Genomic DNA, 57,059 nt, shown 5'->3' with positions numbered 1-57,059 from the left:
TCGAGTCCAATGGGCGCCTCCAGATTGTCGGCAATCCACCGCTGGATCCGTGCGACTTCCGGGTCTGGATGCAACTGGAGCTGCGGCGCCTGATCCATAAACACCCGCTGGGAGGCGCGGTTGGGGTCAATAAGAAATAGCTTGGCCATGGCCGATGCAAACCGCGCATCCACCAGCCGCGCCAGTATCGCCAGCCCCAGGCTGTAACTCGCGGTAGAGGCGCCAGCGGTAATAAACTGGCCGTCCTCCACAATCAGCCCATCCAGGGTCAGCTGCACCGCAGGAAAGTGCTTGCCAAACAGTGCTGCCAACCACCAGGCGGTGGTGGCTCTGTGGCCATTAAGCAGGCCAACGCCTGCCAGCAGCAAACTGCCTGCACAGGCCGAGCCTATCACCACCTTGCGGGCAGCCATGTCCTCCAGCCAGGGCACAAATACCGCAAAGGCATCGAGGTTTCGGTGCAGTCCCTGTCCATCGAGGATCAGCGGCGCCGTCACTATCACGGCATCGGGCAGCTGGCCCTGGGCGTCGGAGTCATCCCCTACGGCAGGCAAGGCCGTCACCGCCAGCGTCTGCACCGCCATGCCATCCTGTGCCACCCAACCACCGGCCGCAGAATATAGCGATACCTCAAACCGGGGCAGCCCGGTTAGACCCATCTGCTCTATGTAAGTGTTGGCATGGCGGAACAGGTCCACCAGCGCGGTAACACTGCTCATGACGGGCTGTTCTGGCACGAGGATCGCCAAATGGATGTGGTTACCGACCATGTCACTATTAACCTTAAATATGTCAATAACGACACTTTAAGCCAGCTTGATGACTTTTTAAACTGTTTTTACGGCAAAATACGCCGTGCAGTTAACAAGGAAGGAAACATGAAAAACCTGCTGCTCACCCACGCCTTACCCGGGCTCGCCTATCTGGGGCTGAGTTGGTTTTTGCTGCTGTGGCTGAATTTTCAGTTACCTGTCTCACCCCTGGTGCATTTTTTGGCGCTGCCGGTACTGATGTTACTGAGCGGGCTGGGCGCCGCGCTGATGTGGCAACGCGGCTGCCGCTGTGATTAGAGGGTTTTGGCCATATAGTCGAGCTGCTCGATGATCCTATGCAGCTTTTCATCGACTTTCAGCCCTGACTCCAGGTGGGCCACACTTTCATCCAGCTTGCTCTTGATGACGGAGGTGACCCATTCCTCCTGTTCTTCCGACAGCCCCATGGACAGGAAGCCGGTCTGAATGTCCATCATCAGGTCATTCATGATTTGCATATTTTTTTGCTTATAGCCGGTTTGAAACTCCTGAATTTCATGCAGTGTGACCCGTGATTCGTCCACGGTTTCCATCATCATGGCCATGCGCTGCTCGGCGGCGCTGGAGTCGGACTTCACCCGCATATTGAGGTCATGGGCGGCCTCCATCAAAATCAGCAAATAGTCTCTCAGCTCACCGGCGCGTTCTGGTTTTTCCGGCAAATTCTTTACCAGCATTACCACGGATTCATAGCGTAAAATCAGCCGGTTACCTTTTTCCAGAATGCGACATTCCAGCTCTGCCGTTCGGTCCATCAGCACCTGTTCCAGCGGCTGTACCACCCCCTGAGATGCGGCATAAAAGGCTTTGTCGTTTACCCCCACAATACGGCTGCACACCTGCACCCCATAGTTGCGGCTGGCCTCGCAAATGCCCTGCACCAGGGTCTGGGCATCCCTGAGCTTGGTGGAGGCACGCAGGAAATTGACGATAATGCTGATGTCCGCAGCGCTGCTCATGGCCGCCATCACCATGGCGGTGGCTTCCTGTTTTTCGCGGCCGAGTTTCTGCTGCTGCTTCACCTGATCCAGGGTCAGCCTCACCTTGCGCCCAAGAATCACAGGGTCGAAGGGCTTGGTAATGTAGTCCTGCCCGCCTGCGGCAAAGCCCTTCAATATTTCATCGGTTTCGGTATTGGCCGAGACAAAAATCACAGGTAGGTCAGGGAATTGCTGCTTGAGTTTTTCACAGGTCTGATAGCCATCCATGGGTTCCATCACCACATCCAGCAGTACCAGATCCGGCAACGACTCGGATAAGGCGGTCAGCCCCTGCTCCCCGGAGGTGGCGACCCGTAACTGATAATCTTCCTTCAGGATTTCCATCAGAATGCGAATTTCAGCCGGGGAATCATCAACTATCAGCAATCCGGGCTTATCACTCATCGGAAGTCCTCCCTAACATTCGGTTTAACGACACCTTGGCACCAGGCATATCAAAGGCGTCAAACTGTTTAATAAATAAACTGAAATCACTTTGGAATTTCTCGGGAACCTGGGCCTGACGCAATGCAAGGAACTCGCTGTCGGCGGCGGCCAAGTCTGTGTCTATCAGGGTGAGCAGTTTGGCGAGGCGCAGCACCAACTCGGTGGCGGTTACGCAGTAAGTTTCCTGCTGCTCAGTGCTCGCCAGCAGCTTGGCGACTGTGGGTGATAGTTCATCCCAGGCGGCCAGACACTCATGCAGCAGCACCGCCGGCACCGGCAGATAGCCCTTTTTGATTTGCGATTCCACCTCACCGGCACTGTGGCTGAGGCGCATGGCACCAACGTTGGCAGACGAGCCTTTAAGGGTATGACACAGCACCCGCAGCGACTCCCAATCGTCGGCTTCGGCCAGTCGGTGCAGACGTTCGTTTAGGCCCTGATAACTCTCATGAAAGGTGCCCAGCACAGCATGCAAGAGCGCGCGATTACCGCCAACCCTGGCCAGGGCCTGGTCGATATCGATGCCGGGTGTGGCGTCCTGGGGTGACGTCATGGGTTGTCTCCGTGCGTTTGACGCCAACCCAAAGGTGCTGAATTCACAGCATAAAGAGCTCGGCGTCTCTCCCGTTTGACAAGTATAGTCAGCCTGAGAAGAGACGCCGGATTTTGAGCAGATTTATTCCGGTTGCTTGAGTTTTCGGTAGAGGGTGTGGCGGGAAATACCCAGCTGTCTTGCGGCCTTGTTGCGACAGCCACCGTTGTTGCCTATGGCCCGCAGGATCACCTGCTGCTCGAACAAACGCACCTGCTGTGCCAGTGGTGCTTCAAGTTCGGCGCGGGGGTGTTCCAGGTTCAGCTCCTGCCCAGAAATAATCGGGGTTTCCGCCAGGGTGGCGGCACTTATCAGCACGTTTTGCAGCTGGCGGATATTGCCCGGCCAGTGGTATTCCTGCAGCAAAAAGCGCGCCTCGGTGGACAGGTGCTTGCGCACCCCGTAGCGGGCAGCGTATTGCTCAAGGAAGAAGTCAGCCAGCGGCAGAATTTCATCCCGTCGCTGCGACAGCGCCGGCACTTCCAGATGGATCACATTGAGGCGGTAGAACAGGTCTTCACGGAACAACCCTTCCTCCACCAGATCGGCCAGCCGCTTGTGACTGGCAGCGATGATACGGCAATCCACCGGAATGTACCTGGCACTGCCAAGGCGCCTGACCGACTTTTGCTGCAGCACCTGCAGAAAGTTGCCCTGCAGCTCCAGCGGCAGGTCGCCGATTTCATCCAGCAGCAAGGTGCCCCCATTAGCCTGTTCGAACACCCCGGCATGGGCCTGATTGGCGCCGGTAAAGGCGCCTTTTTCATGGCCGAAGAGTTCGTCCTGGATCAGGTTGGCAGGCAAACCGGCGCAGTTCAGGCTGACAAAGGGCGCCTGAGCCCGGCCGGAGTGCTGGTGAACAAAGCGGGCCAGATATTCTTTGCCACTGCCCGACGGGCCGTGGATAACCACCGAAATATCTGTGTTGGCAATACGCTTGGCCTTTTCATACAGGCCGGTCATATCATGGGAGAAGCGCGCAGGCTCAGGCAACTGCAACAGCTCCTTGTGCACCCCTAGGCCGTGGCCGAGGGTGGCACTGAGCAGCTCAATCTGCACCGGGCGATGGTGGAAATCGAACACTATGCCCAGCGAAAACAGCCTCGACAGCTCGCTGAGCTGATCGTTGTTGCACACAATAATCCACAGCATGCGGCTTTCGGCCGCCAGCCGTTCCATCACCTGATGCAGATCATCTTTGGGCTGAACAAACGCCAGGCCAACGGTGCCAGATTCAGGCGCTTCAGGAAACTGCCAGCCAAGGGCGGCCAGCGAATCGAGCAAAACCTTATCTTCAATACACAGGTCGCTCAAAGACCAGATTCGACATTGTTTTTGTAGTGACATCCAAACTCCCCGGAGCGTCAGTGTCTAAATTCAAGTTAGTCAGTAAACGGGCGCTTGCCAATAGACCGTCGACAAGCGCGCAAACACACCGATAAAGGTACTCAGGGTTGTGGGTATGGCTCGAGGAAGTAGCTGCCCCAGCCAATCATATTGCCCTTGCCGTTGTACCAGTTGTCGCTGCCCTGAGCCCAGGCGGTGTCTTCACCGATAAAGAAGCCATCCACAGGCACGGCCACCAGGGTGATCTGACGATTCACCACGTCGTTGCTGTTCTTGCACAGCAGCACCAGGCCTTCGAAGCTGTCGGCGTTGTAGCCGCTGCCATTGGTCAGTGCCATATCCACAATTTCCAGCGCTTTGGCTTCATCCCAGCTGATGCCGCCGCCTGAATTCACCGGTGGGTTGTCATCAATCAGCTTCCACAGCGCGGCCTGAATTTCTTTCCAGCTGTATTCGGGGTAGAGGCTCCAGTCCTGATTGAGGATCCAGGAGGCGTAGCCGAGGTTTTCTTCACGATCGACAATGCCAAGGTCCTGATCGTTGAGTGAACGCAGCTCACAGTTGGTGTAGGTGGTGCCGGGAGAGATGCTGCGGCCAAAATCGATACACCAGGCATCCAGCGGTCCCATGCCGTTGATATAAGCGTTGAAATAAGAGTCGCCACCGGGGAACTGCACCATGTAAGACACGGTGCCGCCAATGGGATAGGCCGATTGCTTGCTCTCGGCGTGGTAGGCCACGTACTGGTCAACCGCATCCACGTCCACCATGTAGGTGTCGCTTAAGCTGCAACCCAGATCGTGATAATAGGGGAACTGCCCCGGTGCAGCGCTTGTGGGCGCTTCATTGCCCACATACAGGTGTGATGCACCCAGGCACCAACCAACTTCCGTCACCTGCGCCGTCACCACCAGCTGGTTCCCGATAAAGAAGGTTTCCACCTCGCCTATGGGTTGGTTCTTACCGGCAAACAGGGGGCGGGTGGAGGCATCCGCCAGCCCTGCGGCGCTCAGCAGCACAAGCATCTGTATGGCATTCACTATGGTTCTCATAACTGTCTCCATATTTCTCGTTATTGGATGTAAACCCTTACAGGCCTGGAAGACTGATATGGCAAAGAGAATGCCAAAAATTATCCTGTTGTTTTAAAAGATTTTAGTGATTTATACCAAAGCAAGTTGTGAGCACTTATGTCAACTAAAGGTTGCAAATAAGTTGACTAAAGCCCGACTTTTCGTGGGGTTTAAGGCGTGTATCATTTTTGATACCGCTTTGAACGGTTTTGATACCAATTTGAGTCATTTCAGGCGCGAGGCCGCCACAGCCGCGGTGCAGAATTAACCCTTTGCAAGCCTGTACGGTAATTATTCAGATTTGTGCGGCCCGCCATGGCAGCCGTTCAGGCACTTGGGTAAACTCGCGCCAATCACGCCCAACGGAGGATGAGGATGTCCCTTCGCCAATCGCAAACCGGCTTTACCCTGATTGAACTCGTCGTTGTCATCATAGTGCTGGGGATCCTGGCCGTTGTCGCCCTGCCACGTTTTATCAATCTGACTCCAGAAGCCAAATCCGCCGCGCTGGAAGCCCAGTACGCAGCCTTTGAAGATGCAGTGCGCCTGTACCACAGCGGCTATCTGACCGGCGGTCACAGCGGCGCTATTGACAACCTTGCCACCTTTGGTGATGGCACTGTTGACTCCACCGCAAACGGCTGGCCCTATGCCACCGAAGGCACAGCAACCCACCTGTTCAACGCCTGCGAGCAGCTCTGGCACGGCCTGACCAGCACCGACCTCAGCATTGCCTATGTGGTGGATGCCGACCTGCCCACCACCGACGCCGACATTGCTTACACCTATGCCAGCAGCCCGCGCACCTGTATTTACCGCGCCAGCTACTTTATTCAGCGCAACGAGCCAACGCTGATCATGGAGTATCAGGTCGACAGTGGTCAGGTAACCGTGCGCCGCGCCCATTGGCAACCTCAGCCCTGATCCTGCCACGATAAAAAGGGACTTTTTCGCAGCTTCGCCACAGGCGACTACACTCTAAAAAACCAAGGCAATCCGGAGAGCAAGCATGAAGCTTCGCTTGGGTCTGTCCCTGTCTTTAGTGTGTCTGCCGCTGCTGGCGGATGAGCAACAAGACATGGACAAGCTTTTGTCCATGTCATTGAGTGAACTTGGAAACCTGCGAGTTACCAGCGCCACCCTCACCGAAGAAACCCTGCTCAGTGTGCCCTCGGCCATGAGCCTGTATCGCCGTGAAGACATTCAGGCGCTGGGGGTGATTTATCTGCATCAACTGGCGGCGCTGGTGCCCGGCTTTCAAACCCAGCGTATGGATGACAGCGGCCTTAACGCCACGCTCTCGGCCCGCGGCCGCCACCTTGGCGCCTCATCGCGGGAAGTGCTGGTGCTGATTGATGGCCAGCGTATCAACGACGACTGGACCGGCGGCAGCAACTTTCAGGACCGGCTGATCAATATCGAAAACGCCGAGCGCATCGAGTTTATCCGCGGCCCCGGCAGTGCCATCTACGGCAGTAATGCCCTGATGGGGGTGATAAACATAGTCACAGGCGGAGCCAAGGCGCTGAAGCTCGGCGGTGGCACTCAGGGAGTAGCCAGAGCCAGCGGTCAATGGCAGTTTGGCGACCAGACCCGCAACCTTGCCCTGTTCGGCGCCCTCGAACAAAGAGATGGCCACAACTACCTCCTCAGCGAGCCCTCACCCGATCCCGCCACCCCGGATTTCGTCAACGCCCGTGACCCGGCTGAACTTGGCGATCTTTATCTCAGAGCCAGCTTCGATGAGTTTCGCTTCAGCGGCCGTTACCAGCGTCGCCACAGCCACGATTTTTATGTGGTCGGCTATGTTGCCGGAGACACAGGCAAAGCCAATTCCGACAGCTGGCACACCAGCCTTGGCTGGCAACACAGCTGGGCCAACGCCATAAGCCTCAGCGGCCAGCTGTCCTACAGCCACAAGAACATCGAACTTTATGCCCCCACCCAGCTGGCACCCGAGCCCATCTTTCGGCCGCTGCAAAGCATCTTTGGTCGGGTGGAAGAGCTGGAGTGGGCGACCCAATGGACACTGCAGGGCCCCTGGCAACAGGCACGCTGGCTACTGGGCTGGGAGTGGCGCAACCCCACCCTCACAGATACCGGCGGCGCCATAGTGCCCCACAATGGTGAGGCGCCCATACTGTTCGACCTGTCGGCGGCCGACGGCCGCACCGTGCAGGGACTGTTCGGCCAGCTGCAATATCCGTTGCTGGACACACTGCAACTCACCCTGGGTCTCAGATACGACAACTACAGCGATTTTGGTGGCCACACCAGCCCCAGAGTCGCGCTGGTGCAGCAGCTTGGCGACCAGCACAGCCTGAAGCTGATGTACTCAGAGGCGTTTCGCGCCCCCAGCCGAGTGGAAACTGGCTCCCGTGCCAGTGACGTGCTGACCGCCAATCCGGATCTCAGACCCGAAGTGGCCAAAACACTGGAACTACTGTGGGCGCATCAATGGGCCGCGGGACTGTTCAGCATCAGCCTGTACGACACTGAGCTGAAAGATGCAGTGCTCGACAGCTTTGTCGCCCAACCTGAGCCGGTACGCACCTGGGTGAATGGCGCCCAGCACATCAGCGGTGCTGAGCTTGAATGGCAATATCAATGGCAAGCGCATTGGCAAAGCCGACTGGCGCTGAGCCACATCTTTCATCCGGGGCTGGAGCTCAATACAGAAGCCAGCAACCTGGCGTCGATGAGCCTGAATTACGCCGACGGTCCCTGGTCGGCCGCGCTGTACGCCACCTGGGTCAGCGCCAAAAAAGATGCCAACGAACAGGACTACCCTCAGGATGTGAGCACGGTGGAGTACACCCGCCTTGGCAGTCGCGCCACCCTGGGCATGCACCTGGCGTGGCAGTGGCGACCGCAGCTCAGGATCACCCTGCACGGCGATAATCTGCTCAATGCCGATTACCTTGATGTGGCGATTCGGCCCAACAATGCCGTGGGCGTGCCCGGCCCCGGGCGCAGTTGGATGCTGGGACTGGAGTGGACCCCCAGATAACCGCAGGTGTCATCGTCAACTGTACTTCACGGTAAGGCGGCTATTGGCACCGCTGATAACATTGAAAAAAATTCCGGGTGCTGGCGGTCACGGTGGATCGTTGTTAAGTTGGGATGTTTTACCAAGATTGACCAACAACAACGAAAAGGAAGTCTCCATGACCATCATCCACAAACGGCGCCTCACCGGCATAGCCACGGCGCTGGTACTTGCCCTTGGCACTCTGGGGCCCATTCAGGCATACGCCGACATTCAAAAAGTCACCGAAGTAGAAGGCATCAGCGAATACCGCCTCGATAACGGCCTCAAGGTACTGCTGTTCCCCGATCCAACCAAGGAAACCGTGACCGTTAACGTGACCTATCACGTCGGCTCCAAGCACGAAAACTACGGCGAAACCGGTATGGCGCACCTGCTGGAGCACCTGGTGTTCAAGGGCAGCCCCAAGCACAAAGATATTCCGGCCGAACTGAGCAGCCACGGCGCCCGCCCCAACGGCACCACCTGGACCGACCGTACCAACTACTTTGAAACCTTCGCCGCCACCGAAGAAAACATCGACTGGGCTCTGTCGATGGAGTCAGACCGCATGGTCAACTCCTTCATCGCCAAAAAGGATCTCGACAGCGAGATGACAGTGGTGCGCAATGAGTTTGAACGGGGCGAAAACAGCCCATTCCGCATTACATTGCAGCGCATGCTGGGCTCGGCGTTTGAGTGGCACAACTACGGCAAAACCACCATTGGTGCCCGCTCAGATCTGGAGAATGTCTCCATCGAGCGGCTGCAGGACTTCTATCGCAAGTATTACCAGCCGGACAACGCCACCCTGATTGTGGCGGGTAAGTTCGAACCCAAGGAGATGCTGACCAAGATAGAAAATACCTTCGGCGCCATCCCCAAGCCAAAGCGCACCATAGAGCCACTGTATACTGTTGAGCCAGCGCAGGACGGTGAACGTCAGGTCACAGTGCGCCGCGTGGGTGATGTACAGCTGCTGGGCACCATTTACCACGTGCCACCGGGAGCCCACGAAGACTTCGCCGCCATTGATGTGCTGGGTGAAGTGCTGTCTGCTACCCCCAATGGTCGCCTGCACAAATCACTGGTGGAAAACAAGCTGGCCACCTCGGTGTTTGGCATGAACTTCCAGTGGCAGGATCCGGGCGTCGCCATCTTCCTCGCCGAGCTGGATAAACGTGCCGACATCGACAAGGCTCAGGCCGCAATGCTGCAGACTCTGGAGTCTGTTAACACTACGCCGATTACCGATAAAGAAGTGGAAATCGCCAAGCAGACCCTGCTGAAAAATTTGACTCTGGCATTCAACTCTTCCGAGCGCATCGCGCTGGAGCTGTCTGAATGGCTGGGCATGGGCGACTGGCGTCTGCTGTTCCTTAATCGCGATAGCCTGGAGCAGGTGACTGCCGCCGATGTGCAGCGGGTCGCCGACTATTACCTGACCCAGAATAACCGTACTCTGGGTCGCTTTATCCCCACCGACAAACCCGCTCGGGTAGAAATCCCACTGGTTGCCGATGTGGATGCCCTGGTGAAGGACTACAAGGGCCGCGAGCAAGTGGCACAGGGCGAAGCCTTCGACCCGTCACAGGCCAATATCGATGCCCGCAGCGAGACCCTGACGCTGGACTCAGGCACCGAAGTGACACTGCTGGCCAAAAAGACCCGCGGCGAAGCCGTAGTGGTACGCCTCACCGGCCAGTTTGGTGATCTGCGTAGCCTCACCGGCAAGAACGCCGTGGGCGAGGCCGTAGGTGATATGCTGATGCGCGGCTCAGGCAAATACAGTCGCGAACAGATCAAAGAAGAGCTGGATAAACTGCAGGCCAGCGTCAGTGTGGGCGCCAACAACGGCAACCTGTTTGTGTCGCTGGAAACCACCAAAGCCAACCTGCAACCGGTACTGGCCATCATCACAGATGTGCTTCGTAACCCAAGCTTCCCCGAGAAGGAATTCGACCTCTATAAGGACGAAGTGAAGGTTGCCATTGAGCAGAATCTGCAGGATCCCCAGTCGCTGGCATTCAATGCGCTAAATCGCCATCAGACGCCTTACGGTAAAGATGATCCGCGCTACACCGGCAGCTTCGAAGAGCAACTGGCCGAACTGGACAAGCTGACCTTAAAGCAGGTGAAGCGTTATCACGCCGACTTCTTCAACAGCAAGCAGATGCAGGTTGCGGTAATTGGTGACTTCGACAAGGACGCTACCCTGGCATCACTTAACAGCCTCACCGATGGCTGGAAGAGCAAGCAAGCCTATCAGCGTATTCCATCGCCCTACGTGAAGCTGGATAACAAGCCTGTGATGTTCAATACCCCTGACAAGGAAAACGCCACCTTCGTTGCCTCCATGAGCGTACCCGTAGGCGATATGAGCGCCGATGCGCCCGCGATGGTGCTGGGTAACTACATCCTTGGTGGTGGTTTCCTGAGTTCGCGTCTGGCCACCCGTCTGCGTCAGCAGGATGGTTTGAGCTACGGTGCCGGCTCCTTCTTCTCCATGAGCAGCGAAGACGAGCGCGCCGCCCTGGCCGCCTACGCCATCTGCGCGCCACAAAACCTCGCCAAGGTGGAAATGGGCTTTAAAGAAGAAATCGCCCGCCTGCTGAAAGACGGCTTTACCGCAGAAGAAGTGGAAGCGGCCAAGTCCGGTCTGCTGCAGGGCCGCAAGGTCAGCCGCTCCCAGGACAAAGAGCTGGTGCGTACCCTGGCTGGCAACCTCAAGCTGGATCGCACCATGAGCTTCGATAAGGCCTTCGAAGACAAGCTGGCCGCCCTCACCGCCGAAGACCTGAACAAGGCCTTCCGCAAGTATGTGAAGGTGGATGACTTCGCGCTGATCCGCGCCGGCGATCAAAGCAAAGTGGAATAATCCGCCGCTTAACCAAAACAAAACCGGCCGCAATCGCGGCCGGTTTTTTATGGGCGGAGCAATATCAGTTGGCGGGGGCGTAAGCCTTGCCGTGACCGTAGACATCATCTCGACCGGGCTTGCCCAGATCCTGAGCCAGACGGCGCATTTCCGCTTCCAGCTTTGGCGGATCCATGCGGCCACCGTTGGCGCTCACAATCAGTGCTGCTACACCGGCGGCATGTGGCGAGGCCATAGAAGTACCCACTGACCAGTACCAGCCGCCGTTGCCGGTGGAGAACACAAAGTCAAACACGTAGCAGGAACGGGTCAGACCGGCCACGGTGCAGGGTGAAGTACCGCCTGGGATAAACAGGCTGCTGTAGTCGCCGCCTGGTGCGCCGAAGTGGATTTCTGACTGGCCGAAGTTAGAGTAAATGGCCAGGTTATCCAGATTGGCACCCGGGTTGGCACCCCACAGCTGCGGGCCAAGGGCCGAAACGGCATTCACCGCTGGCAGGCTGGATGGCAGGTGCATCAGGCTGTCGGTTTTATCCAGATCGGTCGCTTCGTTACCGGCAGACGCAAACAGGGTCACACCATGCTGACGGGCATAGGTCGCGGCCTTGGAATAAGCGCCAATAAACTGGGCAATACCGTCTTTGCCGCCCACGTCATAACGAATGTCGTCAGAGGTATCGTAGGGGGTGTCGTTCACATCGAACAGGCCATTGCGGCGCACCGCCAGCCCCAGGCTCATGTTGATTACGTCTACATCATTGTCGGCGGCATAAACCATAGCCTGCATGGTGCCATAGGAGCTGCCGCGGCCAGTGTCGGCCGACAGCACCTTGAGGATCACCAGTTCCGCTTCAGGGGCAATACCGATGGAGCCAATACCGTTATCGGCGGCGGCAATAGTACCTGCGGTGTGGGAGCCGTGGTTGGAGGTGGTGGTACCGGCGTAATCCCAAGCTTCACCGTCGATAAAGGAGCGGCTCAGCGCGGCATTGATGTTGGGAGCCAGATCCGGATGGTCGCCATCGGCACCGCTGTCCAGCACCGCCACACGGGCGCCCTGACCACGGTAACCGGCGTTCCAGGCATCCACGGCGCCTACCGCCACGTGACCCCATTGCAGGTCGAAGAAGCGATCGTTATCGCCGCTGGCAGGTGGATTGCCGTAACCGGCATCCATGCTGACGGTCAGCTCCTGGGCATTGACCATGGCGTCGGCCACTTCTGGCACAAAGGCCGTGGCATCAGGCACCAGCGCCAGGCCAGTTGCAGAGGCTGCATCAACCGAGCCAAAGGCCACCTGACACACACCAATTTGCGGAATACAGCTCTTGAGCACACCACCTTTGGCGGCGACCTCAGCGGCCACTTTTTGCTGATCAAACTTGCCGTTTACATCAAGAATGAAATCCATCCCATAGGCCTGGCCGGCACAGAGTACGGCCATGGCGAGCAGTGTCTTTTTCATGTTGCGTCCTTGAATTATGGTTATTGTCACGACAGTGGACATCACCGGGCACAACAGTCCAGGGAAGCGCACCCCTAAGACACCGGACCTACTGCAGCTGCCTTAGCATTACCCGAATGACCCACACAATACAACTCCGCTCAGTGTGTCGGAACAAGGCACCCTACCAATGGCTGAGGCTAAACCATCGTTTATACTGAAAAAATTCCCCGGGGTTGCCCAAAGCCTGTTCCCGCCGTAACTTATTGCTGTTCAGGGGGGACGCAAAATGATTAAACTGGTCGGCAATACCGTCATCAAAGACAAGCACATCGCCAGTTGCCACTGCGGCGCTGTGGTGCTGGAACTTTCACTGCCCGACGGCATAGTGTCGCCCCGTCACTGCAACTGCTCCATGTGTCGTCGTCGCGGCGCCGTGGTGGCCAGCGTGCCGCTGTCGGGGCTCAAGATCCTCAAAGGCCAGGACGCCCTGCGCCAATACCAGTTCAACACCCACACCGCCAGACACTTCTTTTGCGGCCATTGCGGTATTTACACCCACCACCAGCGCCGCTCCAATCCTGCCGAATTTGGCTACAACGTCGGTTGCCTGGAAGGGGTAGATCCCTTCCTGCTGGGTCCGATTGCTGTGGCCGATGGCGTGCATCACCCGTCTGACAGATAACCCCAGCGCCCACGCCAATCAAAAGTTGCAAAAATTGCATGCGTTAACGTAAAAACTCCAGTAGCATCTTTTTCAGACAGTTACTGTCGTTACGCCTGAAATCCGACAATCCGCGTGGGGACGCGAGATTGTCTTTTTCTTCAAGGATGAACCTATGAAAAAGACCAAGATCTACGGCCTTTCGGCCGCCCTTTTGTGTGTATCCGTTTTACCCGCCGCCTTCGCCGAAGGCACAGACACCACCGAACTGACCGAAGAGCAGCAGTACCAGGCCTGGGCCGAGTCTTTCTTAAGCGAAATCAGCCCGCAAAAAGGCACCATCACCCTGCCCGGCGGCATCGCCACCCTGGAAGTGCCTGAAAACTTCTACTACCTGAGCCCCGAAGACAGTGCCCGGGTATTGGTGGAAGCCTGGGGCAACCCGGAAGATGAACTCAATCTGGGGATGTTGTTCCCGGCCAACTACAGCCCGCTGGACATGGCCGCCTGGGGTGTGACCATCGACTACGAGGCCGAAGGCTATGTGTCCGATGAAGACGCCGCCGATATCGACTACGGCGATCTGCTCAAAGAGATGCAGGGCGACACCCGCGACATCTCCAAAGAACGGGTAAAGATGGGCTACGAGCCAATCGAGCTGGTCGGCTGGGCTACGCCGCCATCCTACGATCCGGCCAATCACAAGCTGTACTGGGCCAAGGAAATCAAGTTTGGCGACGCCGATGAGAACACCCTTAACTACAACGTTCGGGTGCTGGGCCGTCAGGGCGTGTTGGTGATGAACTTTGTGGCCAATATGTCGCAGCTGGGCGAAATCGAAGCCTCCCGGGACGAAGTGTTGGCACTGGCCAACTTCAACGACGGCAACAAGTACAGCGACTTCAACCCGGAATACGACAAGGTCGCCGCCTACGGCATTGGTGGCCTGATTGCGGGTAAGGCTCTGGCCAAGACAGGCTTTCTTGCCGCCGCACTTATCCTGCTGAAAAAATTCTGGTTTATCATACTTCTGCCCTTTATTTGGCTGAAAAACCTGATCTTCAGAAAAAAAGACGCTTAAGACCCATTCGAGCCCCGCAAAGCGGGGCTTTTTATTGCAACACACCGCAGCGGTGACGGCCATGTGCTAATTTTTACAGGTACCCCTGTGAGATTCGCCATGACCAGAACCTTGCTGCGCTGGGCAGAATTTGTGTGCGTGTTTGTGCTGCTGCCCATTACCGCTTTTGTTTTCCGCGAGCCGCTGAAAGCTTGGCTGCTGCCTATTTTGTGCCTGCTGGCGCTGGGGTGCCTGCTGCTGATCCTCACCGATGAGCGCTTTAAACGTTTTCGGCTTACCAACTACGGGGCCATACGACCCCAGGCCAGAGTGGCGGCCGGTACTTTTGCTGCCGGTGCCATGGCATCGCTGCTGATTTTTGCCCTCTGGCTGCCGGACAAACTGTTCAGCCTGCCACTGAGCGAACCCCTTGGCTGGCTGCTGCTGATAGCCATCTATCCGCTGTTTTCGGTGATCCCTCAGGAGCTGATATTCCGCACTTACCTGTTTCACCGCTTCAAGGGCATTATGCCCGCCAAGCGGGTAAGGGTGTTGGTGAGCGCTGCGGTATTCGCCCTCGCCCACATTATCTACGCCAACTGGATTGCCGTGGCGCTGGCCTTTGTCGGTGGTCTGCTGTTTGCCCAAACCTATGCCAGCTCGCGCTCCACCGCCGCCTGCGTGCTGGAACACAGCCTTTGGGGTCTGTGGCTGTTCACCCTAGGCGCAGGTCAGTACCTGACGTTGCAGGCTCAGTAGTAAATTCCCGCCAATTGGCGACAGCACTAACCGAGCCAACTGGAAGTTGGACAAAAACAATGATAAAAGGTTGATTGGGCTTCCATTTTTGCAGCCAGCGTCTTTGCATTTTTAAAGGAATAAATCATGCTGAAGAAACTTATAGTTATCGGAATTCTTGGGTACGCTTCCTACAAAATTTGGCTTGATATTAAGCCACAGCCCGCCTTAGCACCTCTTTACTCCGAGCCCTACACCATTGTTTATGGTCGCGATACCTGCGGCAATACTCAAAGTATGCTCAAAGCACTGCGCCGGGAAGGCATAGCCTACGACTATCGCAATGTTGATGACCCCTTGGTTGCCGATGATTTGCATTCAAGAATGGAACATCAGGGGCTAGATACACGCCGATACATGCTCCCGGTCATTGAGCAAACAACCATCAATGGGGCTGGAAAAATTACAGAGCCTCAGATGAGCACCAATCCTGAGCAAATGAGCATAATAGCGGTAGCATTGAGTAACGGATCTTAGCTGGCATCGTTTGGCTTATTGGCATCACGCTTATGGGACGCTCAAAAAACTCAATACGGCTTGATAAATCACTGTTTAAATGTTTTTTGCATTTGAGCACAGAATAGTTTCGACGCAGCGAAGCGTGTGATCGAAATAATAAGAAGCACCATGGAAGAACAAATATTTACGAAGCTTATTGGATTTCTCTCCAGAGTTCCCGCCATACATGGCGCCATAGGGAAAGGATTAGATGAGCATGGTCATTGGTGGGTTAAATTCCGAATAGAAACTCATCACGAGTATGCTTGGCATACAGTGCAGGAGTTGGGGCATATACTTAATTACCTAACTCTCAACGAGCGTTTACCAACTTCTTTTAAACCTATTTCGCCACCACCGTATATGAATGGCGGGCCGGAAGAGTTTTTGTCGTGGGTGATTGAAAGTAATGACTCTGACTTTACTCCAGACATTTGCGCCAAATGGCTTGAAGGGCGACTCCCGAACCCCGTTGAGGATTTGGAACAGTGGGCTGACAACTAACTCTCAGGAAACCGGACTAATCCACCAGCTCGATACCGAGCGACTCAAGCAGACTCAGGGCCTCGAAACGCGAAAACTTGGCGCCCGTGAGAGTGTTCTCAAGCACATTGATACTAACGCCTTCCGAGCCGCTGAAATCGGCACGGCTTAAATTGGTCTGCACGAACAGGCTGCCGGTGAAATCATTTTGGGTGAAACTGGCGGCGCTGAAATTGCCTTGGCGAAAATCCACCTCCTGCACCCGGCATTCATCAATAGCCAGCTGCTGCAGTGTCAGACTGTAAAATGACGAGTCGTTCAGGATGCACTGCTGGAATGTCAGCTCAAAATCCTTATGAAAATCAGGCCAGTCAGCTCGGGTCCAGTCAACACCAATCAGTTTGCTTTCAACAAAAGTCACCCCAAACAGGCGGCTGGCGGCAAATACCGCAAGACTGAGGTTGCAGCGCTCAAAGCGGCACTGGTTGAAGCGGCAGTTTTGAAAACGGGCAGCCGAAAAGTCGCAATCTGCAAACAGGCAATCTTCGAACTCGATATCCCGAAAGCTGGCGTGTGCCATATCGCACTGCTCAAAGGTGGCATCGAAATACTGCTCACCATCGCTGAAATCCGTCATATTCGCTCCACCGTTTTGGTCAATGGCGCATCTTTAGCAAATGCAGCAACATCCGTCACCCTCTGATTGACGCAAGCCCCCTCACTTCGGGCAATTTGCCGCCAAACCACGCAATGCAGTGCTGATTCTGTGATGCAGCAAGCTTACCCGCAGCCCCCAAGACAGTATGGTTGCGGCCCTGACTCCCCGCGACCAAACATCAGGAAACCGAGTGCAACGGCCAGACATAGATTCATTCCCACCCGAAGTGATCCACAAACTGAATTACTACGTGTATCGACTTATCGACCCACGGAACGGTGAAACCTTTTACATCGGCAAGGGCAAAGGTAACCGGGTGTTTGCCCATGCCAGCGGCAATATTGAGGACGATGCCTTATCGGAAAAGGGATCAAGGATCAGAGAGATAAAACTGGCGGGTTTTGAGGTTGCCCATGTGATCCACAGACATGGGATGGATGAGAAAACCGCCTTTGAAGTGGAGGCGGCGCTGATCGACGCGTACCCCGGCATTACCAATGTGATGGATGGTCACGGCAACGGTGATTTCGGCGCCATGCATTCGCGGGAAATCATTCAGCGCTACTCGGCGCAAACCGCCGAATTTGATCACAAGGCACTGCTTATCAGCATCAATCGCAGCGCGCTGAACTCGTCGGTGTATGAGGCAACCCGTTTCGCCTGGCGCCTGAGTCTTAAAAAGGCGCAGCAAGCGGAGCTGATCCTGGCCACGGTGCAGGGGATGATTGTCGGTGTGTATGTGGCCGACCGCTGGCTCAGTGCCAGCGGCGAGCACTTTCCCGGCCGGGAAACGATTGAAGGCCGCTACGGCTTTGTCGGCCACGAAGCACCAGCAGAATTACAGTCACACTATTTGGGCAAACGGATTCACGACAGTTTCCGAAAACGCGGCGCATCCAATCCCATCAAATACACCTGGTAATGGGCAGGCGCGGCTGCGCGCCCATCCACAGCCAAGCGTGCCTGCAGGTATTGGAGTTCGGCAAAATAGCCCCGATGCCTATGACAAGCTGATTGGCCTCTACCGCAGATTTACCCTGCGGCAGGATCCTGAGTATTTTGCAGTATCCTGTAAATCGCCAGCAAGGCTTTGAAAGTAAATGGCAGTAAGATAAAACGGATACGAATCAGCATTTTTCGCGCTGCGAATAAAAAGGCAAATACCGATGGCAACATTAACTGCGCCAACAGCCAGCGACTACCTCGAGTTAGCCAGCTGGATAGCCGATGCCGAGCAGGCACGCCGCTGGGCCGGGCCCAATCTGCCCTATCCCTTTACTGCCGATTCGCTTGAGGCCTTACTGGCACTGCCGGGCATTAACGTCAGCAGCTTCTGTCTGGTGGATGCACGGGGCATGTGCGGCTTTGGCCAGTTTTGGCAGCCGCTCCCAGCAGCAGTTTCAGCATCTGCTGCGATTGAAAACAGCGTGCACCTGGGCAGGATTATCATCTCGCCCCACCAACGTGGCCGCGGCCTTGGCCGGGCGTTAATAGAACAGCTGATTACCAAAGCCATTGAGGTCACAGCCGCCAGCGCCATAACGTTAAGGGTGTATCGCAGCAACCTCGCCGCCGCCACGCTCTACAGTCAGCTTGGCTTTGTGGCTGTGGATGCGCTTTCCAATGAAGAGCTGCTGTTTATGGTACTGCGCCGATAAACCGGGTTACTCGTCCGGTCCGGCATCCAGATAGCACGGCAAACCGTCGGCCAAATGCAGCCACGGCCGCTGACTCTGGCACCAAATGTGGTATTCGGGGGTCACAGCGTCGGGGTCATCCAGGGAGCCAAGCGTAATGTCTACCCGCTGCGGCTGACGCTGGGCCCGAAACGCAATTTGGGTGCCGCACTCGGGGCAAAACTCCCGCTGATAATCGCCGCTGGATTTAAACGCCCTCACCTTACCTGAGGTGTAACGCAGCCCGCCGAAGGGCAGTGTTAACCACGCCAGCGCAGGCGCGCCACTTGAGCGCTGGCACTGGCGACAATGGCAGAAACCCGCATCAATGGGCTCACCATCCAGCGCGTAACGAACGTAACCACAAAGACATCCACCGGTCAGCATAGCTGCGTCTCCGTCAACAGTAACTTGCCGCCATTGTTGTCACGCCTCACCCGGGTTGTCCACCAGCACGCCTGTTGCCTTGCCCGGAGCCGTTAACTGCGCAAGAAAAGGTGAGACGCCAGCGTCGCGGCACTTTAAAGTGAACAGCAGTGACGGGAGGGACAAGTGAACTGGACAGCACGCATTACGGCAGCAATTCATTACATTGAAGCCAATCTTGGCGAAGACATTCCATTGCAAACCATAGCGGCAGCGGCCTGCGCCTCGCCTTTTCATTTTCAGCGCGTTTTTTATGCCTTGGTGGGCGCCTCCCCAACCGAGTACGCCAGACGCCGACGCATGACCTTGGCCGGAACCCTGCTGCGGACCAGCAACAAAAACGTGATTGAGATAGCAGCCGAGCTGGGTTATCACTCACCCAACGCCTTTACCCGAGCCTTCAGGCAGTTCCACGGTTGCACCCCAAGCGAGGGCAGACGCCCCGACGTAACACTTCGCAGCGTCCCTCAGGCACGCATTTCATCCAAGGAGCAAGACGTCATGGAATACAGGATCATCAATAAACCGGCATTTGTGCTCGCCGGAAAAAGTCAGCAATTTACCCTGGAGAGCTTTTTTCAGCAGGGCCCGGCATTTTGGAAAGACTATGTGGCCACAGCTGCCTATCAGGCGCTGTGGCAATTGAACGCAGGACAGGCAGGCCCGGTTTCCGGCGCAACTATGATGTCGGCTTATTTCCCAACAAACACTGACAACAGGGAAGATTTTATCGACGTGCTGGGGGTGGAGTGCCCTGGGGATGCAGCCGCGTTTGAGCAATTTACCGTGCCCGCTGCAACCTACGCTGAGTTTAATTGCAGTTATAAAGAATCAAAAAACTTAAACCGGCAGATATATGGCGAGTGGTTTGATGCCACCGGCTATGAAAGGGATGAAGATTGCCCCGATATAGTCGCCTACTTTCCGCTGCCATTTAGGCCAATGGGTGAGATGCAGGTTCGTTGGTGGATCCCACTGAAACAGCGCTGCTGATATTCCCCGGCAAAGCCGTATCGACCAGGTATTGATGTGGTTTACGGCTCAGCGAGCCTGACTGAGTAGCTCAAGGAGAAGAGGAAACCCATGGCTGTTGTGATGATTTACGGCTTTTCCGGTCACTATCGCGGAGAGTCTGAGTACCAATGGCATGCGCCTGAGCCAGGTAGCAGGCACAAATGTATGCTGTTCCTGCGGCAAATCGAAGAAATTGACGATGCCGAAGCAGCCATCAGCGAAGCCCGAAAATACGGCTTCACTGAACTAACCAATATCAGCTGTGGCAGGTTGCAAATTGAAGTACTGAACACAGACAAATACCGCGACTTCGCAGGATTTTATGAAGAAGCGCTCAATGACGGCAGCGCGCTGCTGTTCTATCCCAATCAGGCCAGCGCCGAGTCAGCCGCAACCACAAATACAAGCAAACCTTAGCTACATATCACACGACTTCAATGGCTTACGCAGCTGGGCGCGCACGTTGTCCATGCCGGAGTAAAACTCTTTCATCATCAGCAGCCCCATCAGGTTGCCGTTGTCGGTGATGATAAGCTCCTCTGGATTGGCCGGGTCGTTTTTCAGCGCGCCTATCAGCTTCATGGCGGTCATTTCTTTAAACAGCGCAGTATCGAGGTTTACCCCAAAGGTGTCGCGAAAATACTGGCGCGACAGGCGGCCGGAGAATAACCCCAGCAGGAAGCGGTACTGCATGATGGCCTTGGTATCGTAGCGCTTTTGCTGCTCGACGCTCATCTTGCCCGCCTCGATGCGTTCCTGATATTTGCGCAGCGAGAAGGTGTTCACATACAGAGTATCGCCAAGGAAGCTGAACGAGCCCGAACCCACCCCAAGATATTCATCATAATCAATCACGTACTCATCAAACCCCTCGTCGTTGGCCTTACCGAAGGCCCAGCTCGACAGCTGGTTGTACTGGCCGCGCAAACTGGTGAGGATTTGACTGTACTGCCGGGCCAGATCCGCCTGGGGCGCCGCCAGCGTGCCTTTTACGCTCTTACGGGTCTGGTGGGTGATCATCAGCGGGTAAGTGGTAATTTGCCGAGGGTCCAGGCGGCGCGCCATGTCGAGGTCACGCTGAATAATCTCTTCGCTCTGGCCACGGAAGCCAAAAATCAAATCCACATTGATAATCGGAAACAGCTCCTTGGCCGCCTGAATACGGTCGAAGGTTTGCAGCCCAGAGCCAAACTTCTCGAAGCGATCGGTCATCTTTAAGATGCCATCATCAAAGCTCTGCACTCCGATGGACATGCGGTCCACCAAGCCCTTGAGCTGACGAAATTCGGGGCTTGCCAGGTGGCGCGGGTCTGACTCGCAGGACACTTCCTTAATCGACGGAAACAGCAGCCGCGCATGCTCAATAGTGCGGGCCAGCTCGTCTTCCAGCACTGTGGTGGTGCCGCCGCCTATGTACATGGACTCAAAATCGTAGCCAAGTTCTTTGGCCATTGTCATTTCTTTGCGCAGCGAAATGAAATAGGCGCGCGCCTTATCCTCTTTAAAGGTAAAGCGGTGGAAAGTGCAGTAAGAACAGAGGGTATGGCAAAAAGGCACATGGGCGTACAGCATGTACTTTTTGCCGGGCACAGGCGCGGGCATGGTATCGACGGACAGGGTATCGAGCCGCAGATTGCGGTCGACATAGAAGTTCATCACCCGCTCAGCAGTGCTCAGCAGCCAGTCAGGCAAACTGATATCGACACGGGCCTCGGCGGCCTTGGAGATGGCTAGGGTGCTGCTGTTGCTGGTCATAGGGCTTCCTGTCAAAGATCATTCGAAATGGATCTTTTTGATAATCAAAAAGAAGATTCCGAAACTGCGTCCCTAAGACTACCCCCTTTGATATAGGCAAAACGTGAGCTGTTACGGATTTGCCCAAGCTACCAGAGTCCACCAACGGTTTTTGTTAAGCAGCGCATATTTTAGCCATGCTGAATACACAGTTTGTTTATTCAGCGCTTACAAACGAGAAACATAAGCTCGCCCGTAAGACGGCCGCGTAAAATGAGGCACAGGCAAGATGCCAAATCTCCATTCCAGGCCGGGTCCTGTCGTGGCTTTTGCCCGTCCCGGTCGCATTTGCTATAGTGCCGCCAGACAAGTCAGTGAAGATAAAAGCCATGCCCAGCCATCAACGCCTGCTTCTGGACAACCAGCTCTGTTTTGCCCTCTACTCCACCTCGCTGGCGATGACCTCACTCTACAAACCACTGCTGGAGCCACTGGGCCTGACGTACACTCAGTACCTCATTATGCTGATCCTCTGGGAGCAGGATGGAATGGGCCTCAAGGACATAGCCGAGCGTCTCGGGCAACAATCGGGCGCCCTGACCCCCGTCATCAAGCGCCTGGAGAGTCAGGGGCTGGTACACAGGCGCCGCAGTGATGAGGATGAGCGCTCTCTGGTGATTTCTCTGACCGAAGCAGGCAAGACCATGGAGCAACAGGCCCTTGAGGTGAACCAATGCATCATCAGCCACTGCGGTATGGAAGTCCCTGAGCTGCAAGCGCTCAAGCAGCTGCTGAACGACCTGCGCCACAAACTCGGCAGCTGACCCTGCTATTTCCCGCCGCCTCACCAGGCTGCGACAACGTCACAATGCTCAACTCCTGTCGGCCAACTCATATGTGATCCTGCTCACATTGCGGGCGTTCTTTCACTTTGCGCAGCAATTTTAACTTGCACACACTTAGTTATTGCGATAACTTTGTCACCAAGGCGCCGGAATGGCTTTTTATTTCAGGATATAGTTATCGCAATAACTAATCCAAAGATGTGGCTAAACGAACGCAACCAGACACCCATTTAAAGAGGAATACTTATGAACGCACTGTACAATACCAGCGCCACTTCTATCGGTGGACGCGAAGGAAAATCTGCGTCCGACGATGGTCGCCTGAGTGTCAACCTCAGCACCCCCAAGGCCCTGGGTGGCAATGACGGTCCGGGCACCAATCCAGAGCAGCTATTTGCCGCCGGTTATTCCGCCTGTTTTATCGGCGCACTCAAATTTGTCGCCGGTCAGGACAAGCTGCGTCTGCCAAACGAACCCGAGGTTACGGCAAAGGTTGGCATTGGTGCCAACCCCAAGGGCGTGGGCTTTGCCATCAGTGTGGAGCTGGGCGTCAAGCTTGCGGGTCTGGAGCCAGCTCTGGCTCAAGCCTTGATTGAAAAGGCGCACCAGGTATGCCCCTACTCCAACGCCACCCGCGGTAACGTGGATGTGACCCTGAGTCTTATCTGAGCCTCAACAAGAAAAAGATGGGACAGCCGCAATACTTCTCTTGCGGCCTGGCTCAATCAACTCAAAGCAGCCCAAGCAGAAATTGAGTCCCCGTTGCTGCAAGCAACAAAAAGCCCCGCAATCGCGGGGCTTTTCAGTTTCAAAGGTGAAGGACGAAGTCCTTACTCCTGATATTTAAGAGTGCCATTCTTTTTGATTTCATCAAACCACAAATTGTGGTGCTGGGTAGCCCAGTTCTCGTCACAGTAACCCGACACCATACACTCCATACCGCCCTCTGGCTTTGCCAACAATTATGGGTTTCTTCGATACCCTGAGGCTTTGTTGCCAAGCTTCTTGGCCAAAATCGTTGAGCTTCGCCCCCCAGTTCAGGTGGGGAGTTTTATTATCCAAGCTTCGCTTGGCAGAAGATCGTGGGCTTTCAGCCCAGACCCGGGCAAAATGCTTTGCTTGCCCAAAGCACTCTGTACTCGAAAGAGCACCCCAACCAACGCTGACAGCTCCTCAGGCTTATGCCGAAAATTGGCGAACGCGACAGACGCTCGGCTTTACATCCATGTAAATCCATCCCGGTTCGGCGTCTGTACCTCGCGCTCGTGAGCTTGCAACTGCATAACACTCGCCCCAGATTCAACCGGTGCTGATCAGGAGTCCCTATGCCGTAAAGGGCAGGACGCCCGTGAACGGCCATGCCTCGCTACGCCATTTTCAGCAACACCCTCGGCAGCGTCGAACGGGGACTATGTGCAACCAGCCCCCCAGTGAACGAGTTATGCCAGTCCTCATAGAGCAACAAGGTGCAGCTAACTGCCAGAAGTGACTTTGCTGACCGAAATCATCCAAACCAACTTATCAGAGATTTTCTGAGATTTGACATCGCTGAAACCGGTCAAAGACAGTCATCAAGCCAAACAATCGCTTTTAAATCAATTATTTAACCAAGCAAAACGCGCCAATAATATCTATAGCCCTCCGCGTGAGGTCTTAATTAAATCTTCGCACCACGCGAAATAATCTTGGGTGTCCTCATAGAGCTTTTCAGTCATTCACCTAGGTAGATTTTAAGGAATTGATCCACCTCCTGAAACACTCTGGCAGCACTATCTTTATTAATAAACGGGTTATGACCGGTGTCAGTCAATTCGACAAACTTAAAGTCTTTCTTTGACTTCTTCAGTGCCTTAACCATACCTTCTGCCTGTGCGATGGGCACAACTTGATCTCTGTCACCTGCGATAATCAACAGTGGCAAGGCGACTTTGGATGCAAGCAACGCAGGTGAATTATCATCGAGCATTTTTGAGTCTTGAATAGGATGACCAATACGCTCATATAGTATTTCTTCGATTTGGTCTTCGTTAATCTTTGCGGAGTCCATATCGAAAGCTATTTGATCTTTTAAGTGAGTCACGCCATTAATACTTATTCCACAACGATAAAGCTCGGGGGTTTTAATAGTGCCGATCAGAGCAGCATAGCCGCCATAAGATACCCCTACGATGCACACTCGAGACTTATCGGCATAACCGTTTTTGGTCATATAGGTTACAGCGTCTGAGACATCATCCTGCATTAAACGCCCCCACTGCTTATAGCCCGCTTTTTCAAACTCTAAGCCATAGCCGGTGGAACCACGAAAGTTTGGTTGAATGACGATGTACCCCCGAGTAGCCATGTACTGGGCAAAGATATCGAAACTGGCACTATCGCGTGAATGTGGACCACCATGAGGCAAAACCACCATGGGATAGGCTTTGGTGTCATCATAATTAGGTGGAAATAATAAGTACATGCGCAACTTTTGGCCATCTCTGGCGATATAGTTTACCTTGGCTGGCAACCCCAAGTTTTCAGGAATGAGGTGATTGTGCACATTCCCAATCCAGGTCAAGACTTGTGATTTAAAATCATACACATAAAACTTACCAAGATGATCAGCACCACTACTCCTTACAACCGCCCGATTTGTGCTGGAGCTTGATGCCCAAAAAGCGAAATTATTATGTCCTATTTCCTCAGCGACCTTGTCATAATGAGCCTGATAGTTCTTATCCAAATATACGTTGCGGATCAAATCTCGCTGCACCTGATACCCCAAATACTCACCTGAAAAGGAATCAAACATGGGAGAATAAATATCTTCCCCTGGCAAAAAAGCCACTAACTGCTTATCTTTGCTTCCCTTTTTGTACTTTACTATTTCAAAATAGCCACTCAATTCATTTCGCTTTCGATAAATCAGCTCCCCCTCTTTGCCTATCCCCATCAGGCCTTCAAAATCGAACTCATCATCATCACCCTGCTCAAAATAAATGTGGTCTATAGCTATCCATTCACGCTCTTGGGTATATTCGTAAACTTTGACACTGCGACTATTGCCGTAATAATCAAGCCGGAAAGTGGGCTGTCCATTGTTGTCTGTTAATATACTGTAGGTACGAGCTCCCCCCTTAAACGCTACTTGGCCCTTGCCTGTGTAAACATCTACCTTCATTATTTCTAGGCCATCATAGCCCCAAGCAGGCATTAATATATGTTTGTCATCTCCTGCAAGCAAATTGGAAATTTTTGACAGGTTCAAGTTCCTTCGATTGTAATTTTTGTGGTTGAGCAAAATCACCTTATCTTGGCAGTAAATATTCATGGAGATAGATCGCCTGAAGTAATCATACTCATCTAAATCAAATCCAGGGTCTGTTTCAGCCTTCTTCTTTAACTGGGAGATATGCTCATAAGGCACCATTAGGTTCACTATCAAGCGAGAGTTGTTGGCCCAACTGATAGAGTCAGCTCGAATAAATTCATCCTGCAAAACGCCGGTAATAGGTGCCCCTTCTTGCGAAAAGTCCCTGATAATTACATCACGACTTTTACCATCATTACGGATAAATGCCAGATATCTGCCATCTGGTGAAAACTCCGCATCGATTAAGAGTGGATCATTTACGAAATCGTCTATTGTTAACTGTGTATATGCATTCGCCACTGAGCTCGCCAACATCCATACCAGCGTTAGCATTAGCGCCATTAACACTTTCATGTATTTTCATCCTTAACCAGTGTTTGTTAGAGTTCGACTGCTACGACCTGTCCATTCGCAACAAGAAAATAATAAAAACACTTACCAAATAAATACGCAAGGTATGGTTCTTGTTTAAATACGTGGAAACTCGCATGAATTTTCGAAGAATATGACTAAAGGGAAGTTAAGGTTGGAGAATGCGCTTAGTTTGAGTTTCACCTTCCTATTGAATCAGTACACGCAATCAAAGACATATCCCCTTCCCCATCGGTGCCGCCGACAAGCGGTAACGAAAAGGTGTAGTGAGGCATGACCTTTCTCGAATATCCTACCATTCACGACATAGGAACTCCTGTCCGAAAGATACCGTAACAGATTCCGTCGAATCAAAGATGAGCGCCTGAACCAGCGGCAATTTTCGACAAAAGCTTGAGGGGGCTTTCACCAACGGCTAGGCGGCAGAGGAGATCCAGGAAGGACTTGAGAAAAAGATGGGAAGCACAATTCTTCTCTTGCAGCTTAGCTAAATCAACTCAAAGCGGCGAAAGCTAAAATTTCCACTCCAATGCTGTCAAGTAACCAAAAGCCCCGCAATCGCGGGGCTTTTCAGTTTCAAAGGTGAAGGGCGAAGTACTTACTCCTGATATTTGAGAGTGCCATTCTCTTTGATTTCATCAAACCACAAATTGTGGTGCCTGGCTTGGCTTAAGAGGCCCAGGAACCGGGCCTCTCAGCACCACGTAAGCCAAAGATTACTCTTTGTACTTAAGGGTGCCATTCTCTTTGATTTCATCAAACCACAAGTTGTGGTGCTGGGTAGCCCAGTTCTCATCACAGTAACCCGACACCATACACTCCATACCGCCCTCAGACATGACTGTGGCCATGAAGATATGCACCACGGAGAAGGCACAGATGATGATGGCGCTGATGCCGTGCAGAATAAGGGCAATCAGGCTTAAGGTACGACTTGGCTCGAACAGGTTGGGGAACAGCAGCAACATACCGGATGCCGAGATCACCAGCCCGAACAGGGCGAAGGTCCAGAACCACATTTTTTCACCGGCGTTGGCAAAGCCTGCGTCGGGGTGCTGGTTCTTGAAGGGGCCAAAGTTGATATAGCCGCCCATCACCATAAACCACTTCACATCGTACATTTTCGGCAGCTGGTTTTTGGCCCACATCAGGGTCATCAGCGCCCAGCCAATCATGAAGGGGATGGCCATGACGTCGTGCACCTGCTTGGCACCGTACACCATGGCGGCCCACACGCCTTCACCCACATATGGCTGGAAGAAGAAGCGCCCCGCCAGCAGGATAAGCCCGGTGATGATAAGCAGCAGACAGGGAATGGCACCCAGCCAGTGAATGCTCACATCGAGCTTTGACCAGCGATACACCAGCTTGCCCGAAAACCCATGGTGCAGCTTGGAGATGCCGTTGACCATGATAAACAGGGCAAATACCAGGATCATGCCAAACAGTGCCGCCATCAGCCCAGGTGCCAACAACACACTGCGCAGCTCCAGCACCCGCAAGTCGTAGGTGTTGATCGGCTGGTTGTGGAACTCACTGGTGGAGGTGGTGTAGCCGGTGGCACCGTCTTTAAGCTGAGCCCACATTTGTGGGTCCGCTGCCGGTACTGTGTCGGCGGCATGACCAAGGCTTATGCCCATCATGAGCACCACAGCCGCGGCCAGGATTTTGAACCAATTGTTCATAGATAACCTCGCTCGGGGGCAGCTATGCCGCCCCCTTTGGCTGTGTTACTTCCAGGCACCGTTCTCGGCGCCACGATAGGCAACGCGCTCACGGTAGATGCTGGAAACGATTTCCGCATCACCGGCCAGCAGCGCCTTGGTGGAGCAGAGCTCGGCACACATGGGCAGCTTGCCTTCGGCGATACGGTTGGCGCCGTATTTCTCGCGCTCGGCCTCGGAGAAGTTCTCCTCCGGGCCACCGGCACAGAAGGTGCACTTGTCCATTTTGCCGCGGCTGCCAAAGGCACCCTTTTTCGGGAACTGGGGCGCGCCAAACGGACAGGCATACAGACAGTAGCCACAGCCGATGCAGGTGTCCTTGTCGTGCAGCACTATGCCTTCTTCGGTCTTGTAGAAGCAGTTGGCCGGACACACCGCCATGCAGGGGGCGTCGGAGCAATGCATGCAAGCTACCGAGATAGACGCTTCACCGGGCTCACCGTCTTTGATGGTGACCACTCGGCGGCGCTGAATACCCCACTCGAGGGCGGAGTCGTTTTCGTTTTTACAGGCGGTGACGCAGCCGTTGCACTCGATGCAGCGCTTGGTGTCACACAAAAATTTCATTGTAGCCATAATGACTTATCTCCTCGATTACCGCGCTTAGGCCTTAGCTATCTGACACAGGGACACCTTGGTCTCCTGCATCTGGGTTACAGGGTCGTAACCGTAGGTCAGCGCGGTGTTGGCAGACTCACCCACCACGTAGGGCTTGGTGCTTATGCCACCGGATTCGGGGTATTGCAGGTCTTCGCCATGCATCACACCGGCAAAGTGGTAAGGCATAAAGGTCACGCCCGGGTTCACCCTTGGGGTCACCATGGCCTTGATGCGAATACGTCCACCCTCGGCGCCTTCCAGCCACACGGTATCGCCGTTGCGAATACCACGGTCGGCGGCATCGGCTGGGTTGATTTCAACAAACATCTCTTGTTGCAGCTCAGCCAGCCATGGGTTGGAGCGGGACTCTTCACCACCACCTTCGTATTCCACCAGACGACCTGAGGTCATGATCAGCGGATACTTCTTGTCGAGGTTGTCGGCCACTACCTTGTCCTGAATGGTCTTGAACAGGGTTGGCAGACGGTGCACCTGCATGTCGTCGTGGGTTGGGTACTTGGCAATCAGATCGCGACGCGCGGTGTACAGTGGCTCACGGTGAGTCGGGATCTCATCCGGGAAGGTCCACACGCGGCAGCGGGCCTTGGCGTTACCGTAAGGCACCATGTTGTGGGCCAGGGCCACACGTACAATGCCGCCGCCAAGGTCGGTCGACCAGGTACGGCCTTCGGCGAGTTTCTTCTCGTCTTCGGTCAGTTCATCCCACCAGCCAAGCTGCTTGAGCATGTCGGCGGAAAACTCTGGGTAGCCGTCCTGAATGTCGGCATCCCTGGAGAAAGAGCCATCGGCCAGCAGGCTTTCGCCCTGATATTCCACCCCGAAACGGGCACGGAAGTTACCACCACCCTGATTCACGTTCATGCCGGTGCGGTAGAGGATTTGGGTGCCTGGATGCTTCTGCTCTGGCAGACCCCAACATGGCCATGGCAGACCATAGGTTTCGCCCTTGTTGACGCCACCGACAGCCTCGAGAGTTTCGTTGGAGAAGTCGCCCCAGTTCATGGTGTGGGCCTTGATACGCTCTGGCGACCAACCTGTGTAACCGATGGAGCGCATACCGCGGGCATACTCGCGCATCACGCTTTCGGGCACGGGGCGGTTGTTCTTCACCTCGATGTTTTTGGTCCAGACATCGGCAATGCCAACGTGTTTGGCCAGCAGGTACATGATTTCCATGTCGCGCTTGGAGTCGAACATAGGCTCAACCACTTGCTGACGCCACTGGGCGCTGCGACCTGAGTTGTTTACCGAGCCTTCACCTTCGAACACTGTGGCCGCAGGCAGCAAGTACACGCCATCAGTGCGGCGGTGCAGTACACCGGCAATGGTTGGGTAAGGGTCAACCACAACCACGGTTTCCAGCTTATCCAGCGCGTCACGCACTTCCATCTGACGGGTTTCGGTGTTCACCGACTGCCCCCAGAAGAAGGCCAGACGCAGGTTGTCTTTCTGAGCCAGCTTGGCCTTGTCCTCCAGCACACCATCGTGCCAACGCGAGCAGGGAATACCCGGGGTGGTCATAGGGTCGCGGCCGAGGTACTGCTTGGCATCGAAGCGGGCTTTCACCTGATCGAACGGCAGATCCCATACGCGGGACCAGTGCTGCCAGGCACCTGTGGTTACGCCGTAGTAACCGGGCAGGTTGTCGAACAGCAGGCCCATGTCGGTGGCGCCCTGCACGTTGTCGTGGCCACGGAAAATGTTGGTACCGCCGCCCTGAATCCCCATGTTGCCGAGGATCAGCTGCAGAATGGAGTAAATACGGGTGTTGGCGTTACCCACTGTGTGCTGGGTACCACCCATACACCAAATAACAGTGCCGGGCTTATGCTCTGCCATGTGCTTGGCGGCCTTGTACACGGCTTCTTTGGAAACGCCGGTGACGTTTTCCACTTCATCCGGGGTCCAGCGCTTCACTTCTTCACGGATTTTCTCGATGCCGAACACGCGCTGGCGGATAAACTCTTTATCTTCCCAGCCGTTTTCGAAGATGTGCCACATCAGGCCGTAAACCAGCGGAATGTCGGTGCCGGGGCGCAGTGGCAGGTGCACATGGGCGTGGGCCGCAGTGCGCGAGAAACGTGGGTCAGCCACGGTAATGGTGGCGCCACGCTCTTTGGCGGTAAGGATATGCTGCATCGCCACCGGGTGCGCCTCGGCAGGGTTGGCACCAATCAGGAAGATATTTTTGGCGTTGCGAATATCGTTGAATGAGTTGGTTTGCGCACCATAGCCCCAGGTGTTGGCCACACCGGCTACGGTGGTAGAGTGACAAATACGGGCCGAGTGGTCGACGTTGTTGGTACCCCACATGGCGGCCAGTTTGCGGTACATGTAAGCCGCTTCGTTGGAGAACTTGGCGCTGCCCATGAAGTACACCGAGTCAGAACCGGATTCTTCGCGGATTTTCAGCATCTTGTCGCCGATTTCGCTGACAGCTTGTTCCCAGCTCAGCTTCTTCCACTTACCGCCTTCAAGCTTCATTGGGTATTTCACCCGCTTGTCAGAATGGGTGTGGTAACGCAGCGCAGCGCCCTTGGCACAGTGGCCACCGGCGTTGAATGGGTGGTCGAAGGCGGGTTCATGGCCGGTCCAGACACCATTTTGTACTTCGGCATACAGACCGCAGCCCACGGCACAGGCGCTACACACGGTACGCTTAATTTCGATAGGCGCATTGTGGGGCACAGAAACGGTTTTGGCTTCGGCACGGCGGATCATGCCAGTACCCAGCATAGAGGCGGCGGCGATACCACCGGTAGCAATACCGGCCGTTTTCATAAATTGACGGCGGCTCATGCCCAGTGGCTTGGCCTCGGCCTTGGCGGCGACGTCAGATTTGCGGGTCAGTTTCATCACTGTCTCCTTTTACTCGCCGCGTAAGCTGGCGTAATAACGGCGGATATGATCAGTCTCGCGATAGCCCTGATCGGCTGTTTCAGCATGCTCAACGGGCTTGGCGACTGCTGTGCCCGTGGCTGCCACCGCCACACCGGCAACGCTGCCCACGGCCATGGCCTTGAGAAACGCCCTGCGCTCTGCGCTGGAAGGGGTTGCTTTCATACTTGCTCCTGAGTTGGTTAGCCCGGCTAACCGACCTTTGTTAACAAAAAGCACGACTATTGTTATTAAACCCATTTTTATTAATGGGTTAGCTGAATTTCGCCGCCACTGTAGCCGCGCGCGGGCGCACAGGAATTGATCTGGCGCAGTGTTCGCGCCGCCTGCTGCGGCTCACGGGTTGGATTTGTTAACAAGTGCAAAAAACCGCACGAAATGCGAAGCTGTAACCCTTTGATACAACAAAGATAAATAGTTAAATTTGTGACGTTTTTGTGCAATTGAGACATGAGAGGACACAGCGCAAATAACGCCGGCAACCGTTGCAGAACGGCGGCCTTGCGATGTGAGATGTGCAAATACAGGCGCTGAGAAAAAGGCATAAAAAAGCCCAGTCAACACTGGGCTTTTTCATTTGAAGGACTCGATCAGTCCTTGTATTTCAGGCTGCCATTAACCTTGATTTCGCTGGATTTTGTAAGAAAGCCAGAGGTTATGGTGCCGACTGTGCAAAAAGGCCCAGTCAAACCGGGCCTTTTAAGCAAGGGACTAAACATCAGTCCTTGTATTTCAGGCTGCCATTGGCCTTGATTTCGCTGGATTTTGTAAGAAAGCCAGAGGTTGTGGTGCCGATTGTGCAAAAAGGCCCAGTCAAAACTGGACCTTTTCAGCACGGGACTAAACGTCAGTCCTTGTATTTCAGGCTGCCATTGGCCTTGATTTCATCGTACCAGAGGTTGTGGTGCTGGATAGCCCAGTTCTCATCACAGTAACCGGACTTCATACACTCCATACCACCTTCACTGAGCACAGTCGCCATCCAGATATGGACTATGGTGAAGGCAATAATGATGATGGCACTGATGGCGTGGATCAGCAGGGCGGCCATTGAAGCTTCCCGTGGCAGATCCAGACCTGGCAACACCAGCATCACCCCGGTCACGCTGATAAACAGACCGAAAATGGTCAGGGTCCAGAACCACATCTTCTCACCGGCATTGGCAAAGCCACTGTCGGGGTGCTTACCCTTGAAGGGACCGAAGTTGATGTAGCCACCCACCAGCAGGAACCACTTAAGGTCGTAGAGCTTGAAGGTTTGCAGCGGCATCCACTTCACCACGCACAGGGCCCAGGCCAGAATGAACACAGGCCCGGCAAAGTCGTGAATGGTTTTGCTGCCGTAGATCAGCGATGCCCACAGGCCCGCCCCTACGTATGGCTCAAGCACATGGCGACCGAGCATGATGGTCAAACCGGTGAAGATCAGCAGCATACAGGCAATGGCCATCACCCAGTGGATCCACAGATCCGCCTTGCTCCAACGGGCCACCAGCTTGCCCGAGAAGCCGTGGTGCAGCTTCGAGGGACCGTTGACCAGATAGAACAGCAGGAAGGCACCGAATACACCCACCACGGCAAAGCCCATGACAGGGGTCAGGTACTGGTTGCGGACTTCTTTGCCCTGATTACCGGCCACGTTAATCAGCACGCCGGCTTCGACGCCCTGGGCCGTGGTGTAACCGGATTCACCGGCCTTCACCGCGCGCCACAGATCGGCATCGCTGGTCTTGGCGGCTTGCTGCTGGCTGGATTGCTCATCGGCAGCCCAGGCTCCAGAAACGGAACCCAGCGCCAGTGCAATCGCCAACAAGGCCACAGACCAGATCTGCTGCAACGACTTGTTGAACGCTTTGGATAACATTTTCACTCCTTTAGCGGCGACGAACTCAGGCGCTAAGCCGATTTCGCCGCCACAGCTTGGCCTCAGTTAATCTCACCGGTCTGGGGGTTGTAGCCCCAGACAACGTTGGGATTGCCACGGGCGGCCATGCGCTCACGGTAGATGTTGGATACCACTTCAGCATCACCGGCGAGCAGGGCCTTGGTGGCACACAGCTCGGCGCACATGGGCAGCTTGCCCTCGGCGATACGGTTGGCACCGTACTTCTGACGCTCGGCCTCGGAGAAGTTCTCCTCTGGACCACCGGCGCAGAAGGTGCACTTATCCATCTTGCCGCGACTGCCAAAGGCGGTCTTTTTCGGGAACTGCGGGGCACCGAAAGGACAGGCGTAGAAGCAGTAGCCACAACCGATACAGGTATCTTTGTCGTGCAGCACTATGCCGTCTTCGGTCTTGTAGAAGCAGTTCGCCGGGCACACCGCCATACAGGGGGCGTCGGTACAGTGCATACAGGCAACCGAGATTGAGGCCTCGCCGGGTTCACCGTCTTTGATGGTGACTACACGGCGACGCTGGATACCCCACTCGAGGGCGGAGTCGTTTTCGTTCTTACAGGCGGTGACACAACCGTTACACTCGATGCAGCGCTTGGTGTCACACAGAAATTTCATGACTGCCATAATGGCTTTCTCCTCATCAAGTTACGGTCAGGCTTTGGTGATTTGACACAGGCTGGACTTGGTTTCCTGCATCTGAGTCACAGGGTCATAACCATAGGTCAGCACTGTGTTGGCAGATTCACCCTGTACGTAAGGCACTGTGCCTTCAGGATAATTCTTAACCAGACTCTCACCTTCAAAGATGCCCGCAAAGTGATATGGCATGAAACATTCACCGGCAATCACCCTTGGGGTCACCATGGCTTTAACTGTGATCACGGCGCCTTCAGGGCCATGTACTTTCACGTCGTCACCATCGCGGATCCCGCGGTCAGCAGCATCGGCAGGGTTAATTTCAATGAACATTTCCTGCTGCAGTTCTGCCAGCCATGGGTTGGAGCGGGTTTCTTCACCACCACCTTCGTATTCCACCAGACGGCCGGAGGTCAGTGCCAGTGGGAAGTCCTTGGCGAAGTCCTTCTCCTGGATTGACTTGTACAGGGTTGGCAGACGGTGAACCATGCGGTCATCGTAAGTGGGGTACTTGGCCACCAGGTCGCGACGCGGGGTGTACAGCGGCTCGCGGTGCAGTGGGATATCGTCAGGGAAGTTCCACACAATACAACGGGCCTTGGCATTACCGTAAGGAATACAGCCGTGCTTGATGGCAACGCGCTGGATACCGCCGGATACGTCGGTCTTCCAGTTCTTGCCTTCGGCATGCTTCTTCTCTTCTTCGGTCAGGTCGTCCCACCAGCCGAGCTGCTTGAGCATGTCGGCGGTAAACTCGGGGTAACCGTCCTGAATTTCTGCGCCCTTGGAGTAGGTGCCTTCGGCCAGGATATTGTTGCCTTCGTGCTCCACACCGAAGCGGGCACGGAAGTTACCACCACCGAAACGCACTTCGCGGTCGGTACGGTAGAGGATTTGGGTGCCGGGGTGTTTCATCTCGGCAGTGCCCCAACATGGCCATGGCAGACCGTAGGTTTCACCCTTGGCTGGGCCGCCGGGTGCTTCGAGGCTGTTCACATCGAAGGTGCCCCAGTTTTGCTGGTGCATCTTGATACGCTCAGGGCTCTGACCTGTGTAACCAATGGTCCACATGCCGCGGTTGAATTCGCGGGTCACATCTTCCACCAGCGGCTCGTCGCCGTTGACCTGAATGTGCTTACAGAATTCTTTTTCAACGCCCCACTTCTTGGCCAGCTTGTACATGATCACGTGGTCAGGCAGGGATTCAAACAGTGGCTCGATAACCCGATCACGCCACTGCAGCGAGCGGTTAGAGGCAGTGACAGAACCGTAAGTCTCGAACTGGGTCGCGGCAGGCAGCAGGTACACGCCGTCGGTGCGCTGGTGCATTACACCGGCCATGGTTGGGAAGGGGTCAACCACCACCACATTGTCCATCTTGTTCAGTGCTTCACGCACTTCACGGCCACGGGTTTCGGTGTTAACCGACTGACCCCAGAAGAAGGCCAGACGAATGTTGTCTTTCTGTGCAATCTTGGTCTTGTCTTCCAGCACGCCGTCGTGCCAGCGAGAACAAGGAATACCGGGCGTGGTCTGTGGCTTCTTGCCCATGTACTCGCCCTGGTCGAAACGACCGGCAACCCAGGCAGGGTCCAGATCCCACACGTTGCTCCAGTGGCCCCAGGCACCGGAAGTCAGGCCGTAGTAGCCAGGCAGGTTGTCGAACAGCAGACCGAAGTCGGTGGCGCCCTGCACGTTATCGTGACCACGGAAGATGTTGGTACCACCACCGGACACGCCCATGTTGCCCAGCGCCAGCTGCAGAATGCAGTAAGCACGGGTGTTGGCGTTACCTACGTGGTGCTGGGTACCACCCATACACCAAACGATGGTGCCAGGCTTGTGCTCGGCCATCATCTTGGCCACGCGGTACATCTGTGCCTTGGGCACGCCCACCACGTGTTCCACTTCTTCCGGCGTCCAGCGCTTCACTTCGTCCTGAATACGTTCCATGCCGTACACACGTGACTTGATGAAGGCTTCATCGTGCCAGCCGTTTTCGAAGATATGCCACAGCAGACCGTAGATGAAGGGGATGTCGGTACCGGGACGGATATGCACGTACTCGTCAGACTTGGCTGCAGTACGGGTGAAACGTGGGTCAACCACAATGATCTTGGCGCCGCGCTCTTTACCTGTGAGCACGTGCTGCATGGCAACTGGGTGCGCTTCGGTTGGGTTGGAGCCGATAAACAGCATGCACTTGGAGTTGCGCATGTCGTTGAAGGAGTTGGTTTGCGCACCATAGCCCCAGGTGTTGGCCACACCGGCTACAGTGGTAGAGTGACAAATACGGGCAGAGTGGTCGACGTTGTTGGTGCCCCACATGGCTGCCAGTTTGCGGTACAGGTAAGACTGTTCGTTGGAGAACTTGGCCGAGCCCATGAAGTACACGGAATCGGGGCCTGACTCTTCGCGGATTTTCAGCATTTTATCGCCGATTTCGTTGATAGCCTGATCCCAGCTCAGTTTCTTCCACTTACCGCCTTCAAGTTTCATTGGGTACTTGAGACGCTTTTCACCGTGGCCGTGTTCACGCAGAGAGGCACCCTTGGCACAGTGGCCGCCCTGGTTGAATGGGTGGTCGAAGGCTGGCTCCTGACCGGTCCAAACGCCGTTTTGTACTTCGGCATAGATACCGCAGCCAACGGAGCAGTGAGAACAAATGGTGCGCTTCACTTCGGTAGGCGCATCGTGTGGCACGTCTTTGGCCTCGGCGCGGCGCATCATGCCGGTACCCAGCATGGAAGCAGCGGCGATACCACCGGTAGCAAAACCGGCAGACTTGAGGAACTGACGGCGATTCATGCCGAGGCGGGGCTTTTCAGCCTGACGGGCCTCGGTGGAGGTGCGGGTCAATCGCATCTTAATCTCCTTGGTTTAAGTTAATGCCCGGCTGCTCAGTTGCGCAGGGTGGCGTAGTAATTGCGGATATGTTCTGTCTCGCGGTACTTATCGCTTTGCTCTTCTGACGCGGCCTCGGTTGGGGCTGCAGCAGTGGCACTACCGGCTACAGTGGCTGCGGCAACCGCACCACCGCCGATGGCAAGCGCCTTAAGCAGTTCACGACGACTCATTTCGGAAGCTGGCTTCTTCATGTTGTCTCCTTGTTGTTATCGGATCCGGCCTGAGCCGGCTGTTTGGTTGGCGGCCGAAGCCGCCTGTTTACTGTTACCCCTCAGTGAACCTCAACGGCTTCCTGACTGGCTGGGGCAATATCGGCCGAGCCCGGGCAATTCACCGGAATGTCCAGACTCAGTTGTTCAAACTCATTGGCTTCCACGGCAAAGAAGGCCTTGGCAAGCTGAGCCACTGTGCCGTAAAACGCGGCACTGGGCGCCTTGGCCACGGCGTCACAGAAGCGCTCTATCCAGCTGCCGATATGGCGCTGGTAGAAGGCCAGCTGGCGATAGCCCGGCGCTTCGAGGATGAGCACGCCCATCACTTCGCACAGTGCGGCCACGTGATCTTCCGGCTCCTTGACGTTTTCTTCGCGCTCAAAGCCCATTTGGGCCAGATCCTGACGCAGGAGCGCCAGCGGCGTGTCCATCAGCGAACCTGTCATAAACCAGCTGCCGTAGGGCAGGATTTCGCCGCAACCGACGCCGAGGAACAGGGTGAAATACTCGTCTTCCAGCTGCTCGGGGCTGAACTGGCCGGCGGCCAGCTTCAGTGCAGCCCAGGCGCGGGTCATGTCGTTGTCTTCATCCACGTCCACTTCCAGCGCCTGCAAAAAGGCCAGCAGCTCGGCAGAAGGCGCGCGGCGCAGCAAGGCCGCCAACAACTGGTAGATATCGGCCCGGAACTGATCGTTTTCTGATACTTGTCGAATGGCTTGGGTCATAGCGCGTCTCTTACCTCAGTTGCTTTTCCGGATCTTGAAGAATGTCTTCAAACATGTCTTTCACACGGCAGTCGCCACACATCTTGAGTCGTTCGATGTTGGCAGCAAATGCCGAGTGCATGCCGACCATATCCAGCATCCGGTGCACCATGGATTGGGTCGCAAAGGGCGCGCCGCAGCGCACACATTCGAATGGTTTTTCTTCCTTGAGCACCCTGGCGGCCTTACGGCTTTCGGGGTCGAAGTTCACCTGAGCACTGAGGCTGATGACCTTCTCGGGGCAGGCGGCTTCACAGAGGCCACACTGCACACAGTTTTGCTCGGTAAACAGCAGCTTGGGCTCATCGCCGCCGTCGGTCAGTGCTGCTGTGGGGCAAATGGCCACACAGGACATACACAAGGTGCAGTTGGCCTCAGCCACTTTCACCTGACCAAAGGGCACATTGCCCATGGGTACAACCGTGGTCACGCCAGCGGCCTGGGCATTGAGATGATCGATGGCGGCGTACAGGGTTTCGCGCTTGGTGGTGGCGCCAAAGGCCGCAGGCACTATCACCGGCCAATCGAGGCTGATATCGAGTGCTGGCGTCAGCGCGGCCAATTCAGCTTCATCAATCAGGCGTACCCGAGCAGGCTGACCCATCTCGGTAAGAATGCGGCAAGCCAGCTCGATTTCGCCCTTGAGCATGGAAGTGAGAGTAGGCGCCGTGGCCTGGGTGTTGAGCACCAGCACTTCGCGGGCGCCCCAGGCAAGCGCGGCCAACCAGTGGTCCATCGAGGCCACGGTGATTTCTTCCAGCGCCACCGGCAACACTTCACCGGGCAGCTCATCGTTAATCAGCGCCTGGCCCTGGTTTTGATCGTGGAACAGCATGACCGGAGCTTCCTGGGCCTCTTCGCGGAAGCGGCTCACCAGCTTGCCAATGAAGCTGTGCAGCGCTTGAGGATTGGGCAGGTCGTAGCTGATGGCGCCGGTTGGGCAGGCGTTGGTACAGCTACCGGCGCCATGGCACAGGTAAGGGTCAATCTCAATTTTCTTTTCCACGCTCTGAATGGCATCGGCGGGACAGAAATTGAGGCAACGGGTACAGCCGCTGAGGCCGTTGCGGTTGTGGGCGCACAGGTCGGCGTTCACCTTCACGTAGCGGGGCTTGTCGAACTGCCCTACCAGATCAGGGATTTGCTCAAGCGCCTGTTCAAGCTTGGCGCCATCCTGACCCACATGGAAATAACCGGGTGGCAGCATTTCGAGGTTGATGGCAGGCTCGATGGACAGGTCCAATACCACGTCGAAATGGGGGCGACGAATGGCCACAGTGGACAGCGCGGCCTGGGTACCATTTTGCTCTACGGTCACCTGAAACTGACCGAGGAAGCCCTTGATGGACACCAGTTTGTTGTAGAAGCTTTCGACCTCGGGGGCAGCGGCCATCACCTGCTCCAGATGGGTTTCATCCTGGCTGGTGATATCGTCGGTGGCCAGGATCACCCGGCTCGCCATGGCGGACAAACGCCCGGCCGCGAGCCTGGCAATGTCTTCGGCGCCGACAATCAAAACATGCCCCTCGGTGGAATAGCTCACCGTTGGGGGAATCAAGTTCCCGAGAATGCGGGTTTGTGCAAGAACCTGACGGCGTATTTCACTGTGCCCGGCTCTGTGTGTTGTTTGACTAATGCTCACGTTGCGTTCCTGAACAGTTCTTTGGCTGTTTCTGTACGTAAGAGCCGCCGTTTTTTTGTTTGTTTTGCGCTACTTGGCGCCGGCTGACCAGCTTAAATACAGCAATTCACATACCAGATTTGTGGACATTAAACTCGGCTAAACTAACCCTAAACGACAGGGCCCTGAGGTTCGTCTCCTTGTGCTTGGCCATTTTGGGACACCTCGTCGGCGACCTCAGGCAAATTGTCCTCCGTGGTGGCTGCCAGGGCGCTCGCCTCTGCTTCCACCTCTTCGGTAGCGGATTCAACGACATGGCGGAACACCTTCTTGGCCAGCTCCATCGAAGCATCGACGCTCAGTTTGGGCTGGTTGGAATAGTCGAGGGCGTACTCAATCAAGCCATCTATGTGGTTGTACTGTGGTTGTTTCCACAGCGCGCGCAGCGCTGCGGTGCGGGTTAAGGGGTCGACATCGTTGGACATAAAGCGGGCAAAACTGCCGCCCACTTCGATATTTTCCGGATCGGGCAAGGGCTCGGCGGCAAGTTCGGCTTCTTCGGCGCCATCAACGGCAGGCTGCTGGGCATCAATAGCGGTTTCTGCGCTGGCCTCTGCGGCCACGGTATCGGCACTATCAGGCGATGACGGCTCTGCCGCCGACGTCAGCTCGACGTCTTCAGCAGCTTGCTCGGCAGCAACCGCTTCGCGGCGCGCCTGCCAACGACTCAGGAAACCCTGGGAGGTATCGCTCATCAGGGCCTCCGTGCGTTCGCTTCGGCCAGCTCCTTGCGGCGGTTAACGTGCTTGCGGCGATGGGCGCTGATTTCCACCTCGCCATGGCGGGTGATAAAGGCCTCAATCCAGCAAGCCACGGCTTCGGGCATGGGCATATTGAGCACCGGGGTATCGCCTTCCAGGCATCCGGCGGCCACATTCTGATCGGCACTGATGGCCATGGGCACCCAAGCGCCATCTTCCAGCTCATCGCAGACGACGTAGAGCATGGGATTGTCCATGTCCAGATTCAGGCGATAGCTGGCGCGCTCATCCAGATACAGCTCAAGCAGCACCAGGGTTGCGCCTTCGATCGGGCCCTGACTGGCAGGCACCACCTGATCCAGTTCCCAACTGGTTGAAGCCCAACGCCCCACCTGTTTTTGTACTTTCCTGAGCGACACATACATGGGCCAAACGCTTTGAGTGTGTTGCATCTTCTCTCATCCTCTTGGGATTACGACCGGGAGCGGCACTGCCCCGGCCAGGTCTCTACACCCAGACTGCAAGAAGGGTGCCAGCCGCAGGGCCGGAGAAGTTTGAACTGGATCATCAAAACCCTGCTGATTATAGGACAATTTGTCCCACCTGCTTTTACGGGTGGGACAGAACGCCCACCAGCGAGTGCAAAAGCTCGGAAAAGCCCCGGTCGGGATCACACTTTCGTCGCCGGGTACGATACTTGCTAAGACCTTGTCAGGTTCTCCAACGAGGTTTGCCATGACGGCCGAAAAACCCCACACCCGCTTTATCAAAACCGCTGCCGAAGCCCCATTGACCATAGGGGTGACCGCCGTGGATGAAACCGGCGCCGTGCTCGACAAGCAGATAGCCTGCGAGCGGCCGCTGACTTTGTATCTGAACTGGCGCCCGATAGTGACCCTGATGACGCTGGGTGCCCGCCCCGAAGCACTGGCGCTGGGGTACATGAAAAATCAGGGATTTATTAAAGACTTGAGCCTGCTCGAGTCGGTGATTGTTGACTGGGACGTAAACTCAGCGGCACTGATCACCAAAGAAGTCATTGAAGATCTGGACAAGAAGCTGTCTGAAAAAACCGTCACCACCGGCTGCGGCCAGGGCACGGTTTACGGCGATTTGATGGCCGGACTCGATGAGATCCAACTGCCGGTACCCGGCCTTAAACAGAGCACCCTTTACGGGCTGCTTCGTAATATCAACGACTATAACGAGACCTACAAAAACGCTGGCGCCGTGCACGGCTGCGGCCTGTGCGAAGGCGAAGAAATACTCTCCTTCGTCGAAGACGTGGGCCGCCACAATGCCGTGGATACCCTGGCGGGCGAGATGTGGCTTAAGGGCGAAACCGGCGGCGATAAGATTTTCTATACCACAGGCAGGCTCACTTCAGAGATGGTGATCAAGGTGGCCAAGATGGGCATTCCGGTGCTGCTGTCCCGCAGCGGCGTGACCCAAATGGGGCTGGAGCTGGCCCAGCAGCTGGGCATCACCATGATTGCCCGCGCCAAGGGCAGACACTTTTTGGTGTACAACGGCGCCGATAACATTCAATTCGATATGGCGAAGGGATAACAAGGACGATGACCGACGAAGCACAACTGGTGTACATGAGCGCCAAACAGGTGGCCGAGTATCTGGATCTCAATGAGAAGAAAGTTTACGCCATGGCCAACGACCGCATTCTTCCCGCCACCAAAGTGACGGGCAAGTGGTTGTTTCCAAAAGTGCTTATTGACCGCTGGGTCATGGATTCCTGCCACAGCGGCATGCTGACCGACCGCTTGATTATCAGCGGCAGTGACGACCCGCTGCTGTCGATGCTGGTTGCCAGGCTCATGGGAAAAATCGGCAGCCGCGAACTGGTGAGCTACAGCGCCACCGGCTCCCGCTTGGGGCTGGAGCTGCTGGCCAAGGGCTATGCCGATGTCTGCACCCTGCACTGGGGCAGTTTCGATGAGCGCAACATCCGCCACACCGGGCTGCTGAAGGGCTATCAAAACCACCAGCAATGGATTCTGGTACACGGCTACAAGCGCCAGCAGGGGCTGATTGTCCGCCCCGACCTGCACCACAGAGTGCAGCAGCAAAGCGAAATTATTGCCCAGCCGCTGCGCTGGGTCAGACGCCAGAATGGCGCCGGCAGTCAGCAACATCTGGAGCACTGGCTGGTGTCGCAGGGCAGCAGCATAACTGATTTGGATGTGCGCTTTACCGCCTTCAGCGAGCGCGAGCTGGCGGGCTATATCGCCAGAGGCGATGCGGATATTGGCTTTGGTTGTCAGGCGGTGGCCCGCGAGAGCGGCCTTGCCTTTGTGCCGCTGCTGACCGAGTCGTTTGACTTTGTGATGTCTCAGGGCATTTATTTCAGACGCCAGCTGCAGCAGCTGCTGGGCATGCTCGCCGCCCCGGATACCCGCCAGGTGGCAGCTATGCTGGGCGGTTACGACCTCAGTGGCGCCGGACAACTCTTGTGGTCACAGGGGCAATAGCCCCTGCTTTGAGTCTTCAGTTAAAACGCCAGGCCAGCACCCGGGTGATCTTCATCCCCTGGTGCATCTCCAGCACTTTCACTTCGGCGGCGCCCAATTTTTCCAGCTGTCGCTTGCAGGGGCGCACATTCTCCCCTTTGGACACCAAAGACGTAAACCAGAGGCACAACTGCGGCCGCCTGGCGCTCTCTTCAATCATCCGCAGCAGGAAGCGGCGCTCGCCGCCGTCACACCACAGCTCTGCGTCCTGACCACCGAAATTAAGCCGTGGCGCCCCGGCCTTTTCGGCGCTACCAGTCTGATTGCCACGGCTCTTGGCAAGCCCGGCCAACTTTTTGCGGCTGCCACCGGCAGCATCGTCAGCGCTGGCATGGAAAGGCGGATTACAGACGCAAGCGGCAAAGCACTCTTCATCCGTCACCACCCCGGCGAAAATGCGCTTGGGGTTGGTCTGATGTCGCAAACTCACCCGCGCGTTGAGCTGCGGATTGGCAGCAAGTACCCTGGCTACATTGGCCAGCGACGCCTTGGCGATGTCGGTAGCCACCACCTCGCGGCCAAAACGGCTCGCCGCCAACAGCGCATAAATGCCGTTGGCGCCGGTGCCTATATCCAGCACAGGCAAGCCTTCAGCCGCCGGGGTTTGTGTCAGCAAATCTTCGAGGTGATGCAGATAATCCACCCGTCCCGGTATCGGCGGACATAAAAAGCCCTTGGGAATATCCCAGCCCTGAATGCCGTAGTGGTGTTTGAGCAGCGCGCAGTTTAGCGCCTTCACCGCCTCAGGGCGGGCAAAGTCGATGGAGGGATTGCCATAAGCATTGGGGCGCACAAAGGCTTTCAGCGGCGGGAAGCTTGCCACCAGCGCGCCAAAGTCATAACCATCACGGTGGGCGTTATCGGGGTGAAGCCCCTTGCCTTGGGTTTGTTTGGGTTTCATGGGCAGGAAAAACGGCGCCCGATGGCGCCGTTTGCAGCAATCAGTCGTAAAGGTATCGGGTAAACAGCAAGTTAACTATCAATGCCTTACCCGTTTCGGCTTCAATCAGGCGATTGACGGCATCGTAGCATTCGCGGCGAATTTCTTCGCGGCCGGTGAGTGACTTCACCTTTTCTTCCGGCTGGTTGCCGAGGATCTCGATAATGGCGGCGCGCAGCAGCGGATCGTGGCGCTCAAGCTGAATAAGGTCGTCCGGATTTTTCACCATCAGCTCAACGCTGATCCGCACAAAGCCCAGCTTTTTGCGGTTGGAAATATAGTTGGTGACGATTTCAGGTTCGAAGCCGTAGTAGGCGTATTCTTCCAGCTTTTTCTCTTCTTCGCCCCACGCGGGCATGCCCAGTGACAGCACTACTAATGCCAGTGTCAGTATCTGTTTCATCAAAACCTGAACTCCTTGTGAACGGATATGCGTCCGGTCGCCAACTATCGACAGCCACATCAACATGATAGACTTGGGCCGTTGTACTTTTCTATTGTAGCGAGCAACCCATGAGTGTGACCAGTCTCAGTTTTCCTTACGGTGAATCCATCCGCTGGTTTGCCCCGGACGACCTTGAGGCCCTGCCCGCCACGCCCCTGACCGAATGGCTGTTGGCCACCGGTAGTCTGACCGCCAAACTCAAGTCCCATTGCCGCCATTTTGAAGTAAAAGTGCTGGGTGAAGCCCTGCTGCAAACCGCCCCGCACGAGAGCCAATTGCCTCATGCCTGGGTGCGCGAAGTCTTGCTTATCCTCGATGGCACCCCCTGGGTATTTGCCCGCACCCTGGTGCCCGAGTCGTTACTGGCGCGCTGCGGCGATGAGCTTACCGGCCTTGGCGACCGTCCATTGGGCGAACTGTTATTCTCAAGCAGCCACTTTACTCCGGGCCGCATCGAAGTGGCCGGTTTCCAATCCTGCGGCACCCTGGCGAGCCTTGCGGCCAGCCTGGGACAAAATGTCCAAGGTCGATTATGGGGCCGTCGGCGCTACTTTGGCTGCGAAGATGAAGAGCTGACCGTGAGCGAAATTTTCCTGCCCGCGGCAATGGACATCATCCTCAGCAACCAGTGATTACGGAGCGTGCAGATGGCCAATATCGTTTATATCGCAACCAGTCTCGACGGTTTTATTGCCGATAAACATGGCGGTCTGGATTGGCTGCACGCCGTACCCAATCCCGATGGGCTAGACTTTGGCTGGAGTGAATTTTTAGCAGGCATAGACGCCATAGTGATGGGACGCACCACCTTCGAGACCGTGTGCAGTTTCGATGTGGACTGGCCCTACCCGGTGCCGGTATTCGTGCTCAGTAACAGCCTGACTGAGATCCCGCCAAGCCACGCAGACAAAGCGCAACTCGTCAGCGGCGACCTGGCTTCGCTGGTCGCCATGCTCAATGGACGTGGTTTTCAGCAGCTTTACATTGACGGCGGCAAAACGGTACAGAGCTTTATGGCGGCCGATCTGATTGATGAGCTTATCATCACCCGCCTGCCGATTGTGCTTGGCGGCGGCGCGCCGCTGTTTGATGAATTGGCATCGGCGCAGAACTTTGAACATCTCAGTACCCAGGTGCTGCTGGATGCCATGGTGAAAAGCCACTACCGCCGTAAACGCGATTGAACCGAGCAGAGGCTGCAGGCACCAAGCACTTTACAATGCAGCAAATCAGCCCATAAAAAACGCCCCATAAAGGGGCGTTTTTTTGTTAAGGCTTAACTTCAGCGGCGACGTGCAACACCTGCAAAGCCCAGTGCCAGCAGCGCCAGCCAACCCAGGCTGCCACCACCGCCTCCGCCACTGCTGTTACCCTCGGTTGGGGTAACGGGCGCGGTCACACTCACGGTACGGCTTTGGCTCGCCGTGACGCCCTTGCCGTCGGTCACGGTCAGAGTCACAGTGTAACTGCCCGCTGCCGCGTAGGTGTGGCTTGGGGCGGCTGCCGTGCTGGTTTGGCCGTCACCAAAGCTCCAGCTGTAACTCAGGTTGCCGTCACCGCCGCTGCTGGCATTGGTGAAGGTCACGCTGAGCTGGCTTACGCTCTGGTTGAAACTGGCCACCAGCGGCGCCGTTACCGATACCTGCTGGGTGTCGCTGACACTGGCACCGGCACCGTCGGTAACGGTAAGAGTAACTGTGTAGTCACCGCTGCTGCCGTACGTGTAGCTGGGGTTAGCCACTGTAGAGGTGGCGTTGGCCACACCGAAGTTCCAGGCATAGGTGTAACTGCCATCGCCACCGGCAGCATTGCTGGTAAAGCTTGCAGTGGCATCACTGAATGACACACCAATGTCTGCCGTCAGAGCCGCAGGCTCAGTGGTGCTGCCATCGTGCTTCTTGATGCGCACACGGGCACTGCTGTTATCGCTCGCCAGCTCCAGCACTTCCATGGTCAAGCCCAGCTTGGGCAGCTTGATACCTGCCTGAGGCTTAAGCGGCGCGCTGTAATCCTGCGAGTCATCAAACAGGCTCACAGGGCTTAAGTGCTGATCCTGGGTGTAAGGCGTTTGCTGACGGGTGCTGAATGCCGCATCACGGATTTGCACGTCGGTGCCATAGTTACCAATCAGGTTCTGATCAGCATCCACCACCCCAATCAGGCCTTCACCCGGATGTTTGGTGGTGTTGTTATCCGTGAAATTGAAGTTCTCGAACCACACCACCACACCCGGGTCGTAGTTGTGGCTTGCCAACCCTTTGTCGATGCCGTTGTGGCTGCGCAGCTGGATTAGATACCGCTGCTCTTCGCCCGGACGGGTATCGTCGATACGGCTGAAGCCGGCCAGGGTCATCTTGCCATCGGTTTCGGCATCATCGCTGTACAGGGTAGCAGTACCCGACACCACACTGAGGTTGTCGATGGCGATACCATAGCCGCCTTCAAACTCATCGGTGCGATACACAATGCTGATTTGCTTGCTCATACCGGCATAGGCGCTCAGATCGTAGGTCAGCTCGACCCAGGCGCCGTTGGAGCTACCGGTAATCACATGGGTACCATGGGAGTAGTAACTGGTTGCCTGGGTGTTGTTGCCGGGAATGGGGGTACCATCCACCTGCACCTGCATATAGTCGTAGTCGTCTTCAATTTGCCAATGGGCGTACATCTTCAAGGTCAGAGATGCGGCCGCAGGCAAGTCGATGTTGAACGACATGGCGTTATTGAGGTTGTTGCCCTGACTGGAATAGTACTGATAATCACCGGCGTAAGGGGCCTTGAACGGCACATTGGCCAGCGGCACCTTCAGCGACAGCTGGTTTACGCCGTTGGCATTCACACCTTCAACCAAGGTGTATTCCATTCCCGAGGCATTGAGGCTATCGAAATCCACCTGCTGCTCATTCACCCACTTACCCTTGTAGGCTTTTTGCAGATAAGAGCGGGCATAGGGGCTGAAGCCCACGGGCTCAGAGCCTGCCACTGTGCCTGTCCAGCTGCCGCCGGACATTAATGACCAGCTGCCAACGGGAGAACCGTCGCCGCTGTTGTCATAGTCGTATTCGTCGGGCAGGCCAAGATCGTGGCCAAATTCGTGGGTACACACCCCGGCAGCCGCATCAATGGGCTGCACCGTGTAGCCATATGCGCGCAGGCTGGTGCCGGTAACGGCTTTACCGTACTTGCCCTGGGTATCGCTGCTAAGGAAGAAGCGATGTGACCAAATGGCATCATCGCCAAGTTTACCGCCACCGGCCTCTTCGCCAATGCTGGAGTGGAACAGCATGATGTGGTCGATAATGCCATCGGCTTCATCGAGATTGCCGTCACCATCCACATCGTAAGGATCTTCAATGTCGTAGCTGGCAAGCTCGGCCGCGCTCATACCGGCAACCGCCTTGGTAACGGCTTCGAGCACCAGTTCAGGCACGGCTTTATCGTTATCGTCGTTGGCCGGATCGTTGCCGCCGTAGTAAGCCGCGTTATTGTCGGCCCGCACCCAGTCACGCACAGCACCGGTGAAGAAGAAAGACTGACCGGATGCCTGCTGGAAGTATTGATAACCGGAGATCAGATTCTGATTCGAGGGGCCATTAAAGCCCGTGGTGGAAAACAGCAAATCCTGATAGTGGGCCACCGGATAACTGCTGTAATACATGTCGGTATCACCGGCAACCAGGCCGTTGTTATCGTGGGGCAAATCAGGAAAGTCCACCAGTACGCCCAAAACCTTAACGGTTTTGGTCACGTCGGCATCGGCTACTGCCTGCAGCGATGAACGTGCTTTTTGCCGCTGACGTGCCTGGGTTAACTGGCTCTGCTCGCGGATCTGCTGCTCGACAATTGCCGGCGTCTGGCTGCGGGCACGGCCGATAAAGGCTTCTACCGCTTCGGCCTTTTCGGCCTCGCTGGCATCTGCCGCTACTTCGCCGCGCTTGATAAGCCAGTAAAGTACCCGCTCTTTGTTGATAACCCCGCTGTCAGCCGGGGTGCCGGCCACCGGGGCCGCAAAGGTGTTGCCGGCAGTTAATGCCAGCAGGATCCCCAGCGCACTCAGCTTGGGGATATTGAATGTCTTGACCATCTAAACCTTCCTTCGAACCAATTTTCTGTGGTTGGTTCTTACTTACCGCTCGGGATTTCTGAGCATCACTCAAGTGTAGCCTGCGAGGAGAGCTGCGCTGTGCTTTCCGCGCTCCGGGCATCATCCAAAAGATGCAACAGCCCGGGAACAGAACATTAACAGCAGTCTTTTGCTGTCTCAATGCTGCAACAAGGGTATCTGCAAGGTGTTCAGGCCGGGTTCAGCAAATTTTACGGCTTGGGGCCGCTGAGCCAGCGCTGATGAATCAGCAGCAACACCGACGCCGACCAACTGAAGTTGGTGGCATGCAGTGGCTCGCCGGTCAGTGGGTGGTAGTTTTCGTGAATAGGCGCCGTGCCCATAATGCCGATGCCACGCTGATACAGCGCCTTCGAAAGCGCAATGGCTTTATCCCTTTCACCGTACTTGTCGAGGCCTTCGAGGGCAAAATACAGCTGATCCAGCCACACCGGGCCCCGCCAGTAATGTCTGGCATCGAAATGGGGGTTATCCTTGCTGACCGTTGGAAACGGAATATAGGTGCCGAAGCTGTCTTCGCCCAGCTGGGCGGCGATTTGCCGCTTGGCCTGCGCCTGACTGGCAACACCGGCCCACAGCGGGATCCAGCCCTCCACGCCTTTACCGGCCTGGATAAGAGGCTTACCTGACTCGCTGTCGATATCGTAGAAAAAGCCGCTGTCTTCATCCCACATCAGCTGACGAATTTGCTCGCCCAATACGCTTGCCTGATCGCGCCAGCTCTCGGCTTCTTCAGCCATTCCCAAACCATCGGCAAGCTTGGCCAAATAGTGTTTCTCGGCAAACAGATAGGCGTTGAGATCCACACTCTCCTGGCTCAGGGAATAGCCAAGCAAGTTGCCCTTTGCATCGCGGTTCTCAAGCACTTGCAGGCCAGATCGGTCATCAAAACGGGGAGCATTATCCATCCCCGACTCCCAGGCTGCCGCCTGCACAATCGCTTCGCGATCGGCCTTGCCGTCTTTCACATGGGCCGGATGCACATTGGCGCCATATTCCGCCAAGCCATTGCGGTTATGGTCGCGGTTGCGATACCACCACTGATGGTATGCCCGCAGTTTTGGGTACATACGCTTTACAAATTCTTTGTCATGAGCCTGATTGTTAATCTCCCAAACGGCCCAGGCCGACAAAGGTGGCTTTCCATTGCGCTCATTCCAGTTGCCACCATCGCCGCCTCTGTCGGGGCTGGGGTTATAAAAAATCGCATCGGGCAGACTACCTGCATCCTGTGGCCTGATGGGATCGTCGGCACCAAACTGGTAATCAAACATGGCTTCGACGTTGGACTTGGCAAGCCCGCTGTCAAACCGTGCCAACGCCACCGCCTGTTTCCAGCTGTCCCAGGCCCAAACGCCATTGAACCACTTGTACGAATAAGACGGCGTAATGGCATCGCGCTTGATGGCACCGGCGGCCGAACGCCAGTTATGCGCCAAGGTCATCAGCGCCTTGGCAGCTACGGCATCCAGTGCCTGGTCGCCTGCCGGAGTGAGCCGGGCAAAGCGCTGCTGCCAGCGCTGATGATTCGCTGCCAATTCAGCGTCTACCTGCCCCCAATCGAGCTGCCAGCCGGTGCGCTCTTTGTCGGTGTGAAAATACCTGTGGGCGGTGCGAAACTGCCTGGTTTCTCCGGGTGCCAGCGTAATGGATGTGGTCGCTGTGTACCCCTTGTTTGGGGTCAACTCAAGCTCAGGGTTGTCTTCAAATACCAACTGAAAACTGGCATCACTCAGCATAAGATTCCAGGTGTCACGCACACTCACCATGGGCCACTGCACCGAGCGGCTCCCCTCAACTGCGCCCAACACAGGTGCATGGGTCAGTGGCCCCACCTTGTGCACGGCAAAGGGCGCACCTTCACGCTTGAGCTGATATTGAATGCTTTTATCGGAGGTGTTGGTAATGCGTGTGCTGGCAATGGCGGTACGGCTATCAAGGTACTCAAGCGCCAGCGTCAGGCTGGCGACCGGCCACTGCAGCTGCTGAAACAGGCCCCAGGGCTCGCTGCGGGAACTGAAAGCGGCTGTTTCGGGCACCTGCGCCACGCCATCGGCGGCCACCGACCAGACTTCAATGGCATCGGCAAGATGAATGCTGTATTCCTCGGCGATAATCATAGGCCCGGGAAAGCGGCCACGGGCGCTGTCAGTCGCCTGATGGTAGCCGTGCCAGGCTCCAAGGTCGGTGTAGACCGCAGGCAAATACAGGTTACCGCGGTTGTCGCGACGCTCCGCCTCGCGGGGCACGCCTTCATAGGGCAGCAGATCGGTTGCGGGGAGGGCCAGAGCACAAAGCATGAGACAGGCAGACATGGGATTTTAGAATATGGATACAATATCCAGATATTCGCACCCGCTTGGAAGCTTGGCAAGCCAAACCGCCTGCCAAGCACAGAAGATGGCCGTTAACCCACTGATTTATTCAGATAGTTGGCTACGCCATCGAGGAACATCTGTACCGAAATCATCACCAGCACCATGCCCATTAAGCGCTCGACCGCCGTCAGGCCCTTTTCGCCAAGGATGCGGGTAAAGCCCTTATAAAACATCAAAATAAAGGCACTTACCGCCCAGGCAGACACCAGTGCAATCGTCCAATCCAGCATACGACTGCTGTCGGTGTGGGCCAGCAGGATCAATGCAGCCAGAATAGAAGGGCCAGCCATCAGCGGAATCGCCATCGGCACAATAAAGGGCTCTTCACCGGCGGGCAGACCTGTGACACCACCCGGGCTTGGGAAAATCATCTTGATGGCAATCAAAAACAGGATGATACCGCCAGCGATGCTCACCGATTCAGAGCGCAGATTCAGGAAGCTGAGGATAGCTTCGCCGGCAAACAGGAACATCAGCATGATGATCAGCGCGAACAGCAGCTCGCGGATCAACACCTTACGACGCTTCTTCGGGTCGATATGACGCAAAATGGACGCAAAAATGGGCAGGTTGCCCAGGGGGTCCATGATCAAAAACAACATCACTGCTGCTGACAGAATATCCATGGCGAATACTTATGGTGGCGAATCCAAAACTTTGAATATTGTACTGTGTTTCAGCGAAACTCACTTGGAAATTTAACATTTATGGCGAGTGCCACCCCCACTTAAGTCAGCAACAGTAAATTCCTGACAGGGCACTGCTCATTTAGCTCGCAACTGGTATACTACAGCGTTTTTCAAATCGCACCGGATCCTCATGTTTTATCTGCTTGCCAGCTGCATCGCCCTTCTTCTGGGCCCTCTGTGTTATCGCCTGATTGCCAACGGCAATGGGCTGCAGAAGGGGCTGGACGGCTTTATCTTCGTCTCGCTGGGCGGATTGGTGCTGATCCACATACTGCCCGAACTGCTGGCCCATGGCGGTTTGCTGTCGCTGCTGTTTGTGTTTTTGGGGCTTTGGGGCCCGACAGCCAGCGAAAAACTGTTCCATCGCTATTCCGATTTAACCCACAACCTCACCCTGATCCTGGGGATTGGCGGCCTGATGCTGCACACCATTACCGATGGTGGTGCCATGGTGCTGGCCACCCACGAAAGCGGCTCGGCGCTGCTGGCGCTTGGGGTTGTACTGCACCGACTGCCGGTGGGTCTGGCTATTTGGTGGCTGCTTAAACCACAAATCGGCGCCCGTTGGACCCTGCTTATTCTGCTGGGAATGATGCTGCTGACTGCCGTTGGCTTCTTCGGTGGCGAGCAAATCATTGAGCGTCTGAGCCTCGAAAATACCGTTTTCCTGCAAGCCTTTGTGACCGGCTCCATTCTGCACGTGGTGCTGCACCAGCCCCATGGCCAGCCCAATGCGGGCGATAACAGCCACGAATATCAGGCCGGGATCGGCAGCCTGTTGGGCATAGTGCTGCTGTTCGTGCTGCTGGCGGTGGCCGACAGTGGTCATGCCCACGAACACCATCACGGCAGCGAGCAACTGCTGCACTGGCTGATGCAATTAGCCCCTGCGCTGCTACTGGCTTATGCCGTGGCGGCGTTGCGCTTTAAGCTGGGCATACGCCCGGACACCGACAAACCCGCCCTCGCCTGGCTGCAACGGCTCGCTGGCCCCGAGGCTCTGGTGGTAACAGCCTGGATGCTTGGCCCTGTGTATGCACTGGCGCAGGCACTGGGACTCTTTTTGATTGGCACTCTGCTAACACAGGCGCGGATTGTGCCTGTGGATCCCCACGGCAAGCAGTCCGGAAATGCTTTTGGCTTTGGTTTCAGCCATTTGGTTGACCGCAGCGCTCCATGGGTACTGCTCAGTCTGGTGCTGGCCAATCTGATTGGTCATCCGTCGGTGCCTTTGTCCAACCCCTGGTTGCAACTGGCTGTGCTCTTGGTGGTGTTGCTGCCAATGCGCTTTTGTAATCTGGGCGGCACTGTACTGGCGATGTCGCTGGCCTACAGTGGCTGGTCTGCCCCGGCGGTACTGCTGGTGCTGCTGGCCGCACCATGGCTCAGCATTCGTCAGTTGACGGGAATGAGCATCAAGCTGCGAATAGCCGCCCTGGCACTGCTGGCGATCCTGCTGCTGGTTGGCGCTCAACTTGCCCCTGAAGCTGCAGCCCTGTGGCACCTGCCCCACGAGATTGAAATCGCCGCACTGACACTGGTATCGCTGCTGTTTGCCGCCAGTTTGCTGCGCCTGGGACCACGTAAGTTTCTGCGCAGGCTCTGGCATGGTCGCATGCCCAAGCCACATCATCACGATCACGGCCATCACGGACATCATCACTGATCCCACTCAGTCCTGAGATTTCAGACTGTTCAAAACGCCGGGCTATGGTTAGGCTGAGTACATCACCGACCAACCGGCGCTGCTATGTGCATTCTGTTTATGGCGATTGGGGTTAACCCCGACTATCCGCTTATCCTCTGTGCCAACAGAGACGAGTTTCACCACAGACCCACCGAACCCGCCCACTTTTGGCCACCAGAGCAAAACCTGCTGGCAGGCAAAGATTTACTGGCCGGTGGCACCTGGCTTGGACTGAATCGCAGCGGCAGTATCGCCGCACTCACCAATATCCGCAGCCCCGCCGATCACAGTGACAATCGCCGAAGCCGAGGTGAGCTTATCCCAAAATACCTGTCAGGCGATGACGCCTTTGTTCCATGGCTTGAGAAACAGGCGCCAAGTTATAACCCCTTTAACCTGGTGTTTGGGTCAGGTCAGACGTTTTACTGCTTTAACAGCCTGCAACGCAGTCTGGAGCAGCTCTCCCCCGGCTGTCACGCCATCAGCAACGGCGCCATGGATGATATCTGGCCCAAGATGGCCAAAGGGCAGCAAGCGCTGGAAGCCCTGGTCAGCGCCCCGGGAATGCCGGATGAAGCGCTGCTGCTGGAAATGATGCGGGATGAGTCCCGTCCTGAAGATACCCGCCTGCCACAAACCGGCGTGAGCCTCGAATGGGAACGGCGCCTGTCGTCTATTTACATCCGCCATAATGAATACGGCACCCGCTCGACCAGCCTGCTGCTGCAGGATACTCGGGGCCATATCAGCTTTACCGAAGTGCGTTACGACGGCAAAGGCCGAAATCTGGGAAGCCAGCGCTTTAAGCTGCAAACCGCATCACAGTAGAAACAGAGGCAACCCGGGAGGATTAAGGCTAGAATCCTCAAATAAACCAACAACAAAAATCGAGACTCATGTTTAAAGCATTATGTCGCCTGCTGATGAAACTCACCGGCTGGCGCTTTGAGGGCGACTTACCCGCCCTGCCCAGTTACATCATCACAGTCGCGCCCCACACCAGCAACTGGGACTTTATCGTGGGCGTGATGGCCCGTGGCGCCCTGGGCGAGCGCATCCGCTTTTTGGGCAAGCATCAGCTGTTTATTCCACCCTGGGGCTGGTTTTTCCGCGCCATTGGCGGCAGTCCGGTCGACCGACGCAAAAACAACAATCTGGTGGATGCAGTAAGCGCTCTGTTCGAAGAAGACCGCGAATTCAAGCTGGCATTGGCCCCCGAAGGCACCCGCAGCAATGTTAGCCGCTGGAAAACCGGCTTTTACCACATTGCCGTTAAGGCCAATGTGCCTATCGTCACCGTGGGACTGGACTTTGCCGAGCGCAAGATAGTGATAGCCGCCCCAAGGCCGACCACAGGCGATATGCAGGCCGATATGGATGGCATCATCGAGTTCTATCGTGGCATTCGTGGCCGCTTTCCCAAAGCAATTCCCGATTATGTGCCCAGCGAAAAATAAGCGCGGCCATACCAAATAGACAATTAGTCTTTGCCTGAGCAGGCCGAACTGGCTATAGTTCGGCCAATCCTGTTTTTGTATACAATCCCATGAGCCCCGACACCTTTTTACTCTATCTTGCCGCCATATTGCTGATCGCCATATCGCCGGGCCCCATGGCCATGTTGTCCATGTCCCATGGCATGCACTTTGGCAAAAAGCGCTCGCTGGCAACCGCACTGGGCAGTGTATTGGCCGCGCTGTGTCTGATGTTGGCATCGGCGGCAGGGCTGGGCGCACTGCTGGCCGCAACCGAATACGGCTTTACAGTGCTGAAATGGTGCGGCGCGGCTTATCTTTTGTATTTGGGTATAAAACTGCTGCTCACCAAAGCTCACCCAAGCGATATCAAGCTGGAAATGCCAAAAGGCAAGGGAACGGCTGTGGACTTGTTCAGACAGGCGTTTCTGGTGGGGATCAGCAATCCCAAAGACTTGCTGTTCTTTGCGGCCCTGTTTCCGCAGTTTATCGATATGAGTGCGCCGCAGGGACCTCAATTGGCCATTCTGGCTGGTACCTGGGCGGTGGTCGACTTCAGCTTTGTGATGATATATGCCAGTCTCGCCAGCATGCTGGCCCCCAAGCTCAGTGCCAGCAACCGCCTGCACTGGTTCGACAGAACCAGCGGCGGCGTCTTTGTCAGCCTGGCAGCCTTACTCGCTATTAAGAATTAGCGCGAATACTGCGGATATCCTGGCCAGTGGGGTTTTGGAACGCCCTCAAATCGAACTCCGGCAAGATGGCAAAGATATGGTCGAAAATATCGGCCTGAATACCTTCATACACCACCCAGCGGGTATCGTTGGTAAAGATATAAAGTTCGATGGGCAAGCCTTCGGTGGTGGGCGCAAGCTGGCGCACCATCAGGGTCATACCCTTGTGAATTTTATCGTGATGGCGCAAATACTCGGTTAAATAGGCCCTGAAAGTGCCCACGTTAGTCAGGCGCCGACCATTGACCATCACGTCCATATCGGCCACGTCCGCATTGGCTTCGGTCACTTCAGTTACCTTCTCAGGTAAATACTTCTTCAGCAGATTAATCCGCTCCAGCCGCGCCCTGTCGTCTTCCGTTAGAAAGCGAATGCTGTTGATATCGATGTTCAGCGCCCGCTTAATGCGACGGCCGCCAGACTCAGACATACCACGCCAGTTACGAAACGCATCTGACACCAGCGCATAAGCCGGGATCATGGTCAGGGTATTGTCCCAGTTGCGTACCTTCACCGTGGTCAGCGACACTTCTTCCACAGCACCATCGGCGCCGTATTTGTCCATCTGGATCCAATCGCCCTTGCTCACCATTCGGTTGGCTGCCAGCTGAATACCGGCGACAAAACCGAGAATAGTGTCCTTGAACACCAACATCACCAAACCGGTGGCCACACCCAAGCCGGAGAGGAAGATAACCGGAGACTGATCTGCCAGCACCGAGATACCTATGATGACACCCACAAAGAACAGGAACAGTTTTATCAGCTGAACCACGCTCTTGATTGGCAGCCGGCGGCTTATCTCGCGGGCATCAGCAATGTCGTTCACGGCATCGAGGGCCGAATAGAGGGCGCGGATAAGAAATACCACCAGAGCCACATTGATCAGCCGATCAGCAAGATTCGCCGCCAGCTTGTGTTCGGCCAGCACTATGGGCAGCAGCAGATCCAGCACCATCACAGGCACCAGCATGGAGAGCTTTTCCAGCACCTTGTGGTTCATAAACACATCGTCCCAGGTCACGCTGGAGCGCTGGATCACCAGATTCATGGCACGCACGACACCACGACGCACTATCAGATAGGCGATAACGGCGATGATAAGCGATGCGCCCAACAAGGCAATCATGGAAAGTCCTTCTGAATCCTCAGGGCGCAAGCCCATAGAGGTCAGCCAATTCACCAGTTCGAGTCTGTATTCCTGATCCACTGTCTTATCCCGACAAATCTCAATAAAGTCCGAGTGTAACATTCAAACCCGGCCAGACGGATGACGGAACGCAAAATCAGACAAACAGGGACACACGGCGGTGGGCTGCGGGAGTGTTCAGAGACTATGGAAAGAAATCAGAAACGAAGAGAGCTCGAATCCTTATTTGCAAGCGCTTGCAGAGGCTTTCGTCTTAAGTTGGTAGTCGAGCCCTAAAGTGCGCAGCACTTTATGGCGCGATAAATACAAAAAAGCCCCGTCATTTATGTCGGGCACGCCCAGTGGAGGCTTCATGTAAGTTGGCGGGCGAGTGTCGCGAAGCGATGTGCCCGCGAGCGAAAGGCATGGATGCCGAACTGGGCTGATAAGCAAGGACGGCGTTAGACGAGACTCAAACCCACGCCCCCGGGGTGACAGGCTGGCTTGCTCTAATAAAAAGCTAACCAACTGAATTACCGCTCATGTAATCCTGAACAAACAAAAAAGCCCCGTCATTTCTGACGAGGCTTCATGTAAATTGGCGGAGCGGACGGGACTCGAACCCGCGACCCCCCGGCGTGACAGGCCGGTATTCTAACCAACTGAACTACCGCTCCTTTGGGCTAAGCCCAAATTAGGCGTCTGGC

Annotated in this window: 51 protein-coding genes, 1 tRNA gene and 1 pseudogene (1 of these 53 running past the window's edge); 23 read left to right on the top strand and 30 right to left on the bottom strand. The window is 55.7% G+C overall.

Annotated features, from left to right (window positions below; genetic code table 11):
• Positions 1-719, bottom strand: partial view of a GlxA family transcriptional regulator gene (locus MJ923_RS12165; RefSeq protein WP_240591330.1) — the 5' portion only. 283 nt of this gene lie to the left of the window's left edge; 719 of the gene's 1,002 nt are visible here — the first part of the coding sequence; the start codon lies at positions 717-719; its stop codon lies off the left edge, out of view.
• Between the two features lie 159 nt (positions 720-878).
• Here MJ923_RS12165 and MJ923_RS12160 point away from each other — a divergent pair, with 159 nt between their 5' ends.
• Positions 879-1,070, top strand: a complete 192-nt coding sequence (locus MJ923_RS12160) for a hypothetical protein (RefSeq protein ID WP_240591329.1) — start codon at positions 879-881, stop codon at positions 1,068-1,070.
• On the opposite strand, the gene MJ923_RS12155 is transcribed toward MJ923_RS12160, so the two are convergent.
• The 4 genes from MJ923_RS12155 to MJ923_RS12140 all read right to left on the bottom strand — a co-directional run bounded on the left by MJ923_RS12155 (position 1,067) and on the right by MJ923_RS12140 (position 5,230).
• Positions 1,067-2,197, bottom strand: a complete 1,131-nt coding sequence (locus tag MJ923_RS12155) for a response regulator (protein WP_240591328.1) — start codon at positions 2,195-2,197, stop codon at positions 1,067-1,069. The genes MJ923_RS12160 and MJ923_RS12155 overlap by 4 nt on opposite strands.
• On the bottom strand, positions 2,190-2,792 hold the full coding sequence (locus tag MJ923_RS12150; RefSeq protein ID WP_240591327.1) for an Hpt domain-containing protein: 603 nt from the start codon (positions 2,790-2,792) through the stop codon (positions 2,190-2,192). Before MJ923_RS12150 ends, MJ923_RS12155 begins: the two co-directional genes overlap by 8 nt.
• A 123-nt stretch (positions 2,793-2,915) precedes the next feature.
• Positions 2,916-4,178 carry a sigma-54 interaction domain-containing protein gene (locus MJ923_RS12145; protein WP_240591326.1) on the bottom strand — a complete coding sequence of 421 codons (1,263 nt, stop codon included), beginning with the start codon at positions 4,176-4,178 and terminating at the stop codon, positions 2,916-2,918.
• Between the two features lie 101 nt (positions 4,179-4,279).
• Entirely contained in the window at positions 4,280-5,230 is a 951-nt protein-coding gene (locus MJ923_RS12140) for a hypothetical protein (protein ID WP_240591325.1), read from the bottom strand.
• 396 nt (positions 5,231-5,626) lie between these two features.
• Between MJ923_RS12140 and MJ923_RS20795 the strand changes: the two genes are divergently transcribed.
• The 3 genes from MJ923_RS20795 (at position 5,627) to MJ923_RS12125 (ending at position 11,157) form a co-directional block, all read left to right on the top strand.
• On the top strand, positions 5,627-6,175 hold the full coding sequence (locus MJ923_RS20795; RefSeq protein ID WP_276313096.1) for a prepilin-type N-terminal cleavage/methylation domain-containing protein: 549 nt from the start codon (positions 5,627-5,629) through the stop codon (positions 6,173-6,175).
• Between the two features lie 85 nt (positions 6,176-6,260).
• Positions 6,261-8,261: a TonB-dependent receptor plug domain-containing protein gene (locus MJ923_RS12130; RefSeq protein ID WP_240591324.1), complete on the top strand. Its 2,001-nt coding sequence runs from the start codon at positions 6,261-6,263 to the stop codon at positions 8,259-8,261.
• A 157-nt stretch (positions 8,262-8,418) separates the two neighbouring features.
• Positions 8,419-11,157, top strand: coding sequence for a M16 family metallopeptidase (locus MJ923_RS12125; protein ID WP_240591323.1), 2,739 nt, complete (start codon positions 8,419-8,421; stop codon positions 11,155-11,157).
• A gap of 64 nt (positions 11,158-11,221) precedes the next feature.
• On the opposite strand, the gene MJ923_RS12120 is transcribed toward MJ923_RS12125, so the two are convergent.
• On the bottom strand, positions 11,222-12,622 hold the full coding sequence (locus MJ923_RS12120; protein WP_240591322.1) for a S8 family peptidase: 1,401 nt from the start codon (positions 12,620-12,622) through the stop codon (positions 11,222-11,224).
• A 268-nt stretch (positions 12,623-12,890) separates the two neighbouring features.
• On the opposite strand from MJ923_RS12120, the gene MJ923_RS12115 reads away from it, so the two are divergent.
• The 5 genes from MJ923_RS12115 to MJ923_RS12095 all read left to right on the top strand — a co-directional run bounded on the left by MJ923_RS12115 (position 12,891) and on the right by MJ923_RS12095 (position 16,125).
• Complete coding sequence (locus MJ923_RS12115; protein ID WP_240591321.1) at positions 12,891-13,286, top strand: GFA family protein; 396 nt, start codon at positions 12,891-12,893, stop codon at positions 13,284-13,286.
• 154 nt (positions 13,287-13,440) lie between these two features.
• Complete coding sequence (locus tag MJ923_RS12110; protein ID WP_240591320.1) at positions 13,441-14,346, top strand: DUF2167 domain-containing protein; 906 nt, start codon at positions 13,441-13,443, stop codon at positions 14,344-14,346.
• Positions 14,347-14,445: 99 nt separating this feature from the next.
• The gene (locus tag MJ923_RS12105; protein ID WP_240591319.1) at positions 14,446-15,084 is read left to right on the top strand and encodes a CPBP family intramembrane glutamic endopeptidase; all 639 of its coding nucleotides are present in this window, start codon (positions 14,446-14,448) and stop codon (positions 15,082-15,084) included.
• Between the two features lie 126 nt (positions 15,085-15,210).
• Positions 15,211-15,600, top strand: a complete 390-nt coding sequence (locus tag MJ923_RS12100) for a thioredoxin domain-containing protein (RefSeq protein ID WP_240591318.1) — start codon at positions 15,211-15,213, stop codon at positions 15,598-15,600.
• A gap of 150 nt (positions 15,601-15,750) precedes the next feature.
• Positions 15,751-16,125 carry a hypothetical protein gene (locus tag MJ923_RS12095; protein WP_240591317.1) on the top strand — a complete coding sequence of 125 codons (375 nt, stop codon included), beginning with the start codon at positions 15,751-15,753 and terminating at the stop codon, positions 16,123-16,125.
• A gap of 16 nt (positions 16,126-16,141) precedes the next feature.
• Here the strand turns inward: MJ923_RS12095 and MJ923_RS12090 are convergent, their stop codons facing one another.
• Positions 16,142-16,741, bottom strand: a complete 600-nt coding sequence (locus MJ923_RS12090; RefSeq protein ID WP_240591316.1) for a pentapeptide repeat-containing protein — start codon at positions 16,739-16,741, stop codon at positions 16,142-16,144.
• A 211-nt stretch (positions 16,742-16,952) separates the two neighbouring features.
• Here MJ923_RS12090 and MJ923_RS12085 point away from each other — a divergent pair, with 211 nt between their 5' ends.
• Positions 16,953-17,684 (top strand): LEM-3-like GIY-YIG domain-containing protein, encoded by a 732-nt coding sequence (locus MJ923_RS12085; RefSeq protein WP_240591315.1) that lies wholly within the window; start codon positions 16,953-16,955, stop codon positions 17,682-17,684.
• A gap of 244 nt (positions 17,685-17,928) precedes the next feature.
• Complete coding sequence (locus MJ923_RS12080) at positions 17,929-18,420, top strand: GNAT family N-acetyltransferase (RefSeq protein ID WP_240591314.1); 492 nt, start codon at positions 17,929-17,931, stop codon at positions 18,418-18,420.
• A 6-nt stretch (positions 18,421-18,426) separates the two neighbouring features.
• Here MJ923_RS12080 and MJ923_RS12075 read toward each other — a convergent pair whose 3' ends face one another.
• The gene (locus tag MJ923_RS12075) at positions 18,427-18,825 is read right to left on the bottom strand and encodes a GFA family protein (protein ID WP_240591313.1); all 399 of its coding nucleotides are present in this window, start codon (positions 18,823-18,825) and stop codon (positions 18,427-18,429) included.
• A gap of 165 nt (positions 18,826-18,990) precedes the next feature.
• Between MJ923_RS12075 and MJ923_RS12070 the strand changes: the two genes are divergently transcribed.
• The gene (locus MJ923_RS12070) at positions 18,991-19,857 is read left to right on the top strand and encodes a helix-turn-helix domain-containing protein (protein WP_240591312.1); all 867 of its coding nucleotides are present in this window, start codon (positions 18,991-18,993) and stop codon (positions 19,855-19,857) included.
• 90 nt (positions 19,858-19,947) lie between these two features.
• Positions 19,948-20,295: a hypothetical protein gene (locus MJ923_RS12065; RefSeq protein ID WP_240591311.1), complete on the top strand. Its 348-nt coding sequence runs from the start codon at positions 19,948-19,950 to the stop codon at positions 20,293-20,295.
• Here MJ923_RS12065 and MJ923_RS12060 read toward each other — a convergent pair whose 3' ends face one another.
• Positions 20,296-21,633 (bottom strand): coproporphyrinogen III oxidase family protein, encoded by a 1,338-nt coding sequence (locus MJ923_RS12060; RefSeq protein WP_240591310.1) that lies wholly within the window; start codon positions 21,631-21,633, stop codon positions 20,296-20,298.
• A 368-nt stretch (positions 21,634-22,001) separates the two neighbouring features.
• Between MJ923_RS12060 and MJ923_RS12055 the strand changes: the two genes are divergently transcribed.
• Both MJ923_RS12055 and MJ923_RS12050 read left to right on the top strand, forming a co-directional pair.
• On the top strand, positions 22,002-22,436 hold the full coding sequence (locus tag MJ923_RS12055; RefSeq protein ID WP_240591309.1) for a MarR family winged helix-turn-helix transcriptional regulator: 435 nt from the start codon (positions 22,002-22,004) through the stop codon (positions 22,434-22,436).
• 267 nt (positions 22,437-22,703) lie between these two features.
• Complete coding sequence (locus MJ923_RS12050) at positions 22,704-23,126, top strand: organic hydroperoxide resistance protein (RefSeq protein WP_240591308.1); 423 nt, start codon at positions 22,704-22,706, stop codon at positions 23,124-23,126.
• A 161-nt stretch (positions 23,127-23,287) separates the two neighbouring features.
• Here MJ923_RS12050 and MJ923_RS12045 read toward each other — a convergent pair.
• The 14 genes and pseudogenes from MJ923_RS12045 to MJ923_RS11980 form a co-directional block, all read right to left on the bottom strand.
• A pseudogene (locus MJ923_RS12045) lies at positions 23,288-23,404 on the bottom strand (formate dehydrogenase subunit gamma); the annotation flags it as partial.
• A 764-nt stretch (positions 23,405-24,168) separates the two neighbouring features.
• Positions 24,169-26,166: an alpha/beta hydrolase family protein gene (locus MJ923_RS12040; RefSeq protein WP_240591307.1), complete on the bottom strand. Its 1,998-nt coding sequence runs from the start codon at positions 26,164-26,166 to the stop codon at positions 24,169-24,171.
• 734 nt (positions 26,167-26,900) lie between these two features.
• The gene (locus tag MJ923_RS12035) at positions 26,901-27,827 is read right to left on the bottom strand and encodes a formate dehydrogenase subunit gamma (protein ID WP_420854484.1); all 927 of its coding nucleotides are present in this window, start codon (positions 27,825-27,827) and stop codon (positions 26,901-26,903) included.
• Positions 27,828-27,914: 87 nt separating this feature from the next.
• Positions 27,915-28,484 (bottom strand): formate dehydrogenase FDH3 subunit beta, encoded by a 570-nt coding sequence (gene fdh3B, locus MJ923_RS12030; RefSeq protein ID WP_126168806.1) that lies wholly within the window; start codon positions 28,482-28,484, stop codon positions 27,915-27,917.
• Between the two features lie 27 nt (positions 28,485-28,511).
• Positions 28,512-31,385, bottom strand: coding sequence for a formate dehydrogenase subunit alpha (locus MJ923_RS12025; RefSeq protein ID WP_240591305.1), 2,874 nt, complete (start codon positions 31,383-31,385; stop codon positions 28,512-28,514).
• A gap of 12 nt (positions 31,386-31,397) precedes the next feature.
• Positions 31,398-31,592, bottom strand: a complete 195-nt coding sequence (locus MJ923_RS12020) for a formate dehydrogenase (protein WP_126168808.1) — start codon at positions 31,590-31,592, stop codon at positions 31,398-31,400.
• A 682-nt stretch (positions 31,593-32,274) separates the two neighbouring features.
• Complete coding sequence (locus MJ923_RS12015) at positions 32,275-33,291, bottom strand: formate dehydrogenase subunit gamma (protein ID WP_240591304.1); 1,017 nt, start codon at positions 33,289-33,291, stop codon at positions 32,275-32,277.
• 62 nt (positions 33,292-33,353) lie between these two features.
• Positions 33,354-33,950, bottom strand: a complete 597-nt coding sequence (gene fdh3B, locus MJ923_RS12010; protein ID WP_240591303.1) for a formate dehydrogenase FDH3 subunit beta — start codon at positions 33,948-33,950, stop codon at positions 33,354-33,356.
• A 27-nt stretch (positions 33,951-33,977) separates the two neighbouring features.
• On the bottom strand, positions 33,978-36,827 hold the full coding sequence (locus tag MJ923_RS12005; RefSeq protein ID WP_240591302.1) for a formate dehydrogenase subunit alpha: 2,850 nt from the start codon (positions 36,825-36,827) through the stop codon (positions 33,978-33,980).
• Between the two features lie 35 nt (positions 36,828-36,862).
• Positions 36,863-37,060 (bottom strand): formate dehydrogenase, encoded by a 198-nt coding sequence (locus tag MJ923_RS12000; protein WP_240591301.1) that lies wholly within the window; start codon positions 37,058-37,060, stop codon positions 36,863-36,865.
• 80 nt (positions 37,061-37,140) lie between these two features.
• Positions 37,141-37,806 (bottom strand): TorD/DmsD family molecular chaperone, encoded by a 666-nt coding sequence (locus tag MJ923_RS11995; protein WP_240591300.1) that lies wholly within the window; start codon positions 37,804-37,806, stop codon positions 37,141-37,143.
• A 10-nt stretch (positions 37,807-37,816) separates the two neighbouring features.
• Positions 37,817-39,487 (bottom strand): 4Fe-4S dicluster domain-containing protein, encoded by a 1,671-nt coding sequence (locus MJ923_RS11990; RefSeq protein ID WP_240591299.1) that lies wholly within the window; start codon positions 39,485-39,487, stop codon positions 37,817-37,819.
• Positions 39,488-39,636: 149 nt separating this feature from the next.
• The gene (locus tag MJ923_RS11985) at positions 39,637-40,221 is read right to left on the bottom strand and encodes a DUF3306 domain-containing protein (RefSeq protein ID WP_240591298.1); all 585 of its coding nucleotides are present in this window, start codon (positions 40,219-40,221) and stop codon (positions 39,637-39,639) included.
• On the bottom strand, positions 40,221-40,679 hold the full coding sequence (locus tag MJ923_RS11980) for a DUF3305 domain-containing protein (RefSeq protein ID WP_126168815.1): 459 nt from the start codon (positions 40,677-40,679) through the stop codon (positions 40,221-40,223). Before MJ923_RS11980 ends, MJ923_RS11985 begins: the two co-directional genes overlap by 1 nt.
• A gap of 283 nt (positions 40,680-40,962) precedes the next feature.
• Here MJ923_RS11980 and MJ923_RS11975 point away from each other — a divergent pair, with 283 nt between their 5' ends.
• The gene (locus MJ923_RS11975; RefSeq protein ID WP_240591297.1) at positions 40,963-41,796 is read left to right on the top strand and encodes a formate dehydrogenase accessory sulfurtransferase FdhD; all 834 of its coding nucleotides are present in this window, start codon (positions 40,963-40,965) and stop codon (positions 41,794-41,796) included.
• A gap of 8 nt (positions 41,797-41,804) precedes the next feature.
• Positions 41,805-42,713: a helix-turn-helix transcriptional regulator gene (locus tag MJ923_RS11970; RefSeq protein WP_240591296.1), complete on the top strand. Its 909-nt coding sequence runs from the start codon at positions 41,805-41,807 to the stop codon at positions 42,711-42,713.
• A 16-nt stretch (positions 42,714-42,729) separates the two neighbouring features.
• Here the strand turns inward: MJ923_RS11970 and rlmF are convergent, their stop codons facing one another.
• Together rlmF and MJ923_RS11960 are read right to left on the bottom strand one after the other, a co-directional pair.
• Positions 42,730-43,653: a 23S rRNA (adenine(1618)-N(6))-methyltransferase RlmF gene (gene rlmF / locus MJ923_RS11965; protein WP_240591295.1), complete on the bottom strand. Its 924-nt coding sequence runs from the start codon at positions 43,651-43,653 to the stop codon at positions 42,730-42,732.
• Positions 43,654-43,693: 40 nt separating this feature from the next.
• Entirely contained in the window at positions 43,694-44,050 is a 357-nt protein-coding gene (locus MJ923_RS11960) for a flagellar basal body-associated protein FliL (RefSeq protein ID WP_418856630.1), read from the bottom strand.
• A 155-nt stretch (positions 44,051-44,205) separates the two neighbouring features.
• Here MJ923_RS11960 and MJ923_RS11955 point away from each other — a divergent pair, with 155 nt between their 5' ends.
• A complete protein-coding gene (locus MJ923_RS11955) occupies positions 44,206-44,769 on the top strand; it encodes a chorismate--pyruvate lyase family protein (protein WP_240591294.1) in 564 nt (187 codons plus the stop codon).
• 15 nt (positions 44,770-44,784) lie between these two features.
• The gene (locus MJ923_RS11950) at positions 44,785-45,321 is read left to right on the top strand and encodes a dihydrofolate reductase family protein (RefSeq protein WP_240591293.1); all 537 of its coding nucleotides are present in this window, start codon (positions 44,785-44,787) and stop codon (positions 45,319-45,321) included.
• 98 nt (positions 45,322-45,419) lie between these two features.
• Here the strand turns inward: MJ923_RS11950 and MJ923_RS11945 are convergent, their stop codons facing one another.
• From MJ923_RS11945 to MJ923_RS11935, 3 genes are all read right to left on the bottom strand, one after another.
• Positions 45,420-48,221, bottom strand: a complete 2,802-nt coding sequence (locus MJ923_RS11945; RefSeq protein WP_240591292.1) for an immune inhibitor A domain-containing protein — start codon at positions 48,219-48,221, stop codon at positions 45,420-45,422.
• A 230-nt stretch (positions 48,222-48,451) separates the two neighbouring features.
• The gene (locus MJ923_RS11940) at positions 48,452-50,575 is read right to left on the bottom strand and encodes an MGH1-like glycoside hydrolase domain-containing protein (protein ID WP_240591291.1); all 2,124 of its coding nucleotides are present in this window, start codon (positions 50,573-50,575) and stop codon (positions 48,452-48,454) included.
• Between the two features lie 92 nt (positions 50,576-50,667).
• Positions 50,668-51,264 carry a YhgN family NAAT transporter gene (locus MJ923_RS11935; protein ID WP_126168824.1) on the bottom strand — a complete coding sequence of 199 codons (597 nt, stop codon included), beginning with the start codon at positions 51,262-51,264 and terminating at the stop codon, positions 50,668-50,670.
• Positions 51,265-51,457: 193 nt separating this feature from the next.
• On the opposite strand from MJ923_RS11935, the gene MJ923_RS11930 reads away from it, so the two are divergent.
• The 4 genes from MJ923_RS11930 to MJ923_RS11915 all read left to right on the top strand — a co-directional run bounded on the left by MJ923_RS11930 (position 51,458) and on the right by MJ923_RS11915 (position 55,184).
• Entirely contained in the window at positions 51,458-52,993 is a 1,536-nt protein-coding gene (locus MJ923_RS11930; RefSeq protein ID WP_240591290.1) for a ZIP family metal transporter, read from the top strand.
• Between the two features lie 84 nt (positions 52,994-53,077).
• Positions 53,078-53,842 carry an NRDE family protein gene (locus MJ923_RS11925; RefSeq protein WP_240591289.1) on the top strand — a complete coding sequence of 255 codons (765 nt, stop codon included), beginning with the start codon at positions 53,078-53,080 and terminating at the stop codon, positions 53,840-53,842.
• Between the two features lie 68 nt (positions 53,843-53,910).
• On the top strand, positions 53,911-54,471 hold the full coding sequence (locus MJ923_RS11920) for a lysophospholipid acyltransferase family protein (protein WP_240591288.1): 561 nt from the start codon (positions 53,911-53,913) through the stop codon (positions 54,469-54,471).
• Positions 54,472-54,560: 89 nt separating this feature from the next.
• Positions 54,561-55,184 carry a LysE family translocator gene (locus tag MJ923_RS11915; protein WP_240591287.1) on the top strand — a complete coding sequence of 208 codons (624 nt, stop codon included), beginning with the start codon at positions 54,561-54,563 and terminating at the stop codon, positions 55,182-55,184.
• Here the strand turns inward: MJ923_RS11915 and MJ923_RS11910 are convergent.
• Both MJ923_RS11910 and MJ923_RS11905 read right to left on the bottom strand, forming a co-directional pair.
• Positions 55,174-56,388 carry a mechanosensitive ion channel family protein gene (locus MJ923_RS11910; RefSeq protein WP_420854483.1) on the bottom strand — a complete coding sequence of 405 codons (1,215 nt, stop codon included), beginning with the start codon at positions 56,386-56,388 and terminating at the stop codon, positions 55,174-55,176. The two genes, MJ923_RS11915 and MJ923_RS11910, sit on opposite strands and share 11 nt — an antisense overlap.
• A 563-nt stretch (positions 56,389-56,951) precedes the next feature.
• Positions 56,952-57,029: transfer RNA gene (locus MJ923_RS11905), tRNA-Asp, on the bottom strand.
• Positions 57,030-57,059 lie beyond the last annotated feature (30 nt).

It is taken from the genome of Shewanella zhuhaiensis, assembly GCF_022484835.1.
GTDB classification, from domain to species: domain Bacteria; phylum Pseudomonadota; class Gammaproteobacteria; order Enterobacterales; family Shewanellaceae; genus Shewanella; species Shewanella khirikhana.
The sequence above is the reverse complement of the archived record's forward strand: the minus strand, read 5'-3'. Positions and strand labels throughout refer to the sequence as shown.

Bases quoted from the DNA above. Each gene is read 5' to 3' on its own strand.
- MJ923_RS12075 (WP_240591313.1), bottom strand. From the start codon at position 18,825: ATGCTGACCGGTGGATGTCTTTGTGGTTACGTTCGTTACGCGCTGGAT.
- MJ923_RS12025 (WP_240591305.1), bottom strand. From the start codon at position 31,385: ATGAAACTGACCCGCAAATCTGACGTCGCCGCCAAGGCCGAGGCCAAG.
- MJ923_RS11960 (WP_418856630.1), bottom strand. From the start codon at position 44,050: ATGCCCGCGTGGGGCGAAGAAGAGAAAAAGCTGGAAGAATACGCCTAC.
- MJ923_RS12110 (WP_240591320.1), top strand. From the start codon at position 13,441: ATGAAAAAGACCAAGATCTACGGCCTTTCGGCCGCCCTTTTGTGTGTA.
- MJ923_RS11925 (WP_240591289.1), top strand. From the start codon at position 53,078: ATGTGCATTCTGTTTATGGCGATTGGGGTTAACCCCGACTATCCGCTT.
- MJ923_RS11945 (WP_240591292.1), bottom strand. From the start codon at position 48,221: ATGGTCAAGACATTCAATATCCCCAAGCTGAGTGCGCTGGGGATCCTG.
- MJ923_RS12145 (WP_240591326.1), bottom strand. From the start codon at position 4,178: ATGTCACTACAAAAACAATGTCGAATCTGGTCTTTGAGCGACCTGTGT.
- MJ923_RS12155 (WP_240591328.1), bottom strand. From the start codon at position 2,197: ATGAGTGATAAGCCCGGATTGCTGATAGTTGATGATTCCCCGGCTGAA.
- fdh3B (WP_240591303.1), bottom strand. From the start codon at position 33,950: ATGGCAGTCATGAAATTTCTGTGTGACACCAAGCGCTGCATCGAGTGT.
- MJ923_RS11995 (WP_240591300.1), bottom strand. From the start codon at position 37,806: ATGACCCAAGCCATTCGACAAGTATCAGAAAACGATCAGTTCCGGGCC.
- MJ923_RS12150 (WP_240591327.1), bottom strand. From the start codon at position 2,792: ATGACGTCACCCCAGGACGCCACACCCGGCATCGATATCGACCAGGCC.
- MJ923_RS11955 (WP_240591294.1), top strand. From the start codon at position 44,206: ATGAGTGTGACCAGTCTCAGTTTTCCTTACGGTGAATCCATCCGCTGG.
- MJ923_RS12055 (WP_240591309.1), top strand. From the start codon at position 22,002: ATGCCCAGCCATCAACGCCTGCTTCTGGACAACCAGCTCTGTTTTGCC.
- MJ923_RS12090 (WP_240591316.1), bottom strand. From the start codon at position 16,741: ATGACGGATTTCAGCGATGGTGAGCAGTATTTCGATGCCACCTTTGAG.
- MJ923_RS11935 (WP_126168824.1), bottom strand. From the start codon at position 51,264: ATGGATATTCTGTCAGCAGCAGTGATGTTGTTTTTGATCATGGACCCC.
- MJ923_RS11975 (WP_240591297.1), top strand. From the start codon at position 40,963: ATGACGGCCGAAAAACCCCACACCCGCTTTATCAAAACCGCTGCCGAA.
- MJ923_RS12100 (WP_240591318.1), top strand. From the start codon at position 15,211: ATGCTGAAGAAACTTATAGTTATCGGAATTCTTGGGTACGCTTCCTAC.
- MJ923_RS11940 (WP_240591291.1), bottom strand. From the start codon at position 50,575: ATGTCTGCCTGTCTCATGCTTTGTGCTCTGGCCCTCCCCGCAACCGAT.
- MJ923_RS12105 (WP_240591319.1), top strand. From the start codon at position 14,446: ATGACCAGAACCTTGCTGCGCTGGGCAGAATTTGTGTGCGTGTTTGTG.
- MJ923_RS12160 (WP_240591329.1), top strand. From the start codon at position 879: ATGAAAAACCTGCTGCTCACCCACGCCTTACCCGGGCTCGCCTATCTG.
- MJ923_RS11915 (WP_240591287.1), top strand. From the start codon at position 54,561: ATGAGCCCCGACACCTTTTTACTCTATCTTGCCGCCATATTGCTGATC.
- MJ923_RS12015 (WP_240591304.1), bottom strand. From the start codon at position 33,291: ATGTTATCCAAAGCGTTCAACAAGTCGTTGCAGCAGATCTGGTCTGTG.
- MJ923_RS11985 (WP_240591298.1), bottom strand. From the start codon at position 40,221: ATGAGCGATACCTCCCAGGGTTTCCTGAGTCGTTGGCAGGCGCGCCGC.
- MJ923_RS11910 (WP_420854483.1), bottom strand. From the start codon at position 56,388: ATGGGCTTGCGCCCTGAGGATTCAGAAGGACTTTCCATGATTGCCTTG.
- MJ923_RS12125 (WP_240591323.1), top strand. From the start codon at position 8,419: ATGACCATCATCCACAAACGGCGCCTCACCGGCATAGCCACGGCGCTG.
- MJ923_RS12035 (WP_420854484.1), bottom strand. From the start codon at position 27,827: ATGATGGGCATAAGCCTTGGTCATGCCGCCGACACAGTACCGGCAGCG.
- MJ923_RS11980 (WP_126168815.1), bottom strand. From the start codon at position 40,679: ATGCAACACACTCAAAGCGTTTGGCCCATGTATGTGTCGCTCAGGAAA.
- MJ923_RS12130 (WP_240591324.1), top strand. From the start codon at position 6,261: ATGAAGCTTCGCTTGGGTCTGTCCCTGTCTTTAGTGTGTCTGCCGCTG.
- MJ923_RS12080 (WP_240591314.1), top strand. From the start codon at position 17,929: ATGGCAACATTAACTGCGCCAACAGCCAGCGACTACCTCGAGTTAGCC.
- MJ923_RS12020 (WP_126168808.1), bottom strand. From the start codon at position 31,592: ATGAAAGCAACCCCTTCCAGCGCAGAGCGCAGGGCGTTTCTCAAGGCC.
- MJ923_RS12140 (WP_240591325.1), bottom strand. From the start codon at position 5,230: ATGAGAACCATAGTGAATGCCATACAGATGCTTGTGCTGCTGAGCGCC.
- fdh3B (WP_126168806.1), bottom strand. From the start codon at position 28,484: ATGGCTACAATGAAATTTTTGTGTGACACCAAGCGCTGCATCGAGTGC.
- MJ923_RS12040 (WP_240591307.1), bottom strand. From the start codon at position 26,166: ATGAAAGTGTTAATGGCGCTAATGCTAACGCTGGTATGGATGTTGGCG.
- MJ923_RS12005 (WP_240591302.1), bottom strand. From the start codon at position 36,827: ATGCGATTGACCCGCACCTCCACCGAGGCCCGTCAGGCTGAAAAGCCC.
- MJ923_RS11970 (WP_240591296.1), top strand. From the start codon at position 41,805: ATGACCGACGAAGCACAACTGGTGTACATGAGCGCCAAACAGGTGGCC.
- MJ923_RS12120 (WP_240591322.1), bottom strand. From the start codon at position 12,622: ATGAAAAAGACACTGCTCGCCATGGCCGTACTCTGTGCCGGCCAGGCC.
- MJ923_RS11920 (WP_240591288.1), top strand. From the start codon at position 53,911: ATGTTTAAAGCATTATGTCGCCTGCTGATGAAACTCACCGGCTGGCGC.
- rlmF (WP_240591295.1), bottom strand. From the start codon at position 43,653: ATGAAACCCAAACAAACCCAAGGCAAGGGGCTTCACCCCGATAACGCC.
- MJ923_RS12050 (WP_240591308.1), top strand. From the start codon at position 22,704: ATGAACGCACTGTACAATACCAGCGCCACTTCTATCGGTGGACGCGAA.
- MJ923_RS12115 (WP_240591321.1), top strand. From the start codon at position 12,891: ATGATTAAACTGGTCGGCAATACCGTCATCAAAGACAAGCACATCGCC.
- MJ923_RS12000 (WP_240591301.1), bottom strand. From the start codon at position 37,060: ATGAAGAAGCCAGCTTCCGAAATGAGTCGTCGTGAACTGCTTAAGGCG.
- MJ923_RS11950 (WP_240591293.1), top strand. From the start codon at position 44,785: ATGGCCAATATCGTTTATATCGCAACCAGTCTCGACGGTTTTATTGCC.
- MJ923_RS12060 (WP_240591310.1), bottom strand. From the start codon at position 21,633: ATGACCAGCAACAGCAGCACCCTAGCCATCTCCAAGGCCGCCGAGGCC.
- MJ923_RS12065 (WP_240591311.1), top strand. From the start codon at position 19,948: ATGGCTGTTGTGATGATTTACGGCTTTTCCGGTCACTATCGCGGAGAG.
- MJ923_RS20795 (WP_276313096.1), top strand. From the start codon at position 5,627: ATGTCCCTTCGCCAATCGCAAACCGGCTTTACCCTGATTGAACTCGTC.
- MJ923_RS11930 (WP_240591290.1), top strand. From the start codon at position 51,458: ATGTTTTATCTGCTTGCCAGCTGCATCGCCCTTCTTCTGGGCCCTCTG.
- MJ923_RS12095 (WP_240591317.1), top strand. From the start codon at position 15,751: ATGGAAGAACAAATATTTACGAAGCTTATTGGATTTCTCTCCAGAGTT.